This window comes from Virgibacillus sp. L01 (assembly GCF_052246775.1).
GTDB lineage: Bacteria > Bacillota > Bacilli > Bacillales > Amphibacillaceae > Lentibacillus.
The window spans coordinates 1-57,671 of sequence record NZ_JBQQCP010000010.1 but is presented as its reverse complement, the minus strand read 5'-3'; the positions used below and the strand labels follow the sequence as shown (position 1 = coordinate 57,671).

General features: G+C 37.2%; 55 protein-coding genes and 1 pseudogene. 17 read left to right on the top strand and 39 right to left on the bottom strand.

Annotated elements, in window-relative coordinates; translation table 11 throughout:
* Window positions 1-53: 53 nt before the first annotated feature.
* The gene (locus tag ACTWQM_RS16755) at window positions 54-455 is read right to left on the bottom strand and encodes a hypothetical protein (RefSeq protein ID WP_443259310.1); all 402 of its coding nucleotides are present in this window, start codon (window positions 453-455) and stop codon (window positions 54-56) included.
* Between the two features lie 101 nt (window positions 456-556).
* On the opposite strand from ACTWQM_RS16755, the gene ACTWQM_RS16750 reads away from it, so the two are divergent.
* Together ACTWQM_RS16750 and ACTWQM_RS16745 are read left to right on the top strand one after the other, a co-directional pair.
* Window positions 557-1,432 carry an AAA family ATPase gene (locus tag ACTWQM_RS16750; protein ID WP_443259309.1) on the top strand — a complete coding sequence of 292 codons (876 nt, stop codon included), beginning with the start codon at window positions 557-559 and terminating at the stop codon, window positions 1,430-1,432.
* 44 nt (window positions 1,433-1,476) lie between these two features.
* A complete protein-coding gene (locus ACTWQM_RS16745) occupies window positions 1,477-3,402 on the top strand; it encodes a vWA domain-containing protein (RefSeq protein WP_443259308.1) in 1,926 nt (641 codons plus the stop codon).
* A 107-nt stretch (window positions 3,403-3,509) separates the two neighbouring features.
* Here the strand turns inward: ACTWQM_RS16745 and ACTWQM_RS16740 are convergent, their stop codons facing one another.
* A complete protein-coding gene (locus ACTWQM_RS16740) occupies window positions 3,510-5,285 on the bottom strand; it encodes a Xaa-Pro dipeptidyl-peptidase (protein ID WP_443259307.1) in 1,776 nt (591 codons plus the stop codon).
* A 211-nt stretch (window positions 5,286-5,496) separates the two neighbouring features.
* Here ACTWQM_RS16740 and ACTWQM_RS16735 point away from each other — a divergent pair, with 211 nt between their 5' ends.
* From ACTWQM_RS16735 to ACTWQM_RS16725, 3 genes are all read left to right on the top strand, one after another.
* A complete protein-coding gene (locus ACTWQM_RS16735; protein ID WP_443259306.1) occupies window positions 5,497-5,652 on the top strand; it encodes a hypothetical protein in 156 nt (51 codons plus the stop codon).
* Window positions 5,653-5,710: 58 nt separating this feature from the next.
* On the top strand, window positions 5,711-6,076 hold the full coding sequence (locus ACTWQM_RS16730) for a DUF1360 domain-containing protein (protein WP_443259305.1): 366 nt from the start codon (window positions 5,711-5,713) through the stop codon (window positions 6,074-6,076).
* Between the two features lie 71 nt (window positions 6,077-6,147).
* Window positions 6,148-7,044, top strand: coding sequence for a vanadium-dependent haloperoxidase (locus ACTWQM_RS16725; RefSeq protein ID WP_443259304.1), 897 nt, complete (start codon window positions 6,148-6,150; stop codon window positions 7,042-7,044).
* 137 nt (window positions 7,045-7,181) lie between these two features.
* On the opposite strand, the gene ACTWQM_RS16720 is transcribed toward ACTWQM_RS16725, so the two are convergent.
* Window positions 7,182-10,223, bottom strand: coding sequence for a beta-N-acetylglucosaminidase domain-containing protein (locus tag ACTWQM_RS16720; protein WP_443259303.1), 3,042 nt, complete (start codon window positions 10,221-10,223; stop codon window positions 7,182-7,184).
* A 267-nt stretch (window positions 10,224-10,490) separates the two neighbouring features.
* Between ACTWQM_RS16720 and ACTWQM_RS16715 the strand changes: the two genes are divergently transcribed.
* Window positions 10,491-11,537 carry an FUSC family protein gene (locus ACTWQM_RS16715; RefSeq protein ID WP_443259302.1) on the top strand — a complete coding sequence of 349 codons (1,047 nt, stop codon included), beginning with the start codon at window positions 10,491-10,493 and terminating at the stop codon, window positions 11,535-11,537.
* A gap of 49 nt (window positions 11,538-11,586) precedes the next feature.
* Here ACTWQM_RS16715 and ACTWQM_RS16710 read toward each other — a convergent pair whose 3' ends face one another.
* The 6 genes from ACTWQM_RS16710 to ACTWQM_RS16685 form a co-directional block, all read right to left on the bottom strand.
* A complete protein-coding gene (locus ACTWQM_RS16710) occupies window positions 11,587-11,730 on the bottom strand; it encodes a hypothetical protein (protein ID WP_443259301.1) in 144 nt (47 codons plus the stop codon).
* A 399-nt stretch (window positions 11,731-12,129) separates the two neighbouring features.
* Window positions 12,130-13,038 carry a homoserine O-acetyltransferase MetA gene (gene metA / locus ACTWQM_RS16705; RefSeq protein WP_443259300.1) on the bottom strand — a complete coding sequence of 303 codons (909 nt, stop codon included), beginning with the start codon at window positions 13,036-13,038 and terminating at the stop codon, window positions 12,130-12,132.
* Window positions 13,039-13,301: 263 nt separating this feature from the next.
* Window positions 13,302-13,604 carry a DUF3892 domain-containing protein gene (locus ACTWQM_RS16700; RefSeq protein ID WP_443259299.1) on the bottom strand — a complete coding sequence of 101 codons (303 nt, stop codon included), beginning with the start codon at window positions 13,602-13,604 and terminating at the stop codon, window positions 13,302-13,304.
* A 24-nt stretch (window positions 13,605-13,628) separates the two neighbouring features.
* The gene (locus ACTWQM_RS16695) at window positions 13,629-14,813 is read right to left on the bottom strand and encodes a PqqD family protein (RefSeq protein WP_443259298.1); all 1,185 of its coding nucleotides are present in this window, start codon (window positions 14,811-14,813) and stop codon (window positions 13,629-13,631) included.
* A 171-nt stretch (window positions 14,814-14,984) separates the two neighbouring features.
* A complete protein-coding gene (locus ACTWQM_RS16690; RefSeq protein ID WP_443259297.1) occupies window positions 14,985-16,175 on the bottom strand; it encodes an HD-GYP domain-containing protein in 1,191 nt (396 codons plus the stop codon).
* 236 nt (window positions 16,176-16,411) lie between these two features.
* Window positions 16,412-17,626, bottom strand: a complete 1,215-nt coding sequence (locus ACTWQM_RS16685; RefSeq protein ID WP_443259296.1) for an EAL-associated domain-containing protein — start codon at window positions 17,624-17,626, stop codon at window positions 16,412-16,414.
* A gap of 158 nt (window positions 17,627-17,784) precedes the next feature.
* Between ACTWQM_RS16685 and ACTWQM_RS16680 the strand changes: the two genes are divergently transcribed.
* Window positions 17,785-18,258 carry a hypothetical protein gene (locus ACTWQM_RS16680; RefSeq protein ID WP_443259295.1) on the top strand — a complete coding sequence of 158 codons (474 nt, stop codon included), beginning with the start codon at window positions 17,785-17,787 and terminating at the stop codon, window positions 18,256-18,258.
* Complete coding sequence (locus ACTWQM_RS16675; protein WP_443259294.1) at window positions 18,255-18,749, top strand: hypothetical protein; 495 nt, start codon at window positions 18,255-18,257, stop codon at window positions 18,747-18,749. Before ACTWQM_RS16680 ends, ACTWQM_RS16675 begins: the two co-directional genes overlap by 4 nt.
* Here the strand turns inward: ACTWQM_RS16675 and ACTWQM_RS16670 are convergent, their stop codons facing one another.
* The 6 genes from ACTWQM_RS16670 to ACTWQM_RS16645 all read right to left on the bottom strand — a co-directional run bounded on the left by ACTWQM_RS16670 (window position 18,750) and on the right by ACTWQM_RS16645 (window position 24,085).
* Window positions 18,750-19,409, bottom strand: a complete 660-nt coding sequence (locus tag ACTWQM_RS16670) for a reverse transcriptase-like protein (RefSeq protein WP_443259293.1) — start codon at window positions 19,407-19,409, stop codon at window positions 18,750-18,752.
* Between the two features lie 318 nt (window positions 19,410-19,727).
* Window positions 19,728-19,877 (bottom strand): small acid-soluble spore protein O, encoded by a 150-nt coding sequence (sspO, locus tag ACTWQM_RS16665; RefSeq protein ID WP_443259292.1) that lies wholly within the window; start codon window positions 19,875-19,877, stop codon window positions 19,728-19,730.
* Between the two features lie 53 nt (window positions 19,878-19,930).
* On the bottom strand, window positions 19,931-20,158 hold the full coding sequence (locus ACTWQM_RS16660; RefSeq protein WP_443259291.1) for a hypothetical protein: 228 nt from the start codon (window positions 20,156-20,158) through the stop codon (window positions 19,931-19,933).
* Complete coding sequence (locus ACTWQM_RS16655; protein ID WP_443259290.1) at window positions 20,155-21,327, bottom strand: Ger(x)C family spore germination protein; 1,173 nt, start codon at window positions 21,325-21,327, stop codon at window positions 20,155-20,157. The genes ACTWQM_RS16660 and ACTWQM_RS16655 overlap by 4 nt, the downstream gene beginning before the upstream one ends.
* A 14-nt stretch (window positions 21,328-21,341) precedes the next feature.
* Window positions 21,342-22,463 carry a GerAB/ArcD/ProY family transporter gene (locus tag ACTWQM_RS16650; protein WP_443259289.1) on the bottom strand — a complete coding sequence of 374 codons (1,122 nt, stop codon included), beginning with the start codon at window positions 22,461-22,463 and terminating at the stop codon, window positions 21,342-21,344.
* 32 nt (window positions 22,464-22,495) lie between these two features.
* Complete coding sequence (locus tag ACTWQM_RS16645) at window positions 22,496-24,085, bottom strand: spore germination protein (protein ID WP_443259288.1); 1,590 nt, start codon at window positions 24,083-24,085, stop codon at window positions 22,496-22,498.
* 343 nt (window positions 24,086-24,428) lie between these two features.
* Here ACTWQM_RS16645 and ACTWQM_RS16640 point away from each other — a divergent pair, with 343 nt between their 5' ends.
* Window positions 24,429-25,271, top strand: a complete 843-nt coding sequence (locus ACTWQM_RS16640; protein ID WP_443259287.1) for a YitT family protein — start codon at window positions 24,429-24,431, stop codon at window positions 25,269-25,271.
* Between the two features lie 7 nt (window positions 25,272-25,278).
* Here ACTWQM_RS16640 and ACTWQM_RS16635 read toward each other — a convergent pair whose 3' ends face one another.
* Window positions 25,279-26,238 carry an MBL fold metallo-hydrolase gene (locus ACTWQM_RS16635; RefSeq protein ID WP_443259286.1) on the bottom strand — a complete coding sequence of 320 codons (960 nt, stop codon included), beginning with the start codon at window positions 26,236-26,238 and terminating at the stop codon, window positions 25,279-25,281.
* Window positions 26,239-26,576: 338 nt separating this feature from the next.
* Here ACTWQM_RS16635 and ACTWQM_RS16630 point away from each other — a divergent pair, with 338 nt between their 5' ends.
* Window positions 26,577-26,738, top strand: coding sequence for a hypothetical protein (locus ACTWQM_RS16630; RefSeq protein WP_443259285.1), 162 nt, complete (start codon window positions 26,577-26,579; stop codon window positions 26,736-26,738).
* A gap of 7 nt (window positions 26,739-26,745) precedes the next feature.
* Here the strand turns inward: ACTWQM_RS16630 and ACTWQM_RS16625 are convergent, their stop codons facing one another.
* From ACTWQM_RS16625 to ACTWQM_RS16575, 11 genes are all read right to left on the bottom strand, one after another.
* Window positions 26,746-27,534 carry a serine/threonine-protein kinase gene (locus ACTWQM_RS16625; protein ID WP_443259284.1) on the bottom strand — a complete coding sequence of 263 codons (789 nt, stop codon included), beginning with the start codon at window positions 27,532-27,534 and terminating at the stop codon, window positions 26,746-26,748.
* A gap of 37 nt (window positions 27,535-27,571) precedes the next feature.
* Complete coding sequence (locus ACTWQM_RS16620; protein WP_443259283.1) at window positions 27,572-28,231, bottom strand: protein kinase family protein; 660 nt, start codon at window positions 28,229-28,231, stop codon at window positions 27,572-27,574.
* A gap of 736 nt (window positions 28,232-28,967) precedes the next feature.
* Window positions 28,968-29,405: a GNAT family N-acetyltransferase gene (locus tag ACTWQM_RS16615; RefSeq protein ID WP_443259282.1), complete on the bottom strand. Its 438-nt coding sequence runs from the start codon at window positions 29,403-29,405 to the stop codon at window positions 28,968-28,970.
* Between the two features lie 177 nt (window positions 29,406-29,582).
* Window positions 29,583-32,792, bottom strand: coding sequence for an ABC transporter permease (locus tag ACTWQM_RS16610; RefSeq protein WP_443259281.1), 3,210 nt, complete (start codon window positions 32,790-32,792; stop codon window positions 29,583-29,585).
* Window positions 32,785-33,483 (bottom strand): ABC transporter ATP-binding protein, encoded by a 699-nt coding sequence (locus ACTWQM_RS16605; RefSeq protein WP_443259280.1) that lies wholly within the window; start codon window positions 33,481-33,483, stop codon window positions 32,785-32,787. The genes ACTWQM_RS16610 and ACTWQM_RS16605 overlap by 8 nt, the downstream gene beginning before the upstream one ends.
* A gap of 365 nt (window positions 33,484-33,848) precedes the next feature.
* Window positions 33,849-34,223, bottom strand: coding sequence for a hypothetical protein (locus ACTWQM_RS16600; protein WP_443259279.1), 375 nt, complete (start codon window positions 34,221-34,223; stop codon window positions 33,849-33,851).
* Window positions 34,224-34,244: 21 nt separating this feature from the next.
* On the bottom strand, window positions 34,245-34,775 hold the full coding sequence (locus ACTWQM_RS16595; RefSeq protein WP_443259278.1) for a GNAT family N-acetyltransferase: 531 nt from the start codon (window positions 34,773-34,775) through the stop codon (window positions 34,245-34,247).
* Window positions 34,776-34,865: 90 nt separating this feature from the next.
* The gene (locus tag ACTWQM_RS16590) at window positions 34,866-35,015 is read right to left on the bottom strand and encodes a PspC domain-containing protein (protein ID WP_443259364.1); all 150 of its coding nucleotides are present in this window, start codon (window positions 35,013-35,015) and stop codon (window positions 34,866-34,868) included.
* Between the two features lie 98 nt (window positions 35,016-35,113).
* Entirely contained in the window at window positions 35,114-35,509 is a 396-nt protein-coding gene (locus ACTWQM_RS16585) for a hypothetical protein (protein ID WP_443259277.1), read from the bottom strand.
* A gap of 57 nt (window positions 35,510-35,566) precedes the next feature.
* The gene (locus tag ACTWQM_RS16580; RefSeq protein WP_443259276.1) at window positions 35,567-36,211 is read right to left on the bottom strand and encodes a hypothetical protein; all 645 of its coding nucleotides are present in this window, start codon (window positions 36,209-36,211) and stop codon (window positions 35,567-35,569) included.
* The gene (locus ACTWQM_RS16575) at window positions 36,204-36,725 is read right to left on the bottom strand and encodes a sigma-70 family RNA polymerase sigma factor (protein ID WP_443259275.1); all 522 of its coding nucleotides are present in this window, start codon (window positions 36,723-36,725) and stop codon (window positions 36,204-36,206) included. Before ACTWQM_RS16575 ends, ACTWQM_RS16580 begins: the two co-directional genes overlap by 8 nt.
* A 192-nt stretch (window positions 36,726-36,917) precedes the next feature.
* Here ACTWQM_RS16575 and ACTWQM_RS16570 point away from each other — a divergent pair, with 192 nt between their 5' ends.
* The gene (locus ACTWQM_RS16570) at window positions 36,918-37,910 is read left to right on the top strand and encodes a DUF3231 family protein (RefSeq protein WP_443259274.1); all 993 of its coding nucleotides are present in this window, start codon (window positions 36,918-36,920) and stop codon (window positions 37,908-37,910) included.
* Between the two features lie 278 nt (window positions 37,911-38,188).
* On the opposite strand, the gene ACTWQM_RS16565 is transcribed toward ACTWQM_RS16570, so the two are convergent.
* Window positions 38,189-39,154 carry a helix-turn-helix transcriptional regulator gene (locus ACTWQM_RS16565; RefSeq protein WP_443259273.1) on the bottom strand — a complete coding sequence of 322 codons (966 nt, stop codon included), beginning with the start codon at window positions 39,152-39,154 and terminating at the stop codon, window positions 38,189-38,191.
* Between the two features lie 93 nt (window positions 39,155-39,247).
* Here ACTWQM_RS16565 and ACTWQM_RS16560 point away from each other — a divergent pair, with 93 nt between their 5' ends.
* The gene (locus ACTWQM_RS16560; RefSeq protein WP_443259272.1) at window positions 39,248-40,135 is read left to right on the top strand and encodes an SDR family oxidoreductase; all 888 of its coding nucleotides are present in this window, start codon (window positions 39,248-39,250) and stop codon (window positions 40,133-40,135) included.
* 150 nt (window positions 40,136-40,285) lie between these two features.
* Here the strand turns inward: ACTWQM_RS16560 and ACTWQM_RS16555 are convergent, their stop codons facing one another.
* Together ACTWQM_RS16555 and uvsE are read right to left on the bottom strand one after the other, a co-directional pair.
* Entirely contained in the window at window positions 40,286-40,786 is a 501-nt protein-coding gene (locus tag ACTWQM_RS16555) for a VOC family protein (RefSeq protein WP_443259271.1), read from the bottom strand.
* Between the two features lie 181 nt (window positions 40,787-40,967).
* A complete protein-coding gene (uvsE, locus tag ACTWQM_RS16550; RefSeq protein WP_443259270.1) occupies window positions 40,968-41,939 on the bottom strand; it encodes a UV DNA damage repair endonuclease UvsE in 972 nt (323 codons plus the stop codon).
* A gap of 246 nt (window positions 41,940-42,185) precedes the next feature.
* On the opposite strand from uvsE, the gene ACTWQM_RS16545 reads away from it, so the two are divergent.
* The 4 genes from ACTWQM_RS16545 (at window position 42,186) to ACTWQM_RS16530 (ending at window position 44,553) form a co-directional block, all read left to right on the top strand.
* Window positions 42,186-42,509: a hypothetical protein gene (locus ACTWQM_RS16545; protein WP_443259269.1), complete on the top strand. Its 324-nt coding sequence runs from the start codon at window positions 42,186-42,188 to the stop codon at window positions 42,507-42,509.
* A gap of 74 nt (window positions 42,510-42,583) precedes the next feature.
* Window positions 42,584-43,387 (top strand): ABC transporter permease subunit, encoded by an 804-nt coding sequence (locus ACTWQM_RS16540; protein ID WP_443259268.1) that lies wholly within the window; start codon window positions 42,584-42,586, stop codon window positions 43,385-43,387.
* 1 nt (window position 43,388) lies between these two features.
* Window positions 43,389-44,264, top strand: coding sequence for an ABC transporter permease subunit (locus ACTWQM_RS16535; protein ID WP_443259267.1), 876 nt, complete (start codon window positions 43,389-43,391; stop codon window positions 44,262-44,264).
* A 187-nt stretch (window positions 44,265-44,451) separates the two neighbouring features.
* Complete coding sequence (locus ACTWQM_RS16530; protein WP_443259266.1) at window positions 44,452-44,553, top strand: putative holin-like toxin; 102 nt, start codon at window positions 44,452-44,454, stop codon at window positions 44,551-44,553.
* A 272-nt stretch (window positions 44,554-44,825) separates the two neighbouring features.
* On the opposite strand, the gene ACTWQM_RS16525 is transcribed toward ACTWQM_RS16530, so the two are convergent.
* From ACTWQM_RS16525 to ACTWQM_RS16490, 8 genes and pseudogenes are all read right to left on the bottom strand, one after another.
* A complete protein-coding gene (locus tag ACTWQM_RS16525; RefSeq protein WP_443259265.1) occupies window positions 44,826-45,827 on the bottom strand; it encodes an LLM class flavin-dependent oxidoreductase in 1,002 nt (333 codons plus the stop codon).
* Between the two features lie 253 nt (window positions 45,828-46,080).
* Window positions 46,081-46,950 (bottom strand): phosphorothioated DNA-binding restriction endonuclease, encoded by an 870-nt coding sequence (locus ACTWQM_RS16520; protein WP_443259264.1) that lies wholly within the window; start codon window positions 46,948-46,950, stop codon window positions 46,081-46,083.
* A 29-nt stretch (window positions 46,951-46,979) separates the two neighbouring features.
* Window positions 46,980-47,348: a hypothetical protein gene (locus ACTWQM_RS16515; RefSeq protein ID WP_443259263.1), complete on the bottom strand. Its 369-nt coding sequence runs from the start codon at window positions 47,346-47,348 to the stop codon at window positions 46,980-46,982.
* A 45-nt stretch (window positions 47,349-47,393) separates the two neighbouring features.
* Window positions 47,394-47,755: pseudogene (locus ACTWQM_RS16510) on the bottom strand (DUF6884 domain-containing protein).
* A 108-nt stretch (window positions 47,756-47,863) separates the two neighbouring features.
* Window positions 47,864-51,130: a hypothetical protein gene (locus ACTWQM_RS16505; RefSeq protein WP_443259262.1), complete on the bottom strand. Its 3,267-nt coding sequence runs from the start codon at window positions 51,128-51,130 to the stop codon at window positions 47,864-47,866.
* Window positions 51,127-52,893 (bottom strand): phospholipase D family protein, encoded by a 1,767-nt coding sequence (locus ACTWQM_RS16500; protein ID WP_443259261.1) that lies wholly within the window; start codon window positions 52,891-52,893, stop codon window positions 51,127-51,129. The genes ACTWQM_RS16505 and ACTWQM_RS16500 overlap by 4 nt, the downstream gene beginning before the upstream one ends.
* Window positions 52,886-54,076, bottom strand: a complete 1,191-nt coding sequence (locus tag ACTWQM_RS16495; RefSeq protein WP_443259363.1) for a DUF6361 family protein — start codon at window positions 54,074-54,076, stop codon at window positions 52,886-52,888. Before ACTWQM_RS16495 ends, ACTWQM_RS16500 begins: the two co-directional genes overlap by 8 nt.
* A 239-nt stretch (window positions 54,077-54,315) precedes the next feature.
* Window positions 54,316-54,621, bottom strand: a complete 306-nt coding sequence (locus tag ACTWQM_RS16490; protein ID WP_443259260.1) for a hypothetical protein — start codon at window positions 54,619-54,621, stop codon at window positions 54,316-54,318.
* 559 nt (window positions 54,622-55,180) lie between these two features.
* Here ACTWQM_RS16490 and ACTWQM_RS16485 point away from each other — a divergent pair.
* A complete protein-coding gene (locus ACTWQM_RS16485; RefSeq protein ID WP_443259259.1) occupies window positions 55,181-56,107 on the top strand; it encodes a prenyltransferase in 927 nt (308 codons plus the stop codon).
* 262 nt (window positions 56,108-56,369) lie between these two features.
* Here the strand turns inward: ACTWQM_RS16485 and ACTWQM_RS16480 are convergent, their stop codons facing one another.
* Complete coding sequence (locus ACTWQM_RS16480; protein WP_443259258.1) at window positions 56,370-57,341, bottom strand: phosphotransferase; 972 nt, start codon at window positions 57,339-57,341, stop codon at window positions 56,370-56,372.
* Window positions 57,342-57,671 lie beyond the last annotated feature (330 nt).

Sequence of the window (57,671 nt, the reverse complement as noted above, 5' to 3'; positions counted from 1 at the left end):
GGCTTATTTGTATGATAAGCAGTTTCAAGTAACAGTGAATCGGCTCAACGGGGTCAATTATCCCTTTCTCCCAGAACATCCTTAATAATCTCAATATGTAACGCGGCCCATGCTTTTTCCTTAAAATGAAAAAAGGCACTTACAGTTAGTAAAATCAGGTATATCGTAATGAAGATAGCCCAAATCAGAATACCATCCTTAAACAAAAATTCCTGAATTTTATCCGAAAATAAAAATAAAAGCCAGGGAATGGCCGTGACAAAGATAGGAATAATACCTGTTCCGTTTTGTTCTTTTATCATACGATAATAAATTAATCTGAGCGTTTCGCTTTCAAGAGATTCATAAAAAGATTTTATATCAGAAGTTTCTTTAAGATCCTTATTGGAATGGATATTCTTCTGTTCCTTTAAATCAAGAAATAACTTATGCGCATCACCACGAAAAGAAAACATACAACCCCTCCTCTATTGGGACATAGGGTCAGGTCCCTCGTCCCGCAATCTTTGTCAACTCCCGCGATAAGGTTTAAACTATCCTTGAAAGGAGTTTATCAATGCACATAAACTACAATCTTCCCGAAAATATAACTACTATACTTAATACTAACCAACGAACGGATGATAATACATTTCAGGAATTAATCCGGCAAGGTGGTTATGTACCGCCACATACAGATATACTAATTGATGCCATTTCAGCACTAAGTATGGGAAAAAATATCCTGCTGAAAGGTCCTACTGGGGCTGGAAAGACAAAGTTCGCTGAAACGCTATCAAGCTTATTCCACCAGCCAATGTTTAATGTCAATTGTTCAGTTGACTTAGATGCCGAAAGCTTAATGGGCTTTAAAACCTTGGCATATGAGGACGGGAAACAAGTAATTGATTTCGTGCCAGGCCCTGTAACAAGCGCAATGAATGATGGAACCTTCCTCTACATTGATGAAGTCAATATGGCGAAACCCGAAACACTACCGCTTATTAACGGTGTACTTGACTATCGAAGAACGGTGACAAATCCATTCACTAACGAAATCATTACAGCCGAAGAAGGCTTTAATGTTATTGCTGCAATAAACGAGGGTTATGTTGGAACCGTCCCATTAAATGAAGCGTTGAAGAACCGCTTTATTGTCATTGATGTTCCATATCTAGAAGGAGAACAATTAAAGGAATTAATTCAATCAAACACAAGGCTAACCAACAACACAACAATCGACTTATTTGTCACGTTATCCAGCGATTTGATTCGTTCTGTTGCTCAAGGAAAGTTATCCGAAGAAGCAGCGTCTATCCGTGCTTTGCTTGATGCCTGTGACCTGAGTTCAATTATCCCACCTAAACGCGCTATTTTAAGGTCAATCGTGGATAAACTGGAAGAAGAACGTGAGAGAGAATTCGTGAAAAATTTAGCAGACACCCTGTTTTAATAGGAAGACTAATCCCACAATCAGATGAGAAAGGAGGATGCTGAATGAAATATAACCGCTGGGATGATTCCAAGATAGATACTGATCTATATTTGCAATTACAGGACTTATCCACCATATTATCGGATAATCCGGACCTGCAGTTCGCTTATAAGTATGGTTCATTTATTGACCTCAAAAATCGTAATGTTACAGGTAGTCATTTATGGGATATTAGCAATCAGGCAATTAAGGAACAAGGTTATAAAACGGATGTGTTTTTGCGGACAATTGGAACACTGCATTTTTCACAAGTTCCCTTCATGAAGACATATCTGGAAAAAATAAACGAATCAAGCCTGCCGAATTTTGCTGCTCAACTTATTACATTGCTGGAAGATATACGATTGGAAGAAATCATAGCCAAAATAAGACCAGGCACAAAAAGAGACTTTGCCGTCCGAAGAAAACACCTGAAGCACTACTTTGAAACTCAATTAGGAACCAACGTGACAAGAAACCATTCACTTGATGAATTATTTTGTCTTATTTACCTGTTGATTCAAACAGATCAGCCGGACCCAAATTTTCCTAAAGCGAATAAGCAGCAGCTTAGCAGCCTGGAAAAACTTAAACCGCATATCTATGCCTCTTTTGAAGCAAAAAATACGGAAGACATTACAGCTATTGCCGAACAAATGATCTTGCAAATAGAAGATGATTATAAAGACATGACAAATGTCTATTTTTCTTTTCCGATTTCACACATCGAAAAGTATGAAAAGAATACCTTATTCGATGAATTAACCCGGACAGATGACATACCAAACGAAGAAAAAGAAGATGTTGATGAAGAAAATAATGAGTCTATGGATGAACAATTACCTTCCTGGCACCAGGAAAATGAAAACAGTGACAGGAAACAAAACTTCCTTCAATTTGAATTAGATTCAGGCACGAAAACAAGTATCATGGGCAGTGGTGCAAGAGAAACAGAGGATGCTGATCAAGCCATGGGTACAATTCAAGGTGCTTCAGGGACTAGTGATAAGAACGACTACTCGGAAGTTGATTCGCTTGAAAAACAAAGTACCAACAAAGGAAAGCAATCGAATGACAACGAACTAAATTATGGCGAGGAAAATAAACATGCAGTAGCAATTGTCGTAAAAGCTAACACAGCATCAATGGAAGAGCAACATGCGTACGAGACTGCCGTTGCTACGATTGAAGCCTACAAACGCAAGCTTGCGACTACCATTGAAAAAGTGCTCGAACACAAAATGAATGCACCTCGGAAAGATTTAGTCATTGGCCGTCTATCAAAAAAATTGCTACCCGTAATTATTGACGAAAACCCAAGGGTATTTTATAAAAAGAACCAGGAATCCAAAGACATCGATGCCGTTTTCACCCTGCTTGTTGACTGTTCCGCATCCATGCACAATAAAATGGACGAAACAAAACGCGGCGTAGTTCTGTTTCATGAAGTATTAAAACAACTAAAGATCCCCCACTCCATCGTTGGATTCTGGGAGGATGCAAATGACGTAAAAGGAAACTATCAGCCAAATTATTTTCACGAGATTCATTCCTACACTGATTCCCTTTATCAAAACACTGGAGCCAGAATCATGCAGCTTGAGCCACAAGAAGATAACCGGGATGGTTTTAGCATACGTGTTATTACAAAGGAATTAGCAGCCAGAAGAGAAAAGAATAAATTCCTGCTCGTCTTCTCAGACGGCGAGCCAGCTGCTGCCAACTATGATCAGAATGGAATTATTGATACAAATCTGGCTGTATCTGAGGCACGCAAAAAAGGAATAGACGTTATCGGAATGTTCTTAGCAGACGGAGAAATCGACGAAAGAGAAGATCTAACCATGAAGAATATCTATGGAAAAGAACGCCTCATGATCCCAAGCGTCGACGAACTCCCAGAACACTTCGCCCCACTCCTGAAAAAACTGCTATTGCGGACAATCTAACGGGACAATGGGGTCAGGTCCCTTGTCCCAGTTTTCCTTGAGTGGGCTTCATACCCTCTAAAACAGCAAAAGCGATCACCTGTTTAGGATGATCGCTTTTGCTGTTCTCATCGCAGATCTTTTATATCACCAACCAATGGAAGCGTCACATGACTGCGCTCGGGATCAATGGAAATTGTCGTTCCAGCCTCAGGACGAATCGTATATTTATTATCACTGGAAATAATAACGATACCAATTTGATGCCCAGTTTTAAACTGGTAATCATCCGGCTGCATATCCCAATCAAAAGTATATTGACGGTTTGGAACGAGTGCCTTTGATTTAGACATCGAGTTGATATTTTGCGGATCCATCCACCCACGCGTAACAATTTCAGCGCCATCTGGTCCATAATCAACAAGCAATCCTGTTAAATTTGCAGTCGGCTGATCGATGCTGGCACGAATTGATACATTTGGTGTCCCGCTCATACGATAGGAATCCGTTAATTCCTTACTTAAATAAGCTTGGCGATTTGGTGATTTCAATAAAGGATTTTGAACTAATTCACTAGCTTCTATTAGCGCATTATCTAGTAAACTATCTGCTTCTTTATTTTCATTCGGGACAGGCTGAACACTTAAACCACCTGTTTCACTACTGCCAGCGGTAAAATGCAGTTTCGTCTCAGTGGCATCAGCATTTGGCCATGCTTGTGTTGTCTCCCATGAATCATCTTCACGCTGGATATCAACAACTGGCTCATCCATTATTCCATTATCTATATCGTATAACCAATGATCGAACCATTTATTTAGTGTATTTAACCACTCTTCATTTCGGAAGTAATATGGACTGGAGTGCCCGCCTTGATGCAGCCATAACTTCCTTGGAACATTATAATGCTTTAATTCTTCCCACCATTGTGAGAACTGCTGTGTTTTTACATTCCAATCATTTAAGCCATGGACAACAAAAACACTCGCTTCAATATTTTTAACATCATTCAAATAATTTCGTGCATCCCAGAATTCGTTATAATCCCCGGTTTCACGGTCCTGATCATCCTCTATTTGTTTCATTAGATCAGAACAGACTTCCGGATTGTCACGAGTAAGTACTGCTTTTCCTAATACATCAGCGTCCTCTCCTTGATAACCTCCTGGAGCAACAACAGCCCCATTGGAACGATAATAATCATACCAGCTGCTAATCGCGCCAATTGGAACAATGGTTTTTAGCCCTTTCACACCAGTAGTTGCTACACCGTTTGGCAATGTACCGTTATAGGATACACCCGTCATGCCAACATTCCCTGTTGACCAATTAGCTGATACTTCCTGTCCATCTTCCGTAAATGCATCTGCCCGGCCATTTAGCCAATCAATCACAGCCTCCGTAGCACGAATCTCCCGTTCATCTCCAACAGTAGGACAGCCATCAGAAAGACCACTGCCAATACTCTCAGCAAGTACTACAGCATATCCCCGCGGGACAAAATAATCATCATAATAACCTGGTAAATCTGCTGCATAAGGTTTACCTTTGTCATTCTTTTCTACTGGATTTAATTCAACATCTACGTCATGAAAATCCAGTGAGGAAAGTCCAGCGCGATAGGGACTCATTTCAAAAATAACTGGCACTTCAAGCCCTTCCTCCGTTTCTTTCGGACGTATAATCTCGGCATGAACTTTGTCATTTTGTCCATCGCCATCACTATCAACCGCTGTTTCAATGTAAACGGTTTCACGTACCGCTTCCTCCATGGAGAATACTGCTTGTGTAACCCCGTCTTCAACCTTAATTTTCGGTTCAGCGTCTGGATTAGCCGGTTTTGCAGCGACGTCTATACTAAAAACAAATAACAAACATACGGTGAAAAACAATGTCTTTTTCATCTTCTGTTTCCTCCTCCTTAATATGACAATAAATTTAACACAATTTGCAGGAAAATTTTGTCGATTATTGGAGAAAGATTGAAAGACAATACTATTATCCTAGTATAGTGTTTATTACCCAGTCACTTCTGATTTCCTGTTATAAAAACATATAAGATCGGAATACTAAACTCTAGAAATTAAATGCTTGAATTTAGGAGGATGTATCTTAATGAATGATAAAAATTCAAACGATAAACCAGCAAAAGAACAAATTGGCAAAGTTAAACCATATCAGGAAACCAACGAGGAAATTGCAAAAAACGATAACTTGAAACAAAAACAACCAACCCCTAAACCAGATGACTTTGAGGAAATCGAGTATTAAAATGGTCGCCTTTACAGGGTAAACGAATGTAATGTCTTTATGGAGAGGGCCTGGTTAAATGGAAATATCGTGGATCTCGTTTGTGATGATAATACTCGCCAGCTACCGGCTAACACACTTAATCGTATTTGATAAAATAACTGAATTTATCCGGAAGCCATTTTTAACGAAGAAAAAGATTTCCGCTAACGAGTCAAAAGAGGTGCCAAAATCAAAAATTGGTTACCTTTTAACCTGCTATTGGTGCGCAGGAATTTGGTGTGCGACTTTTTTAGCGGTGATCTTTATATGGATTCCGTTTATTGCTAAATACCTGATTTTCATACTAGCTATTGCTGGTGGTCAGGCAATATTAGAATCGTTTGTTGGAGTAAACATAAAACAGACTGCCTTGTATAACGAAGAAACGAAAGAACTAAAATAAAATTTGAAGGAGTCTACTCATTATTACACTTTTTCCATATTATATAGGAACTATATGGAGGTGAAAATGAGTTGAAAACAAACTATTTAAACTGGTCTGAGTTACCATATGCAGGAGAAAAGAATCCTCCTACCAGCCCCGTCACTCCTTATGCAGGATCCTGGCCGCTAACCTATTTAAAAAGAAGCGAAAATGAAAGGTTTTTAGACACCAATGGGAAAAAATTAAAACTCCCTATAACACACCCTAATTTAATCAATTTCGAAAAAGAATTACGAATCGTTAGAAGAACACTACGAAATTTAACCACTAACCAAAAAGACATTGGTATCTATTATGGAACTGGAGTCCCTACTAAACAGTGGACACCCGTAATTGATCGCTTAATTGATTCATATGACGTTAGCCCAACGAGTTCTGCACGTATATTAGCCTCAGTACAGGGTGCTGTCAACGATACTATGATTATGGTATGGGATTTAAAATACCGCTTTGATGTAGCAAGACCTAATCAATATGACCAACGTATGAAAACATTACTATGCACCCCTCGTTTCCCAACTTATCCATCTGGCCATGCCACGATGTCAGCATGTACAGCAACTGTCCTAAGTTATTTTTTTCCTAAAGAATCAAAAAAACTTTGGAAAATAGCAAGAGACAATGCGCTCAGCCGTTTATATGCTGGAGTACATTTTCCATCAGATAATAATGAAGGACTGAGATTAGGGGAATTTATCGGAAATGTTGTCGTTAACCATCTAAAACAACAGACTGATAACAGATCTCAGCCTGTTGAAAATTTATCCAGGAATTTTCAGGATGCTGATATCTTGCCTGATGATTATCAACAGTTTATACCATATGATTTCCCGAAACGATGTAGCTCACTTTTGTTGAATGGGAATAACTATAACCACAAGAAAAATCGTAACATAAATGCTCCTAAGCCTTATTTAAATAGCTAATTTTTAAAACTTAACTTTTCGCCAAGCCTTAGTTGCACCTATGCAGTAGGAAAGGATCTATCCTATCTTATCCGCTAAAAAAGGGTCATCCCAGGACAAAATCCTGGAATGACTCTAATCTTTGTTACCTGCTTTTTTTAATTGTTCCACTTCGGAATAACTTCATAGATAGTTGGTGTTTCTGAATTTTCTTGCCAATTTAATCTAACCTTGTTTGATTCAATACCAGCCTCAACCTTTGAATATAGTCCTGAAAGTGTTCCAACTGTCACCCATTCATCATCCTCGTTCTCGATTTGTACTGTCGCTTTTGCCTGGGAATGTTCTCCCTGCAAAATGACAAACTCTTGAAGCATACGTTGCTTTGGATATGTTAATACGATAGACTCTCCTGCTTCTGGTGGTCTCTTCGCCTGATATGCACTAGACAATGAAGCATCTGCTAGATTACTAAGGCTAGTTCCATCTGCTGCCGGTGGTCCGCCACTCACATTGTCAGTTCCTTTATTACTTTGAACACGGAACTCCCTTACCTGAAGCCAATTATCCTGATCAGATAATGCCCTGTACCGGATATACCTTGCTTGAATGCTGTCAGTATCCAGCGTGACTTCTTGTTGATCACGTCTTTCTGTCAGCGTTGTCCAGTTTTCACCATCTACTGAATACTCCAATGAACCATGATCAATATAATCATCCGGGCTATCCTCTGAACCCATTAACAGCTTAATGTTATCTACCGTGTAAGTTTCTCCAAGATCAACCCCCACAGCATCATTTTTATTAACATGCTCGCCATTCCAGTAGATAGTATTATTGTCCCCATCAATCATATTGGACGAAGCATAATTTTGATAAGTTCCCATGGTCGTTAAAGGTAGGGTTTCAATTTCACCTTCTAACTTCACATCAAACTCTCTTACCTGGACCCAATTAACTTGATCTTCTATTGCACGGAATCGAATGTATCTTGCCTCAATACCTTCTGGCTCAGCCTGTATTTCTGCCTGATTATGTTTTTCAGTCAATGCAGTCCAGTTTTCTCCGTCTAGTGAATACTCTAGTACGCCATGATGAATATAATCAGCAGACTTTTCACCTGTACCCATTAATAGTTCAATAGATTCCACTGTGAAGCGATCACCAAGGTCAATTCCTACTGCATCTCCAGTCTTAGCTGCCTCATTACTCCAGTAATACGTATTTAAATCTTCATCAGTCATATTTGAGAGCGAATAATCCTGATAAGTTCCTAATGTACTCGTACCACGACTTGCTTTGATACCAAACCACTCATTATTTTTTTGAATGGCATTCGTTAAAAATGGCTTTATTACGCCTTCAGCAACTTTTTGTGATATATCATTGGCATCTTTTAATGCCTTCTGTAAAATTAGACGCTCGGTCCATGCAGATTCACCATTGTCTTCTTTTTGTGCCATCAGCATCTTAACTGCAGCTTTTCCCGCTTTTCCGTATAGCTTCGATTTCTCAAGGTATGGGGCAACTTCATCTAGAAAATTTTGATTCTCTAAATTGTTTTGAAGTTTGTCTGGCGCTTTTTCAAGCTGTGCAAATTCTTCTAGTAGTTTTTGGCTAACCCCATTTGTATTTCCACCATCATAACTATCCCAAAACTGTTGAATAAGTGATCTGAGCGTTAATGATTTAGTACCATTTATTGGTGATGAGTAGTTATTTTCTGCAAATGTCTTTAATGCTTCCGATACATCTCCACCAAATGACGCTATACTTCTCTTCCACGATTCATGTGGCTCATAGTCTTTTGGATTCCATGTATAATCTGCAATCGTATATAATGGGATTTTAGAGGCTTCCGCTTCGTTCATCGGGTTTGCTGTCAAGCCAATGACACCATGGTCTGATAAGGTACTATCCCTATTTACAAGCGGCCCAAGAAACAATCGATTTCGGTCATAATCATTAACTGGATAATTGTCCCAAATAAGCAGGTCATGTTTGAAAATCCGAGAAACCTGCTCTGCCTCGTCTGATCCAATTTTTTCGGGAACTACCGCAGAACCGGTCCACATGACGACAATGTCTTTATCTGCCAACTTGGCAAACCTTTCCCTGTAAACTGTCGAATCATTTCCTGCATAGTCTGTTGGAACCGTAATCAGAGGCTTAGCACCTTCATGAGTCTGAATAAATTCTTCATTAAAACGATTTAAAAGATATGCTTGCGCTGCAGCCGTTGGATTTTCATCGTCTCCAAACTTTTCCTTATCCTGTTCACAGTGAAGTTCATAACTGATGTCATCCAGGAAAATGGCATAGGAACGAACACCTAAGTCCCATACAGCTTCCATTTTATCCATTAATAATTCAAAATCCCTGTCCCCCGAATAACATACGGTATTACCCGGAGAGAGCGAAAAGGTAAATTCTACATGATTTTTATTTGCTTTATCGACCAGTTCTCCAAGCTGATTCAACTCATCTTCCGGATATGGTTCACGCCAATCCTCTCTATGATATGGATCGTCTTTGGGCGCATAAATATACTCGTTCATTTTATGTTCACTATAAAATTCTATTTGATTTAATCTGTCTTCATGTGACCATGGTGGACCGTAAAATCCTTCAATTGACCCTCTCATTGCCATCTCAGGCCAATCACGTATCTCAACTGCTGGAATCCAGTCACGTCCTTGCTTTTCCTGAATTAATTGTTCAAAAGTTTGGGCAGCATAAAACGTCCCGGCTTTATTCTTCCCAGCAAGCACTATCCGCTTTTTATCAGTATGTTTTGAGACTAGCACATGTCCCTCATCATTCAACCCTTTAGGACCATCCACATCAAGTTGTTGCAATATATCTGAGGATGCCCGATTTTCATCAGGTCCTCCGATCCAAATAGTAACAGGAGTGTCAGGTGCAGGCTCATCGGAACTTTTTCGGATGATGCGCTTGACATCTGCTCCTTCTAAAGCCTGTTCAACTTCTCGAATCGCTGCATCATCGGTACCTTCCCCAACAACAAGTCCAACAACAGGCGTTAACGAAAAACCTTTCCCTAGCACTTCCATCTCCTGTGGTGAAGGATTAATCTTTAAATTATGTTCTTTTGCATCTACATAGTGACCTGGTAGAAATGGAATAAGTACTAATAAACTAATGCCTAGCAAAAAGAATTTTTTTGATCGACTAGTCACGATATTCACCTTCCTTTAATTTAATTTTTCCAAAATTGAAAACACTTACAGTAAGGTTATCAACTTGGTTTATGCTTGTCTATGCGTAATTTGGTCTATCAGATCGGGCTAAATAGTACCTTAGTAGTAGTATTTTTTAACTCAAAAAAAGCCTTAAACCCCAAACGGGAATAAGGCTTCTTCTGTCATTTCACTCTATTCCATGGTCTGTCCCAAAGTCCTCCGCATATAAATAACAATATACGTTACATTTCAGGGGTGCTAAGCATGGAATTCAATATCGGCCCGCGTATGGTGAAAACTGGCCTTGCAGTTGTATTAACTTTACTGATTACAGGTGTGCTGGAACTCGACTTGGAAATTGTGGCGGCGATCGCTGCAGTTCTAGCTATGCAGCCTTCCATTATGCGGTCTTACAATTATATTAAAGAGGTTATTGTTTCCAATGGGGTTGGGCTTGCGTTTGCTTTGCTGGGGACTTTTCTGCTCGGACATCATCCACTTTCAGTTGGTCTGGTCGTTATCATATCCATTGCAATTAACGTTAGGCTTGGATTGCATAAAACCGTAAGCTTAACGGTCTTAACCATTATCGCATTGATGCTTGGAAACGAAAATGGGCTAAGTATTATGTATATTATTGATCGTTTATCACTGGTTACAATTGGAGTGTTTTCAGCCTTTATCATTAATATGATTGTTTTTCCACCAGATCATCAGAAGAATTTATTCAGCTTGATTAAAAGTGCCAGCGAGAAAACAAACTTCCTATTGCGAGTATTACCGACTAAGACAATGAACATTCCTGAAATGAAAAAGGAAGACAGAGAAATTGAGCAACTAATTAATGATGCAACAGAATACTATGACATTATATCTGACGAGAGGGGCCGTCTATTTATTAAAAACCGGCGGAGCTTTTACAGAAACATTATCATCTATAAACATATGATCCAGATGCTAAGCAAGAAACAGACATTAATTCGTCAGTTAGAGAAGAACTTCAATGAAATTGAGGCAATTCCAGACAATAAATCTTACTTTATAAAAAACCTGACAAAAGAAATGAACAGTTACAGCGAAAATATATTGCTTTTATACGAAAATAAAATCATCCCCAATATAGAACTGCAAAAGGAAACAAAGACAGCTATGCAAATTACAATTAATAATCTGATTGTGGAGCTCCAAGGAGCTGAACTTGATAAATGGAATTTTGTTTTTCCCATTGCAAACAGTATTATTGAACTTTTTTTCGAATTGAATAAGCTGGAAAGACTGGTGCGTATAACAGAGTTGAAGAGAAACAATTAGCGCATGGTACCATAGACTGCCTTTCCAGGGTGCCATGCGCAACTTAGGCTTATTTATTTTTCCGATTCATCTGTTTGTTTCCAGCCACTTTATGTGAAGTATCTGCACTGCCTTGATTTTCATAAAACTTAGCTTCCGGGTTATATAATTTATTTTCATCAGCAAAACCCTTTTTGCTTTTCCCTTTTGGCATGTGAATTCACCTCCATAATATTTAGGTTGTGTAATATAGATAACGTTATTCCAAGAACAAAAGTCACAAAGCGCCTGTTCAGCGCCGTATGGACTGGACTGACCCGTGTGAGATAAAGGATACACGAAGAGCGTAAGCTGCCCCACAGGACGTGGGGTAGTTCGACGTTGCCACAGGATGTGGTGGTTTTAGTCGAACATCCTTTATTTCCTTATCGTAGACACGGGGAGGGAAGTCCACTAGGCGCTAGGCGCTGGAGCTGGACGTCGTTGAATCGGAAGTCCAATTATCCACAGCACTTAAAGTTTATAATTTCCTATACAATCAAAAAAACTGCAATTCTCACGGTACATGAGATTGCAGTTTTATCTATTTATATGATCGCTTTACCAAGTGAAACTAGTCCCATTTAAACGGTGTTTCCTGATAGACATAGTAATTAAGCCAGTTCGAGAAAAGTAAATGACTGTGTGAACGCCATATGTTAGGTGGCTGTTCATTAACATCATTGTTTGGGTAATAGTTGGCTGGTATATCGATTTCCAGCCCTTTGTCAATATCACGTTCATATTCCTCAGCAAGAGCTGTCGCATTATATTCCAAATGACCAGTAATCATGATATTTTTCGCGTCTTTGGACATGATGATAAACGGTGCATCCTCTTCAGAAACGGACAAAAGTGTTAGTTCCGGATTCTTTTCAATTTCCTCCCTTGAAACATTCGTATACCTTGAATGTGGCGCATGGAAAATATCATCAAAACCGCGTACAAGATTAACGGTAGGATCGGATATGCGATGCTTAAAAATACCAAAGCTTTTCTTCGGCATCATAAACTTCTCAATCCCATAATGATAATACAGACTTGCCTGGGCTCCCCAACATATGTGTAGGGTTGAAGTGACATTCCTGTTCGCCCACTCCATAATTTCCTTCAATTCTTCCCAGTAGGTTACGTCTTCAAATTCCAATGTTTCAATTGGAGCACCCGTAATAATCATTCCATCATAGCGACGATTTTTGACATCTTCAAAGGTAGTATAAAAGTTTTCAAGGTGGTGTCTGCTCACATGTTTTGACCGATGTGTTGCAGTCCTGAGAAAACTGATATTGACCTGCAACGGCGTATTCCCCAGCAATCTCAACAGCTGCAGTTCCGTTTTCTCCTTTTCAGGCATTAAATTTAAGATTAATATATTAAGAGGACGGATATCCTGTGTTTTGGCACGGGCTACATCCATGACAAAGATTTTCTCCTGCTTTAACGAATCACTGGCAGGCAATTCTTTTGGAATATTAATTGGCATTTGACATCACTCCCCCTTTAAAGATTCAGACATTTCTTCCATTATAGAATTCCATCACAAGGTTGGCAATCATTTTGTGGAATAAATTTTGATGGTAAACAAATTTTTGTTCGCTAATAGTTAAGGAGAAGATATCGTATGATGGGGGAATTTAATCTGATTAATTGTCTAACATAACTATTAAAATAATACTCACCATTAAATCAAAAACTGCAATCCTCCGTTATACACAAGATTGCAGTTTCTGTTCCTAATATTTTTTATTAAAATGTATCCAGATTATCCAAGTTATTCTCCTTCACACCATCCGGTTCACTGCGGATAATATCCCTGCCATACTTATGGAAAACATCCACATGAGCCAGCTTACCTTCTTTTGCTTCACTTAAAGCCATCACATAATCAAGCTCTCTTCCCGTTTCTGTCTTAAATGCGATAATATCACCATCATCATTTTTGCGAACAGCTACTATTTGTTCCTGGTATGGATCTGCTTCAGGTTGTGGTGGGGCATCTGCCTGATTCTTATAATCATTAAATACGTTTTCGAAATTCTTGTTATCCATATAAAACACCTCCAAAACTTATACTTAGTATGTTCTGGAGGAATTGGATTTATGCCAGGAATAAATCAGTAAGCTACCCATCAGTATTGTTTGCCCAAGAAAAACAACCGCATCCCAAAAATATGGATTTCCACCTGGATGTAATAACTCAGGTAACGTTTGTGAATACGCATAATAAGCTTGTGGTATAAAATAAATGATAAATATACTAAATGTTAAAAGAATGCCACAAATATAAAAAACACTGTACATACGAACAAATTTTGCTTCGTCCTCAAACGTTTCAGTTGTGGAATCCTGCTTAATAAATGGCAGCCATCTGCTTAAGTACTGTCTCCCATTTTCCATCAAATTATAGCAACCTGTCAGATTTTCGCAAAGATAATATATATCTGTCTTCATATAAAAACAGCATTGGTAAATGGTTTTAATAAAAATATCAAGTATGACAATTCCCAGGATACCGATGAAAAGTGAGTTAGCTTCTGGAAAAGACAGTTTCAGAATGAACGCAATAAGAATCATAAATTGGTCGAAACATATGCCAGCAAGATATAAAACATTTCGCTGCTTCGGTGACAGCTTCCATGCTGGTGACAAGTCTGTTTGGAATACAACAAATAATAATCGATGCCCAACGTCCAGCTTAGCTGGTAAGCCATGAGAACGAACGGCTAAAATATGACCAATTTCGTGAATCATAATTAATAACAGACTAATGCCCATAAACGTTAAAATGTTAAATGTTATGGCATCAAAGATAAATAAATCCTGGTATGTAGGCATCAACTGTGGATTTGAGATTACAAGAAGTATATTTAAAATTATAATGGCCATAAAAAGCTTTTTTGTCACTTTATTAAAAAAGAACTGTCCTACTTTTGGTGAAAGCCACGTAAATCCCTGAGGAGAATCATTTTTTTTAGTAACCTGGACCTCTTCACCATCAATTTCCTTTACAAGGCCTAGCTCTACAAGTTGTTCAGCAAATTCAACTAAATCCACTTCCTCCTCCGGATGGTGTGGTTTCAGCTGTCGCTCGATTTGTTCTAGTGCAACACCTTGATTAATTAAATGGATGGCATCAATACAGATTTTAGGCATCTCAAAAAAGTCACCAGAAAGACTTTCTTCAACAATATAATGCTTCTTATCTTCTCGAATCGTTAGAGGATATAAGGTAAGTTGGGATTGCAAGGATATATTCATATTAACACCACCTTTTTGAAAAAGGAAAAATTGGATGCTAGTTTTCTAGCATCCATGAAAAATAAATTATTCTTAAATTGTGTAAGATACTAACGTACGAACCAAGGACACCACCAGCATGTCACTTTAATTTTGTTAAGTTTACGGATCTTCATAGTAATTTCACCCCCTTTAATTTCTGGTTGCAGTTTCTTTTAAATTTTCATCCTTATTATAATAGTTATTGTGGTAATCTGCCCAAGAAGGAAATACTTTCTCAAAAAGGTCGACTAATTTTGGATCAAACTGAGTGCCTTTTCCGGAGATAATTTGGTTATATGCTTCCTCTATAGGTAGTGCTGACCGATACGATCTAGAGGATGTCATTGCATCAAATGCATCAGCAATTGCTGTTACTCTCGGTAGCAGATGTGTCTCTTCACCCTCTAAACCATCAGGATATCCTTTGCCATCCCAACGTTCGTGATGATGATAAATTACATCAATGTTGTCAGCAATCCCTTCCACTTGTTGAACTGCATCCGCACCGACTCTTGGATGAGTTTTAATTAAGTCAAATTCTTCAGCTGATAGTTTACCAGGTTTAGTCAATATATAATCTGGGATATGAACTTTACCAATATCGTGTAATAAACAGGCATAATAAAACGATTTTAAATCTTCTTCCTTATATTCGCCTGTTTCTCTCGCCAAAATCATCGCGTATTGTGCTACTCGTTCACTGTGGCCACGTGTATATGGATCCTTTAGTTCCAAAGTCGCTATAATACCTTTAACAATACCTTCTAACTGTTTATCATAAGAGTTCTTCACCGCAGAAACATAACTTAGAAAACGATTAAGAAGTATATAGGCAATCATTGCCAAAATACCTACCATAAGTAATGGCAGTATAACTAGAGTATCTTGTATAGCAAGCCCAACAACTATAAATTTTAAAATAGTACCTAAAACTACTAGATTAAAAAACTTCTTGTTCACAAAGATGGGAGCAAAAAGGACTATAACTATTTCAATTACATTACCACTGCCATAGGGAGCATCATTCCCTGAGTAAACCCAAATATCATTTACAATATTAAAAAGTGTAAAAGTTATAAAGTATATATATTTAATTGACCCAGGGGTATTATTTTTTATTAAGTAATAGGATATTGGTAAAAGGACTAACATAATTACGTACATAATGTAATTAAAACCAAATGTAGGTAAACCTAGTCCTTCACTCCAAGGATTATCAGGTAATATGTAAAAATAAAAGACATCATATACGAAATATATGATATAAAACAACCACAAAAACCATATAGTCGTTCGTTTCTCTTCATTTAAAAAGGTAGAGCTTCTATGTTGATTCTGCATTTCGTAGTCCTCTCTGAATCTAGTATTCTATTATTCATTAATCTTCCTAGTTACTTAGTAGTATAAGCTAAGTGTCGAAATATGTAAATAATGGTAGTATACCGGAAAAGAATTGTCTAAATAAAACAATATTTGTAACTATATACCTACCTTAACATACAATAGTATTCCAGATTACCCCATTCATGAATCACCCCAAAAGTTTTTTGAGGTGATCCATTCTTCCAACATTTCCTTTAAATCAGTAAGAAATCATTTTCATAAATATAGGAATAACCTATATCAATAAACAAAAAATGCTGATCAGTTAATGGGTAACTGAAGGTCCTTACCATTTCCCTTGTTTCAATATCCGAATAAATGTCGGACAACATACCTTTTTTCCATGTTTTCATTTGCATTACATTTTCAAGGAAATAGGGACGAAACGCCCAGTTCGACCCCTTTTCAAGTGGTTCCTGCTCCCAAATCCCGTCTCTTCTTCGAAAGTTTGAAGATACCTGCAGTCCATTGCCATTACAAATAAACATTCGAAAGCTTTCTACATTAAATTGGTTGGTAATTTCTTCAATAAACAAATCCGCCTTATCAGGTCCGTCCCATTTGGAAAGTAACTTTTTAATCTTTTCTTCCCATAATAAGACTAAGGATAGCCGTTGCTCCACCAATGATTTCTCACGTTGAATATAGCCATCAACTTTCTTCTCGAGATCTAACGAAAGCGTTTCACTCGATGCAAGACTGAAATCTGGTTCTGCCAGGTAGTGTCCTTGATAATAACGTCCTCCATGTTTCCATGCAAAGTGCAGCTGAGCATCAACCTCAATATTTTCAAACAGCATTGCAGCTCCTATTCGACGGGCCAGCATGGATAATGAATACATAATATCCTGAAATCCTTCCGTGTTATAAGTACGAATGATTTTAGTATTTATTTTTAAAATATGAGGTTCAAGCTGCCGGATTCGATCAATGTTCGAGCTCTTAGCCCCCACGCGATCAATAGCAATTTTTATACCATATGTTTTGTAGTAGTTAAGCAAATGACTAAGAGAATCAAATTCTTCATCAAAATCATGTTCTGTAACTTCTATGACTACCCTATTCATAGCAAATCCTCTTTGCTCAAAGGTGAGCAGCGTTTCTAATAAGTATTCACCATTATCTATCATAAGTTGTTTAGCATTCCGATTAATAAATAAATAGCCCTCTTTGTTTAATTCAAGCATTTCCGAAATAGCTATATCCAGTAAGTACTGGTCCACTTCAACCTTGAACTCTTCTGGGACTTCATTATCTTGAAAGAATGTGCCAAGACTTCTCCACTCATGACCATCCTGAAATCGGCCCAGTACTTCATAGCCAATCACATCATACCGAACAGCACTGATAATTGGCTGATATACAGGCTTTACCTTCTCTATATTATCAACAATATCTAACGGATCCATGAGCCTGCCTCCCCTAGTTCATTCTCATCTCTACTGTTATTATAGAACTTTTTGAATCATTTTAATAATTATCTGCTAACAATTTATTGCTCTTAATTTTTATGTATTACTACCTGGTATAAGCCAATACTACATATAAAGATTATTTGGAGGTTTATATGGAAATTGTGATCTTCTTTTTCATAACATGGCTTGCTGTATTCATGTACTGTCTAATGCAGAAAGAACTGACACTGGTAGAATCTACATTTGTATTTCTTATTGTCTTAGTAGTAAGTATCAACTTTTCATGGATTATAATGGAAGAGCTGAAGTTAATAAAGCTTACTGAGAAAGGCTTACCTTACACAGCCTTCTTATTAAACCGCAGCATTATTATCCCAATACTTATTTTAATGCAACTAAATTTTCTAGTTAAAAGTGAATCCCACTTAATGAAAACGGCTATTTTATTTTCATCCGTACTAGCACTTGTTGGAGTAAGTTTTCTCTCAAGCTCTTTAAACATAACTGAATTCACAAAGTGGAACCTTGGTTATGAAGCAATTTACTATTTATGCCTTAACCTAATTGGCATGATTGCACTTAAAATAATGAAAAGTATTCCTATGAATGCGGTGAATCACTCATGATGTTATGGGAAGCATTTGATAAGAATGAAATATATATTTTAATAATGCTGCTAGTTGCGTATGCTGCTTTTTTTATTTTCCCGAAAAAACTCCCCCGACGGATTACGGTATTATTCCTTGTATGGGGTTTTACAAGCTCAACGTTGTTTGACTTTACTATTGGTGGCGGTTTACTTGACTTCTATAAGGTTAATGACTCAAATAAATATGAATTATTTGACCTGGTAACATACTTCTTATTTGCTCCCTTTAGTTACTTTTTTGTATATTTTTATCATCGATTCCAAATAAACAGGAAGAAAATAATATTCTATATATTAGGATGGAGCACACTTGGGTTATTAATGGAAGTCGTATCTAAATTTATGGGATTAATACAGTATCAAAATGGCTATAACATAAAATACTCTATAATCGTGTTTTTAATTGTTCAAACAACAACTGCACTTTTTTTTGAACAAGTTATGAAACAACAAAATATGGAGAAATAGTTAAGCCTTCACTTCACTCGTACTCGTTATTTCAATCTCTTTTAACGCCTGGGATGCTAACTGATCTGCTTCTTTATTGCCTTTTCTGGAAACTAGCTTGTATTCGGCGTCAATACCCAGCTGGCTGACATGTCTTTCAATTCGATCAGCCCACTTGGCTAATTCCTCTTCGTAACATGGCCAATCCTCTTTTAGCTGGTTAATGACAACCTGAGAATCACCAATAAATGTAACAGGTAAATGATGGACACCTAAAAGCTCCAGTTCCTGTATCCCAAGGTGTAATGCTGCATATTCTGCCTCATTGTTCGTTTCAAGTTCCTCGATAAGAGCATTTTTACGGAGGCGGTATGACTTGTTATTTTGCTCATAGTAAATTGCACAGCCTAGGCCTGATTTATTAGTTTCCAGATCAAATCCACCATCAAAATAAACCGTCACATGATGAGGCTCCGTTTTGATCTCCTCCATCTGTTTCCTAAGTTCCTTCAGATTCCATCTATTTTCATGATTATCAATAAACATGATATTTTTCATTCGTCCTGTTTTTTCCAAGTCTTCAGCTAATAATAGTGCTTTCTTGGCACGCATCTCCTCTGACGTGAACGTTGCTTCAGTTCCCTTTGATGTTGTATAGGATAATTCAATTCGGACATTCATACTAAAATCCCCTTTTTAGATAACTTAGCTTATCGCCAAGCTTTAATGGCTAAAGCTTTAGTTGCGCTTATGCAGTAGGAAAGTATTTATGCTTTTGTATAAAATACCTAACTTGCGGGCACAGAAGCCCTTACTTTACATATATCATGGTTATTTGACTATACTTGTGTGAAATAAGGTCCCTGGTGTCCGCTAACCTCAAATTTGCTATATTAATAATTTTCATGATAGATGGTGGTTGCACATTCAGCAAACATGGTGCTTTCTTAACTGCTAATGAAATGGGGAATGTAGAATTAATACATCCCCCCAAAACTGCTATTGTCGTTTTTTGGTCTTCTTATTATTTTGTCGTTCAGTTTCAGTTAGCGGCTCATTCGCAAATTCATGATCAAAATCCTTTGATAAGTTTTCTCTTACAGCTTGCTCATCGCTGACGCCACTATCATTTTTCCTTCTCTTACCCATATAATACACCTCCACACGTGTAGTTTGGCAACAATGAAGGCTTTATATGTAACTTATTGACTTTCCAAAATTGCCAAAGGACCTAAAATCCAATCAACTAATTCAGTCGGACCAGGCATTTCCGGAATGTAGATGAGAAGGACCGCAAGCAAGACCGCACCAATCGTCACTATGACAAAAGCGCGTTTCTCCTTCTTCAGGCCCTCGTCTATTTTGGGCCATTCATATATTATGATAAGGATAATAACCACGATGATCATCAAGACATTTATCAGTCTCATTGCCCAGTCTCCCTATCTTCCGGCATCCCTGGGGGTGATGTGGATCTGCCTGGCCGCTTAATTTTAACGTCACTTTTAATGGTAACACGCACTTCAGGAAATTTTTCCTTCCATTTATGTTTTACTTTAGCCCATTGTTCTGGATAATTCCGGTGAAATACCTGGCCAAAACCTAATATATCTGCCTGCATGTCTTTCTGGACATGTTCTAAGGCTGTACGGATACGCTTGTCAATTTTTGCTTCCAGTTGCTTCTCAAGTTTTTTTACAATATCAGGGTTCATTAAATTTAATCTTGTCTGGTTTTCAACAACATCATCAATTGAGTTAATTTTGACTGTTATAGTCCATTTGCCATTCTTAATTTTGGGTATTAGTTCAGAACTGGATTTTATATTGAACGAAATATGGCCATCTGTATTCTCCGGCTTTATGGTAACAGCAGCACTATTAACTTCATTTATTAGCCATAAAACACCTCTTGTCACCTTGGAATCTAGTTGACCAACCATTTTTCCATTCTGGAAAACTGCTGTACCATTTATAATTAAGCCTACTGTATTAGGTGGTTCCTCTTCAATTTCAAGTAAAGGCAATGCCACATTTTGTCCCAAACCTGCTGACATTTGAAGTAATTCTTTTGCATTCACACTCATTCCAACCTTTAAATTTGCTAATTCCCTGGCAACCTCTGAAGAACTTTTTTCCAAATCGGGTGATACTTTAAAGAAATCAGCGGGGTTTCCTTTTGTAATAAAAATAAAAGATCTCATTCTAGGATTCGGATGCCGTGCTAAAAAGTCAATATGCTTACGGATTCCTTTTTTGGCCATTTCTTCACTAATAAAGATAACGAGACTGTGTCCCGAAAATAACCGCCGTGACAGTTTTTGCTGCATTTTGGAGTTGGCATCATAGGCAGTTTTGCCTTTATTTTTTTCTACCGTTGTAGGCTGATCACTCCCTTGTTGCCCGCCCCCCATAGCGGCGGGATTCACCAACTGGTAAGAAAGTTCAAGCTGATCATCGTCTGTTTTATGTAGACCTATTCCGATAATAATTGCTAAATCATTTACCTCCTTACGATCCCAGCAGCCGGCAAGAAGGAGAACCACTAAGCAGACAGACGGAATAAACAGTCGTTTCGCTGTTAAGGATAGCCAGTTCATCATTCTCTCCCCCTTCACATCATGGATTGCTTTTCTTCAGTATTTTGGTTATTGGAAAACTTTCCACGTATAACGGCAATAACCAATAGAATACTTGGGATGAGAGCCAGGAAAGCAAAAGCGTAAACAGGAAAAATACTACTTAAAAATTTCTCAAGTTCCTGTAAATTTGCTGCTGACCAAAAGCCTAGAATTGCTATGAAAATGCCAATCGGAAAAACCATTGGCCGATAATCAGCTAGGTTTAGCCATTGAGCAGTGCTAAGAACGACAGCGTAGTAGAAAACCGAAATTTTAACGAATATTCCACCGACCCAAATTGCCATCACAATGGAATCAAGGTGTTGTATGAATTCAGCTATACTAATAAAACGTGCTGCTTCCATAACGGGATACGTAAAATCAGCTGTAATATTACCAAATACAAAAAGCGTCACCATGTTAATTATAACCAGCGTCAACATTACAGCTACTACTGTCATTACACTCCATTTTACTGCTTTATTTCGGTTGCTTAGGAATGGTAGCAGAAAAGAGATCATAAAAAACTCCAAATACCAGCCTCCTGGCACCACTGCTCCCTTTAAAGAAGGCATTATTCCATTTTCAAATACCGGATATAAATTTGCAGGTTCTAATTCAGGGGTCAATAATAGAATAATCAATACGAATAAAACTGTCACAATAGGCACAAAAATCTGAGCACTTCTGGCAACTACTTCAATTCCGCCTCTTACAGCAAGCGCACAGACCAAAGTCATGCTACCCATCACAACCATCATTGGTGTTGTCGGAAGAAAGTTACCTTTCACAAACTCGCCATATTCCCTTAAAACAATGCCACATGTATGGGCCAAAAAAAAGATAAAGACAAGTCCAATTATTTTTCCTAGCAATTTACCAACAATCTTTTCACTATATTGGATGAAGGTCTGCCCTGGATAACGCTTATTCAGTTGAATAGCGAGAAAAACAGCCAGAAAACCAGTAACAGAACCCCATATCGGTGAAAGCCACATATCCTGTTCCGCATGTTTTCCAGTAATAGACGGAACAAGAAGGATCGCAGTTGCTAAAATGGTCGGATAAATCAGAATTGCCATCTGCAGGCTATTAATTTTTCCTTTTTCTATCATTTTGGTCCACCTCCATCCATGACATCGGTTGTTTAATCCTTACCTCTAATTGGAGACGGCTTCTGGTTATTTGACTGGCGATATTTGTTATATCTTCCAGTAAGATGCGGTCTTTTGTTCAGTTTCCACCACGGACCACGCATCAGCACATCCTTCATACCTTGCCCATCCATCGGCGCCATTGGGCTAAGATAAGGCACACCAAATGAGCGGAGTGTTGCCATGTGGATAATGATCACCATAATCCCCATCATAATACCAAGTAAGCCAAGCGTTCCTGCTAAAAGGATCATAGGAAAACGAAGCATCCGAACCGCTATCGTTGCTGAATAACGCGGAATGGTAAAGGAAGCAACTCCTGTCAATGCAACAACAATTACCATCGGAGCTGACACAAGACCTGCCGAAACAGCCGCTTCCCCAATAACCAGGGCACCAACAATACTAACAGCCGACCCTACTTGTTTCGGAAGCCTAAGACCTGCTTCGCGAAGTGCCTCAAATGTAATTTCCATCATCAATACTTCCACCAATGCTGGAAAAGGTACCTGTGTACGTGATGCAGCAACACTGAATAATAACGTTGTAGGGATCATCTCCTGATGAAATGTGAGCAGTGCCACATATAATGAAGGAAGAAACAGTGAAATCAACAGAAACAGATAACGCAGCCAGCGAATTGCAGACCCGATTATAAAGCGTCCATAGTAGTCCTCACTCGACTGCAGGAGCGAATAAAATGTCGTTGGTACAACCAGTACGTATGGTGTACCGTCAACTAGGATAGCAATACGTCCCTCCAATAAATTTCCGGTCACTACATCAGGCCGCTCGGTCGCTAAAGTTTGCGGGAAAGGAGAGTACGGGTTATCTTCAATGAATTCCTCCAATACTCCACTTTCCAATATACCATCGACATCTATCCGGTTTATTCGGTTGATTACCTCCTCCTGCAATGATTGATCAGCAAGTCCATCAACATAAGCAAGCATTACTTTCGTTTTGGTATATTCCCCCACTTCCATAAATTTCATTTTTAACTTGGGACTCCGGATTCTGCGCCGGAGCAGCGACATATTGACGCCTATCGTCTCAACAAAGCCTTCTCGTGGACCTCTGACAACCATTTCCGCCTGTGGTTCCTCAACAGACCGCTTTTCCCACTTGGGTAAACCTAATGCAAAGCCTGTTTTCTGTTGATTGACTAAAATGATTGGATTTCCCGATGAAATTTCATTAATACTATCTGAGAAAGTCTTAACTTCTTTAACACTGGAAGTTGATACTTTTTTATGTATTAATGTATCAACAGAATGATTTTCTCCCATTGGCGAATTAATGAGCGGAGTTATGACACTATCATCAATTTCTTCAATATTTGACAGACCTTCTATATAAATGAGAATAGCCTTATCTTGTTCACCTATGTAAAACGGACGAAAAACAACATCAGAACAGTTTTTATAAATCGAACGAAACATATTTTCATTATCAGTTAAATTAGTAGAAAGTAAGGCTTCCTGATCAACAGTTGACTCAACGTCAGGAATATTGTTCGCTTTATTGGATTCCCCTTGTTTTCTTCGTTTATTTAGTAAAGACAGTATCCCCTTTTTGCCCATTATCCATCCTAGCCATCCCTTCTTTATCAATATTATTTTAGGTTGGCACTATCGCAGGAATTTTATTCGCATAGAACGAAATGGGGGACGTGAGGGACAGGTTCCTTGTCCCATAAATATTTTGCATTTCGGGAGTATTCAACAGATGTGGTTTCACACGCCAATTACTGTTTTATGTACCTTTGTCGTGCAAAAATCGTAGTAGACTATTCTTTCAATGTTATATAGTCGTTTTACATTTAATATTTGTGGGAACATTAAGGATGGAATTTAGAAAGTGCGGCTTGACATTAACGTGGGAAAACATACGTTTTGCAGGGCAGTGATTTAAGGAGAAAAAACTATGCCAAAACTTATTAGTGATATTTCACTTATTATTATCGGTTCCATGATTTACGCATTGGCTCTAACATTTTTAGTGATACCAAACCAATTAGCGGAAGGTGGCATACCTGGAGCATCAATTATTCTACACTACGCATTCGACTGGTCCCCCGGAATTGTGAACTTTGTTTTGACATCCGTGATTTTGCTGGTTGGATACCGTGTATTACCTAGACGGACGGTATTTCTGTCAGTCTTAACAGCACCGCTTATTTCCTTCTTTATATTTATATCTGAGGGAAGAGCTGAACCGTTAGGCGACCCACTCGTATCGGCAATTTTCGCCGGTTTTATTATTGGGATAGGTGCCGGGTTAATCTTTCGTACCGGCAGCTCCATGGGTGGTTCGAGTATTATCGCACGGATGTTTCACTATAACTTAGGTTGGGATTTAACTAGAACAAACTTTGCGCTGGACTCGTGTATCGTCTTATCCGGCCTGTTAGTAATCGGCCCGCTGAATACCATGTACACGATTGTTTCTCTTTTTGTCGGAAAAAAATCAACAGATCTCATTATGGAAGGTTTGGACACGAGAAAGGCAGTCAGTGTAATCTCTACCCAAGCATCGGCTTTAGCAGACGAAGTAATTAAGGAAATGAAAACAAGTGCAACTGTATTTAAAGGGTATGGCGGATATTTAAAAGAAGATAAAGATATGACGTATATTATTATCAATAAATTTCAATTGATGAGACTCAAGCGCATCATAAATTCTGTCGATGATCGGGCTTTTGTGGTTATCCATGACGTTCGCGACGTTTTTGGCGGCAGCTTTTCCTGGCCAACCAAAAAAAAATGAAAAGACCTCACCCTGGACTGGGACGAGGTTCCTGTCCCTTCTGTCCCGCTGCTTGAAACTCGGCTACTCCATCAGAGTCTTCCCGTTTTATTTTCCCGGCTGTCTCCAAATAGATTAGACGCGTTAATATTGCCATGAATGGTGCAATCAATAAATCTTTATCACCATAAACTTCCTGGCATAATTGATAAGCTGTTTTCCTTTCATGCTTTACAGATTCAAATACCTCCTGCAACCGATGATCATGTCTGGATTTTAATTGACTTACCCGTTCACTGAAATTTTCTATCAAGTCTCCATGACCTGGCAAGGATACATCTGGCTGATAGTTCTTAATATGATCTAGGGATTTATAGTAATCTTTCAAAGTATTGCTTTCTTCACCTGACCATAATCCGATTACGGGAGAGATATCTTTTAACATATGATCACCGACAAACATGATCCCTTTCTCTTCGTTATATAAACAGAAATGATCTGGTGCATGTCCCGGGGTCCAAATAGGTTCATAATAATCTTCTCCGATTTTGACATTCTCAATTTCTTTTATTAGGCCATCCGGTTCGAAATCATAAATAAAAGTGTCTTCTTTCCCCCTCAAAGGAAACCCTGGACCACCGTGTGTTTTAATTAATTCATCTAGCCTATCTCTTGTACCCGGCACACGGCGTTCCTCGAGTTCATTCATTCCTAATTCAAATATGTAAATAGGTACACCAATATCCTGCTGAAACCATTTAGCAAGCCCAATATGATCCTGATGCGTATGCGTCAGGATTACTTTTTCGATTCCAAAACCGGAAGCCAATACCTTTTTCCATTCGTTCTTTGCTTCTTTCGTGTTAATGCCGGTATCAACAACTGTGTAACCCCGATCACCTTCCACCAGATAACAGTTCACATCATTTTTTCCAGAATTAAAATGGATAACCAATTTATATATATTCTCAGTCACTCTCTCCAACATGTTACATCACCCTTCATTGTGGGACAAATGGGGACAGGAACCTTGTCCCACTTACTTGTAGTTTTTTATAGTAATTAGATTGTACTTTGATTATTTAGGGAAACCCTGCCTGATAAACAAATCAAAAAAACTGACAACCCCCCCATGTAACAACCAATCAACCTATTATCATAGGAGTTGGCCCCCAGCTTTACAAAACCTCCGAAGAGCAGTATTGAACAGAACTGAAGACCTTCCCGGGACGAGGAACCTGTCCCTACTGTCCCAGAAATGCAAGGAAGATGTTTTGTTATGTTAAACTTAAGGGAACAGTTTAAAGAGGCGAAAGGAGGTATACAATGTTTAAAAAAATTAAGAAGCAGCTAAAGCATATCACTGAAGGAAGCAGTAAACGAAGACATGGTCATTATAATCATGGAAGCAGCAGCAGTAAAAGGCATAGTCAGAATCCAATGAGCGGAAGCAATCGATACAAACGAAAAGGCCGAAGCAGCAGTTAATACCGCCCTAGTCCATTTCGTTTCCATTCGCTTCAAGGGCAGTACGCAGATCCATTGAAATATCAGTTATATCAGAATATGGGGCGTTAATTCGTAATAACCTTTTCAACAAATAAACGGTCTCTTTATGTAATGAAAGTTCTTCTGTCCAAGGAAGAGCTTTCTTATTTTCGGAACTGTACGATGTATAAAGTAAATATAAAAGTATATCTCCAATATCATAGTAATCCTGTTGCTTTAACTTAAGGAGTTGATAAGGTGAAAAACCCGTGTTTTCCTGCCTGGTCAAGCCGAAATCAATTAAAAAAAGCTCCTCATTCTTAAATATCATATTAGGAATTCGCAAATCCAGATGGAAAATGTTACGACTATGTAGATAGTCCACCAGTTCGAGTAGCTGCACAAGAGTAAGCAGGGCCTCTTTCTCTTGAAACGTTCTATTATGTAAAAAGATCAAGTCCTCCAGGTTTTCTCCTGCAATGAAGCTCATTGTATAAAAATAGTTCCCGCCAGCTGAAAATTCCTCATATAACCGCGGCATCCTACTGTGATCCAGTTTGCTTAGTACAGTCAATTCTTTTTTAAATAAATCAACCTCTTTGTTATCCCTGCGTTTACTTGGCCGAAGTTGTTTTACCACCTTATTTATTTTCACTTCTAAATCTTTCACAAGATAAACAATCCCATAGCTCCCTGTGCCTATTACACGCAAAACCTGGTAACGATCGTTTATAACCACACCATCCTCAATCGGGATATCCACAAAAAACTGCTTAAGCTTTCGAACTGTACGCATAAAAGAAACTTTCCTCACCTCTTTTAAAGACTTCCATTTAATTTCTGTTTTTTATCTTTTTCCATTCTTTAGAACTGCTTTTAAAAGAAGGAAAATTAAGGGATTTCCTATTATATAAATAAGCTATCCCATTTAACACAAATACGGGAAATCTCTTTGGGAAATATATTTTATTGTAAAACATGTACAAAGCTTTCCTAAGGTCATCCCACTGCTGAAAATTTTTAGTTTGTCTAAATCTCGCCACATCAATTAACTTTACATTACCGTCGGTTGTTAAAATAATATTTCGCAAATGGATATCTGAGGGTGTTAAACCCTGCTGTCTAACCAGATAAAGGGCATGGTCAATTTCTATGATATTTGTTTCAGTCAACTTGATTCCATAAGTCAAACAATCAAACAAAGTATTCCCCTCAACGAAGTCTATTAATAGGAAATTACTTCCCGATTCATATAAGGTTGGGAAATAAGGATTACTTCCCAAAATATTATATACTTCAGCCTCTTCCAACGCTACTTTTTCAAAATTGGGATAGAAAACCTTAAGCGCTTTTCCAGTCGATCTAACTTTGAATACAAACGCACTTTTCCCGCTTCCAATTAATTTCAATGATGGATCTTTACTGATGACCGAAGCCCTATACTTACTGCTTTTTATTTTAACACTATTGGCCAACTCTATAATTGAACTCATTGTTTTGCCCCTTCTCATTTCAATCTCAGGATTTGCAAAAGAAGTCTGTTATATTTACTTTACTTATATTGTTCATTATATATGATTAGACCTGGGACAAAGGGGACAGGAACCTTGTCCCACTTCCTAATAGTATTATATCGTAATTACATTGTACTTCAGTAATTTAGACATATGTGATATGGATAATGCATTGGAATGGTTGTTCCCTCAACACTATCAATATGCTAAATAATGTGGTAAAACTTGTGTATCAACTGCAGTGGGCGGTTCACCATCTTCCTGAAAGAAGGGAGGTGGTAGGATGACGACATTTTAAGCATTAAGTTTAGTAGCGCAATTTAGTCTTGCACTAATAGCAATACTGACATTAAATGTAACTATTGTCGTCTTTCTAGAAAAAAGAAGTAACCGCCCCTGATCAGTTGGCGATTACTTCTTTGACATATCATCAGATTGGTTGACCGCTCTTTTATGCGGGCTGTAGTTGTCGGTAACGGGTTGTTAGCACCTACTCGTCACACTTATTCTTATGATAAGTATAAGTTTATATATTTATACTGTCAATATATTTGACGTGGATTCTTCTGGGACAAGAACCCTCTGCTTCTAAGCAAAACATGGTCCTGGGAATCTGTGATAATACATCGTAACCTAACAGAACTAAACACCTTCCCTGAGTGGTATAGCAAAGAACTAAATACTGCCCGGGACGAGGAACCTGTCCCTATTGTCCTTATTCTACTGCCCTCTTAAACACATAACTTACTTTATCATAGTCCATCTTCTCTTCATAAAAGCGATGTGCATCCTCCCGTTTTAACCCGGATGATAAAGCAACACTTTCATAGCCGTTGTCTTTTGCCCATTTATGTACATATGAAAGCAGCTTTTTACCATATCCGTTTGAACGATTGTTTTCGCTGGTTACTAGATCACAAATCCAAACAAAACGGCCGTAATAGAGTGTAATCATTGGTTTGAAACCAATTACTGCAACAATTTTTTCCTCATCATACAAAGCAAACAATCTATACATATCTTTTTCCTGAGCCTCAGTAACTAAATCAAGATAAGTTTCCTTATCCAAGTGTGTACGCAGCTGATTCATAATTGGAAATGCTTGAACAAGCTCATTATGTGATATAAGTTCTTTTATAGTTAGTGTGTCCATAATAAATACTCCTCTTCCAGTTTCCTGCTATCTTCTGGCAACCTAATAAATCCTTACTTCATATTATCAAAGCCTGCTATGAGAAGGAAGCCAATTAGATAAATAAATTCGCAATGTAAAACTCAGAACCCTAGAATGAATTCCGGGTTTTTCACGTTAACATGATATTTTAATGTTCTATTTAATTTCAACAACAATTTCACCTGACCTTGGCATCCAGGAATGATAGCCATACAAAATTAGTCTTTCAGCGTTCTTGGGAACTTCATAAGTCAGTAATATTTTCAATTTTCCTGGTCTGCGAAGGGATATTTTATTCCAATTTTCCGCCTCTACTACCTCATATTCAATCGCCTCATATTCATTTCCTTGTTCATCGAATAGATGGTAACCAAGATGAGGCTGGTATTGGGTACTGCCTGATTTACCTCTACGGATCCTCTCAGATAATACAGTAATTAGTTCGGTATCCTTACTTTGGGGCTGAATATCTTTGGGGTTGTCAGATGCTATACTAAACCTGACAGTCTCCATGCCTGAATCATACGATTTGCCCAAACTAAATACATCATAAGCATTATCTATTTTATTTTGAATAAAATCCCCTTCAGGTTCACCCTTATCCATTTCTTCATCTCGTGGTAATTCCTCTTCTATTTGCGAGAAGCTTTCCTGTACGTCCCCAGTAGTTCCTTCTACAGCTGTTGAATCAACCTGTTTAGAAGCAGCCGATTCCTGTACATCTGGAATCGCCTGTGTAAGTACTATTACAATACCCAAAAACAAACATACTCCAGTCACACCAAACGCATATTTGAGACTTTTTTCGGTTTTTTTAGAGTTGAACACCCCGCCATTTAGTCCTTGGTACGGTTGAGTTTTTCCAGCTTTTCGGGCTGGCAGGATCGCACCAATTATTCCCGTGACAACTGGGATCAGAATAGTCGCAAGGAAATACGGAATTTGTTCAATCGGAAATTCCCCATACATACTCCAGACCATACCAAACGCAATCCCTAATCCAATCATTCCAGCGATTAATCCGCTTAACCCGCCTTCGATTAACACAAGCATTCGAATCGTATGATTTTGCCATCCGATCGCTTTTAATACCGCTAACTCCGGTTGCCTCTCTGATACATTTTGCCAAATAATTTCTGCTGTTGTAAGGATTGCAATTGCAATCGCAACGCCCATCGCAATATAATGCATGGGACCTACTTCCATGGCGACATATTCCCCAAGCCATGTAGTAAACATCGTTCCCCGAAGCTGAAGGGTAATAAATAAAAAGAAAATCAGTAGACTTGTTGGCAGTGCAATCGAAATTATGGATAATGTACTGCGTTTCCATTTCGACAGCAGGTTTTTTAAACTCATCCGGAAAATTGATGTCGTCTTAAATAAATAGCTGCCACGTTTTGTCACTTCTCCAGCCTTTATCGTTTCGTACGGAGAAATTTTAAGTACCAATACACCCGGAATAAAGGTACCTAATACATAAATAGTAATACCAAGAATCCCAATAAGAAACAGTCGAAAAGCCGATGTCTGGATATCACTCATCACATAAATGGACCCCAGAATGAACCAACTAATTAGTGATACAAACAATCCAATAAGTGCGGCCTCAATAAATAAGAGTTTCATTAATTGGTTGGGTCGCCAGCCAACCGAAAGTAAGACAGCGAATTCCTTCTTCCTTGCATACATCATGATGATGTTAGATGAAAAGACATAAACAACTGCTACCAGTATTACACTTCCAAGCACACCGGACATCCCAATTTGTGATTCCTTGAAAATAGTAACCGATGAACCCAGTTTAATCCACGGCTGTTCTACCCAGCCGAGGTTTTCTTTTCCCCCTACTCCAGGTATGTGGGTCAACGCCGGCTGCGGTGAGGAGCCCAAGGTTATATCTGTAATCAATCCGGTGGTGTCTTCTATATCCTGTGCCACTGCCTGAAGACTCTGTTCACTTTCCTCTGTTAATTCTCCAACCCCATCAACCTTGAGACGAATTGCTGAAATTGGTGCCTCTCCCAATACATCTGCCGCTGCATCTATCGTTGTGAGCATTAGTGGCGGTTTGGTCAAAAATCCATATGGGTTATTAAGTGGTTTCATTTGCTGTGGCGGATTAACCGGCTTTTCATGTTTGTCCAGTACCCATTTTGCTTTGGATGGGAAATACGTTTCCATTGGCAGCTCTGTTAATGGATCTTTGGAGACATCTAACTCTATTGGATCAAATACTCCCTTAAAGTCTATCTGTAGCCTTGGCCATTTTGAGCTGTCTTCACTGAACATGGAAATTGGTCGGTACGCATGATCTACAGCGAGTAATGATTCCTCTGGGACAATATATGGTTCCACCTCATAGGCAAATGGCCAGCGATCTCGGAAAGGACTACTTACTTCCCGATAGTTAACCGAGGACGGTCTGAATGGCATCCAATTAAAGCCACCTGATGAATAACTCCCATCACTTATTTGATTGACAATTTTCTGGTGAGTATCTTCTGTGGTATGTACAAACTGATCTACTTGTGTCCCTGGCTGTTTTTCCAAATAGGCTTCTCCACCATTTTCTTTCACTTTCTTCATCGTGGACGATGGATTTCCCTTAAAAGAAATACTAATTTTTTCAACCGTTGTCGTTCGTTTTCCATCCACGAATTCCGCACTACTTAAGATGACAGGAATCCTTGTATCTAGATTAACCTTTTCCGCTTCATCTTCGTCTGATAAGAACTTACTATTACCATCTTTAATAATTGCTTCATCAATTCCTACAAGTGCTGACTCAGCCTCTGGGTCGATGCCAGCAATTAGGACTTCGGTGCCAAATTCAAACATACCATCAAAGTAGGTAACTCCATATTCACCTGCACTTGGCTCTTTTATACCTTCCCATCCTTTTGTAAAATAATATGTGTACTCGTCTGTAATTTGTTCCACACCGGTATTAGTAGAATTTTCTATCGTCACCCGGTAAATACCTGGCTCACTATACTCAACTCTGTCAAGTGGAATAGAGTTTCTCATATACCCCATCATTGCGATAGGAGCTGCTATATCAACATCCGTCATGTTTTTAATTTTTTCATATTGTTCGACTGTGATACCACCAGACAAACCACTGAGATAGTTGGGTTCCAACAGATTCCTGTCCTCCGTAACACTGCGTGAATCTGGAGGACGAACGACAATGTGATACGACGACTTCCAGCGTTTTTGTAATTCATCAACGACAGTTGCATTGCTAGCTTGCGTTATTCCCACTAAATAACTAAGTCCGATACTAACTATTAGTGCACCGATAATCAGCAATAAAAATCGTTCCTTATTGCGCCACCATGAATTCCATATAAATTTAAGCATAAATTTCGCTCCTGGTATCGCTGATTACTTTCCCATTTTTCATTTCGACAATTCGATCTGCTCTTGATGCCAATTTATGATTGTGTGTCACATAAATAACGCCGCATCCCTTTTGTTTATTTAATGAAGTTAACCTGTTAAAAATAATTTCCCCTGTAACGGTATCCAGGTTTCCAGTCGGTTCATCTGCAAGCAGCCAGCTAGGTTCATGGACTAGAGCACGTGCTATCGCAACACGTTGCTGCTCACCACCGGAAAGTTGGGCAGGTAAGGAATTAAATTTATCCTCCAGCCCTACTTGAATTAATAAGCTTTCTGCTCGTTCTTTCTTGTCATACGTCACTTTTCGCGAAAATAACGGAGACATGACGTTTTCCAATGCTGTTAGGGTAGACAGAAGGTGAAATTGCTGAAAAATAAAACCGATGTTTTCAAACCGAAAATCAGCTAGTTTTTTCTGTTTTAACTTATTGATTCGACTGTCGCCATAAACAACTTCCCCATCTGTCGGTAAATCAAGTGCGCCAAGCAAACTTAGCAATGTTGATTTGCCCGAACCAGATGGTCCAACTATTGCAACCAGTTCACCTTCTTCAAATCGAACATTAATATCCTGTAAAGCATATGTACTAATCCCATCACCTTGGAATACTTTGTTTACACCCTTACATTCCATTACATTTGTAACCATTAATATCCCCCTTTTAGATACCTATCTAATTATTTGACGACGTACCAGACATAAGGTCCCATTATTTAGGAATGATACGATTAATAATAGGTAAATAATAAACGTGGCTCATCGTCCAGCCATAATATAAATAAACCTTATTTGTACTGATGCAGATGCAGTAAGGCAAGAATGCTTATTTTCTGCAAATAAAAAAATCTCAGTTCAATGAAAATGATCTGAGATTTCTTTTATTTCAATTGCTTTTTCAACAAGGCACCCAGTAGTGTAATGAAGAATACACCTGAATTGTAATTCACAAGAAGAGCAAAATATTATCCAGTATAGTAGGCCCTTTGGTATCTTTTTATCAACATAAATAATTACTAAATAACAGAATCATAAACTTGATTGTAGACTTTCTTGGCTTCTTCCAATTTAGAATGGGGTACATATACTCTGAAGACCTTATCACCATGTCCAACCGAGTCCATAATTTCAGTTTGTTTGAATTTCTTTTTTTTCGCTTGAATTCCATTTTCATGTAATTTTTCTATAAGGTTACCTATCCGCTGAATTTCAGATTCACTATTACCTTGATATGTTAATGTTTTAGTAGTTTCAATAACCATTTCCATTAATATAGAATAATTCTTAGATAAATTATATATGTGAAGACAATAAATCGAGAATAATACAACACAGCCAGTTATTATTATCCAGGATAACATTTCATTAACTCCTTTTTTATGTAACCTCATTCTTGAACAATCTCCCAATTTTTAACTCATATATTCCCTTTTCAGAACACCCATGGTGATGATGTCATGCCACTTACCATTTCTATATAGACTCTCTCGCATTACGCCTTCTTTCTCAAACCCAAGTTTATTATAGATATGTATTGCTCTGTCGTTAAGAGAGAAAACCCTAAGTGAAACACGATGTAAATTTAATTCTAAAAAAGCATATTCAAGTAACATCTTCAGAGCTTCAGTACCATATCCTTTACCCCAGAACTTCTTCTCCCCAATATCAATAATACATTCCGCATTTCGATTTTTTGTATCAATATTAATAAGCGACGTTACACCAATTGCAGTATCGCTTTCCTTCTCCTCAATGATATAACTCTTAGAAGATGTTGAATTAAAAATAACATTTTCTACAAAATTTTTTGTTTCATCAAGAGAATATAAATCTAATGATGTGCTTGTTGTTTTCATTACATCCAAATCATTTCTCCAGGAATGATACTTTTCAATGTCACTTTCCACCATTTTTCGAAACTGTAGCCTTTTTGAGCTTAACAAATAATCACATCCCCTTATATTTTTTACCTAACTCATATTTTAATCAGTCAAGCAAATCCCTTACCCTCAATGTGCAAGTAATTTTAAGCGTTACAATGACGGAGGGCTATCAGGCATCGTGTTAGCGAGAATTATATATATGAGTAAATTAGCAGGTAAGAAAATAAATATTAGTCTCACTGCAAAAGAAGATATACCGAAAAATTCAGCAATACCTCCACAAACACCAGATAAAGACATATCTGTCGATGATTTTCTTAATTTGTTATGCAAACTAGTTCCCCCTTAATATTTATAAAAAAACATATTCCTTGGGTTAAAATTCACGCTAATTCAGATCAATAAATCGGTTCTTCCGTCTCCCTTTTTAGCAGCCATTCTCCATTGGTAAGTTGCCAGTTTTCAATTGTAAAAAGCCTCGCCAATACTCTCTCTTCTTTTTCTATTAATTGTTCATAAAATACAACTGCATTATTGATATCCTTTAAACGAATAACCCTGTTTTTGAATTTCTTTTTAGCTCCTGAAAGTTGCTTAACAGACTGTTGCATTCCACTTACTGCCTCTTTCCTATTGAAAATAATAGGTTTCTCGTTTACACCTTTGAAAAAAGCAACATAATAGTCTTCAGTCATTCTCTCTATAGACGATGTGTCCCCTGAAATCATTGCTTTATTCCAATTTACAATAAATTTATCATGCATTTTGGTAAATTCATTTAACTGATTTTCCATTTTAAACTCTCCCCCTCCTAGTTTTATATTTTTCCACTCGACTTTATAGGAACCACTTTATTCATCAAACTCTACGATATAATACCTGTCAAATGTTTCAACAAAGTTCCAGTCCTCGAATTCGATATGCCAGCCTTCATTTTTGGGAAATACATAGGTGTTGGCAAATGTCACTGAACCTCCACCTCGAATGATACCGGATTTCCAGCCATCATTCTCTATTATCTTAGTGTCATATGGGTTCATTTCCTCACCATTCGGGGAAACCAAATCAAAAGCAAGTGGGTTAACATCGGAGACCCCAGTAAATGTTGATGTAAATGTTATAGGAATCGTAAGTACTTCCATACCTTCATCAATCTTTGTGATGTCAACCGATGGGGGTGTTTGAATTGGATCACCAAAAAATAGAGTTCTATACTTTCTATCCCATACTTTATCACCTAGCTTAAAAGTAAAATACTCATCTTCATTTGCATAATCTTGACCTGTATTTTCAAAATAAGGATTTATTAATACAACTAACAAGGATAAGGCGCATGCGAAAATGAAACCATTCCCAATACCTTTATACGTTATTCTATTTTTCTTTAGCTTATTACCTTCTGCAATTTTCATTTGGATTGCTCTTTTATCGTCCTTTGTAAAAACCTTATCTTCTCCCATATATTTATCCAAACTTTTCTTTACTCTCCTATTCAATGTCCACACCTCCCAGCAGTTTTTTTAGCTTTCCCCTTCCACGTTGCAACCTTGTTTTTACAGTGGATTCCTTCAATCCAAGAATTTCCCCTATATTAGCAACCTGCATCTCCTGGTAATAAAATAAAATTATGATTTCGCGGTATTTAACAGGAAGTGAAAGAATCGTTTTTGCTAATAACAACTCCTCGTCATGCTGTATCATTTGGCTCTCTGGATTATTATCTTTAGTAACTAAATATTTTTCTGGTAAGCTGTTAAATAATCTTACTTTTCGAAAATTCCAGGATTTAATAAAGTCTTTGCATTTATTGATCGCAATACTGCAGATCCATGTTTTTAAACTTGATCTCTGTTCAAATGTATCTAATTTTAAATAAACGATCACAAAAACATCTTGGGTGAGATCCTCAGCCACAGACCAGTCATGAACATATGTATAAATCAATCTTTTTATCGACTCCCCGTATGTTTCCATAATCTCGTTAAATGAGATCAAGTCCTCATCTTCCATCACGCAACCCTCCCCACTTTATATTTGACGACACACCATACATTAAGGTCCCACTAATACTCAAGTGATTTATATCTGATCACAAGGTAATAAACGTGCCCCTCCATCCCAGTATAGAAATTAACTTTTTCCACATAATATCCTTTAGAACTTACAATTATATAAATTTTTTTGGGAGGTAATATTGTAATTATGACTACACAAGCGAATCTAACATCATCAGAAATTGCTAATTTATGGTCAGCTTATAATGATAATTCTGCTACGATTATCAAGATGAAATATGTATTGGCTATTATGGAAGACAACGAAATACGTCCTATTATAGAAAAAACACTGCAATTTGCAGAACAAAATATAGTACAGATTAAACAAATTTATCAAAAGGAAGATCACGCAATTCCTAAAGGTTTTACAGATGCAGACGTAGATTTAACGGCACCACGTCTTTTTGCTGATTCCTTCTTTTTAGTTTTTTTACAAAACAAGTCAACCATGAACCTAACTTCCTATACAATGGGACTAACGCATTCAACTCGTTCTGATATACGGGACTTTTTCACACAATGTATAGATACGTCTGAACAAATATATAATGAAACAACTGATTTACTTCTCTCAAAAGGAATCTATGCTAGATCACCATTTATTCCAATACCAAAAACAGCCGATACAGTAGAAAAACAAAATTTCTTAACAGGTTGGCTGGGAAACCGCAGACCTTTAACCGCAATTGAGATTGACCAATTGTTTTTTAATATACAACGTAATGCTGTTGGTCACGCATTACTAATCGGCTTCAGCCAAGTTGCCAAAGCTAAAGAAGTACGGGAATATATGCGTCGTGGTGCAGATATTGCAGAGAAGCACATAAAAGTTTTGAACTCTGTTTTAACGGAAGAAGATTTGCCTGCATCCATGATTTGGTCTTCTAATATCGAAGAAACAACAGTTTCACCTTTTTCAGATAAATTATTGATGTTTGAAGTTTCTGGAACTACACAAGCAGGTGTCGGTTATTATGGCCAATCATTGGCTGCCGCTCAAAGGCGTGACTTAGGTTCCCACTACATGCGAGTGTTAACTGAAACCTTAGAGTATGGTGAAGACGGCGCAAATATCACCATCAAACACGCATGGCTAGAAGAACCACCACAAGCAGTAGACAGAAGAAGGAAAGTATAGAATGGGACAATAGGGACAGGAACCTTGTCCCACTTACTTGTTTTTAACCTATAGTAATTATACTATAGAGAATATTAATCTGATTACTTAATAATAATACCTGTCACCACGTCCAATTAATGCATTATCAGCGTAATTTTAATAGGATTGCCCAAAAATCCTTCACTTTGTTAACGGGTTTTCATTACAGCTCCACACGGTATTGAACAAAACTCCATGGTAACCCCTGTCAGAACTTATAACCTGCCTGGGACAAGGAACCTGTCCCTATTGTCCCGCTATTTTCTGTAGAGCTCCAAAATCTCATTTGCCTTTTTTGCTAATATGTTTTGTATATGTACCGGTGAATTAACTCTTATTTGATTGCCAAATCCCAGAATGAAATTGACAGCTTCTTCTTCGGTCGGAAATTCAAGACTTAACTGTACCCATTCACTGTTTGGTTGCTTCGTTGATTCATGCAAGTGTCTAACAAAACGGCCCGTGAACATAATGCGGTTAATGATTTGTCGAGATACTTCAACCTCCACTTCATACGCAGGTAAATTTTGAATAAACGCTTTCTTGGATTCTTTCCAGTATTGTGACAGGATAAATCCACTGGGCCTAGTAAATGACTCTTCCGATACGGTGAAATTTATAATACGTGATAGCCTGAAATTTCGATATGAATTTTGAGAATTAATAGCGATTACATACCACGTACTTCCTTTTAAGACTAAACCAAGTGGATTTATCATGTAAGTTTTCATTTCATTATCCGCTTTTTTATATTCCATTGTTACTTTTTTATTTTCCATAACTGCTTGTTGGATAGACTTCATAGATCCTATACTTTGTTGTGATCCATGCCATGTATCTGTGTCGATATATATGCGTTCCCATAAGTTGGTAGCATTCTGTCTTACATGATTAGGTACAGATAACAATAATTTTTGTTTCATCTCTTCTGTTGATATATTCAGATTTAAGTCTGATAGAACTTTTTCAGAAGCTGGCAGGAATAAAGATATAATCTCTTTTTCTGTTAACCAGCTCAGTTTATTTTTCCACTCATCAATAAGTCGCCATCCACCTGCTTTTCCTCTTTCAGAAAATACTGGTATTCCTGCAACACTTAAAGATTCCATATCCCTATGAATAGTTCTTTCCGACACCTCTAATTCATTAGCTAACGTCTTTGTAGAAGTCGTTTCTCCGTGCTGCAGTACTATAAGTATTTTTATTAGCCGCTCAGCTTTCATAAGTCCACTCCTAAAATTATTTTTCAATCATGACAAAAGGTGTCATATTAAATAGTATATAATTCTAGTAACTGATTTGAAAGGAATGATTATATGAGTACATTAAACGGAAAGATCGCTGTTGTTGCTGGCGGAACTAGAGGAGCAGGTCGGGGAATTGCTATTAAACTGGGGGAGGCAGGTGCGACTGTTTATGTAACAGGAAGATCCACCAGAAAAGAAATGTCACCAATGCAAAGAAAAGAAACAATTGAAGATACAGCCAAATTCGTTACGGATGCTGGTGGCCACGGTATCCCCATACAAGTAGATCACACTGAGGAAAAACAAGTCGAGGCCTTATTCAATCGTATTAATAAAGAGCAAAATGGACAGCTTGATATATTAATTAATGACATCTGGGGAGGTGATCCACTTACAAACTGGGAAAAGTCATTTGGCGAGCATGACTTGCAGGACGGATTGCAAATACAAAAACAAGCAGTCCAGTCACACATTATCACTTCTCATTATGCAGTCCCACTAATGAAGAAAAACAACAAAGGTTTAATCACCGAAATTACAGATGGTACAGACTATACATACCGTGGAAACCTATACTACAGTCTCGCTAAAATTTCTAATATTCATATGGCACTGGCCATGGCTGCTGACCTTAAAAACCATAATATAACATCTGTCGCTGTAACACCTGGATTCCTTCGTTCTGAAGCGATGCTCGATTTATTTGGCGTAACAGAGGAAAACTGGCAGGAAGGCGCAAAAGTAGAAAAGCATTTTATTGCTTCTGAGACTCCTTTTTATGTCGGTGAAGCAATAAAACACCTAGCCTTAGACACAGATGTTAACCGATTTACTGGTAGCGTTTTAAGTAGCTGGCAACTTTCCGAAATATATAATTTTACAGATATTGATGGAACGCAACCACATTGGGGTAATTACTTTGAGGAGAATGTGAATAAAAAAGAGTTTGATTTCTAAACAGAGGCACTTGTGAGTTATAATACAGAGATCCACAGTTAAAATTCACGTGATTGTAAAAATGGCTTGGAGAAATATCCAAGTCATTTTTACTTTCTATTATCTGTTGTTAAACTAATAAACAATTCTCAGAAAAGGTTTAATAAAGCCCTAATCTCCTTTAGCCTCCTTCAATTCTTTTATATTAATTTTCTTCATTTGCAGCATTGCTGACATAACCCTACCTGCTTTTTCAGGGTCTGGATCATTCAACATTTCGGTTAAGACTGTCGGGACTATTTGCCAGGAAACACCAAACTTATCTTTAAGCCAACCGCACTGTTGTGCCTGTTCATCTCCTCCTTCAGAAAGATTATCCCAATAGTAATCTACTTCTTCCTGTGAATCACAATTGACAATAAATGAAATTGCTTCATTAAATTTGAAATGTGGACCACCATTTAACGCAACAAAGTTCTGACCTTCCAGCTTGAAATCCACTGTTATTACCGTTCCCTCTTCTTGCCCGTGAATTTCATATCCTTCTTTTCCATAGTATTTAATACCGTCAATCCTAGAGTTTTCAAAAATTGAAACATAATATTTCGCAGCCTGCTCTGCGTGTGAATCAAACCACAAATTCGGTGTAATTTTTTGAAACTTGTTTGTCATTTTTCTCCCTCCCAAAGGAAATAAATTTGTTGAAAGCGTTCAATAACCATTTCTTCTCATTCACTATATTATTTCTATTCAATATCATTAATTCCTTTAAAAAATATCATTGATAAGAAGAAAAACACCTCCTTTTAAGGGAAGGTGGTCAATGTAGTACGATTCTCTCTACTAGTTAGTCTTACATGATATGAAAACTACCTCCATCCACAATTTCAATCTCAGAATACTTTTTTATATCATCCATTAATTTAAATAAAGCATCATCCTTCTGTTTTGCTTCAATCATACAGTCTATTTGCGAAACAGTTCCCTTTATTTCCCGCAAAAAATCCATAAACATTGCACTGTCCACATAGTCAGAGTGGGCACGAAATTGTTTATCTGACTTGGGACTTGAAATATGCATTTTCACAGGTACTGTGGACGATTTCCACGTCTGAACAATGCGCTCCCAGTTCTCACGCCAGTTTTCGGATTCTACGTGATTCGCAAGGTAATGGTGATAATCAAACACCATCGGAACAGCAAGCTTCTCACTTAAATATAAGGTATCGGAAAGTGTGAAAACCTTATCGTCATTTTCCAGAATAATCATGCTTTGTAAATCAGGCGATACAAATGCCCAATTATGAATAAATTGCTCGAGCGCTTTTTCTTTATCACCATATCCCCCGCCAACATGAAGCACACAGCGATGTTCAGGATTAACTCCCATCCCCTCTAGGAGCCTATAATGCATGCGTAAACTTTTTATCGAATTTTTTAAAACTTCTGGTCCAGGCGAATTCAACAGTACAAAATGATCCGGATGAAAATCGACCCTGACATTAGGATTGCGTGTAAGAAATTTTTGTATTTCTTCCAATGGTGATTGCACGGATTGAATATAATCCCAGCCTTTGAGATCAGGGTGAGTAGCCAAAGGGACGAGCTTAGAGGATAATCGAAAAAAAGCAATATCATGTGCCAAATTATGCCGCAGCAATCTGAGACAATTATGTAAATTCGTTTCTGCAATCTGTTCCAATTTCCGGATTGCCGCATCCCTATCGTCTAGCTTTGAAAATCTGGTGTACGTCATCGTTTTAGACGGTGAAGCATTTTCCAAATGCACACTCATAGCAACATAACCAAGACGAACCAACGTCAATAAATTCACCCCCCATCAATTTAATCCATACACCAAAATAGGATGTCCAAGATAACAATTATTACTCGTAGTGGGACAATGGGGTCAGGAACCTTGTCCCGTTTCACTCAACAAGCTAAGAATTAATTTAGCAGGAATTTATATTTAATTGTAGAAGTAATGGTATGGTAGTATTATTGCTTATTTCGGAGCGAGTACCAGCAGTACTGAAAATAAATTTAAAATAAGCTTGAAGAGGAGAATTTTATGAATAAATTTAAAGGGCTCTTTTTACTAACAACAGCAATCACTGTAATGTTAGTGGGATGTGAACAGCCAAAACAAAATCCTGAGAGCCTTGTAACAATTCAGCAATACAATCAACTGGAAAACAGAGCGGAATTTGAAGATGTGATCGATTTACTTGGACAGCCGGATTATATAAACTTTAAAGAAAATACAGCTGATGAAGTGAAATTCGAGGATGAATTCACTCGTTACGAATGGGACGGTGTAGCTCCCGATTCTAGTATTACATTGCACTTTAGAGATGAGAAACTTTACAAAAAAGAAAAGAAAGGTTTTGAATAGCCTTGTGGAAGAGTTTGGTTACATCATGTAGAGATATAACCCTTATTATTAGCATCATATTGTTAATCAGCTGTATGCCTGTTTTATTTCAAACCCAGAGCTTTACATACTTTTTTCAGAGCATTGGATCAGGTATCTATTACCTTTTTCAGCCTCAAAAAATAATTATCCCATTAAGTAACGGAGATGAAGTACCTTTTTTTGCAGCGGTTTCCAATGCGTATCTAAATTCCATTATCATCATTTTTGGTTCTCTCGCTATAGCCATTATAGTTTCAATCCTATTCACTTATTTATTCCATACCCTTACCAAACCATTTAAAAAGGTGATTCATGGAATCTTTTTTATAGTTGAATCAATGCCGGACGTGTTAATAGTTTTGTTAAACATACAATTCTTTATTTGGATTTTCAAAACATCAGGGATATCGTTAGGTATTTATGAATTTGGCGGAGAAACGATTTATTTTTTGCCTATCTTGGCTTTAAGTTCAATTCCAACTATCTATTTATTTAAATATATGACAGCAAGCATTGATGAGGAAAAGACCAAAGATTATTACTTATTGTCTCGGTCAAGAGGATTTGGGGAAAGTTATATTTTCTTTATTCATTTATTTAGAAATACGCTCTTAACGCTTATCCAATATTACAAAAATATCTTCTTGTATATGATTTCAAGCTTATTGATTTTAGAAATCCTTCTACGATTAGACGGCATTATGAGTTTTGTGAAGTTGTACGGTATTGGAGACTTTAGAATATTAATGTGGGTTTTAATTATGTTGTACTTTCCGTTATATATGTTCATAAGGACCGGCGAATACATAGTAAACAAATTGACGTTTGACGAGGCTGGTGATCAGGTTGTGGAGTAAAATGAATGCTAAAATAAGTGCAGGTACATTGCTGATTTTACTCCTTCTATTTTTCAGTTTCTTTCCTGATCTAATTGTTTCAAGTAAAAACGCACCATCCCTTTTATTAGATGAGGAGGGTGAGTTTATTGCCAAAACACCCTACTCCCCTGCTGAATACCCGCCGCTGGGGACAAATGTGTCAGGTGAACCCCTATTACATAGCATATTGATCGGTGCAAAATATACGATAGTATTTGTAAGTATTGTGTGTCTGTTACGCTTTGTCATTGCATTAGTATTAGCCATTTATTACGCATTTTACGTACATAAATTTAAGAATATATGGAAACGAGCTATTGAAATTGCCTACATTATTCCCCCTGTTCTGGTTGTCTTTTTTTTACTTGCACCACTTCTCGGTCTTTTTCAAGAGGAAAGTTTCCATTTTATGCTTTTATTGATGGTCATATTAATCAGCATCGGCATCCCTCCTTTAGCTCTATTAATAGGAGATGAAATAAAAAATGAACTCCATAAGGACTTTATTAAAATTGCTCAGTTACAAGGTGTAAGTAACTTTTACATCTTCAAAAAACACGTATGGAGGATCATCAAACCAAGAATCGGTATTTTCTTTATTCAAAACAACATTCAATTACTTTTATTATTAATTCATTTAGGGATTTTGGGTATTTTTATTGGTGGAGATAGAGCAATTAAAGTTTCGGAGGAAAAGAGTATCCTTGTACCAATTAGCAACGAGTGGGGCGGATTGATTGGTTCATCCTACCAGGAATTTTTACTCCATCCATGGATAGTACTAGCTCCATTGTTCTCATTTATGGTGTTAATTATCTTTTTAAAAGTCATACTTGCAGGAATGAAGGGACATTAGGGTCAGGAACCTTGTCCCGCTGAATGCTCCTGACCCTCAAATTTCCCTTCCACGATAAAAATAATACATAACGAACACTTGTTCGCATTTTGCTATTAATATGTGAAATAATGTGGTAAAATTTATGTATCAACTACATAGTATAGTGGGCGGTTGGCCATCTTCCTTACAGAAGGGAGGTGGTGGGATGACGACATTTGAAGCATTGAGTTTAGTAGCGAAATTTAGTCTTTCACTAATAGCGACACTGACACTAATTGTAACTATTGTCGTCATTCTAGGCAGATAAGAAAGTATAAATACTTTCTTATCTGCATAAGTGCAACTAAGGCTTGGCGATAAGCCAAGTTTTCTAAAAAAAAAGAAGTAACCGCCCCCAGTACCAATGGCAAGCGATTACTTCTTATGCTACAACATCATATTGGTAAACCGCTCTTTATGCGGTCTGTAGTTGTAGGTGTCGAGTAGTTGTAGCTACTCGATACCTTATTCTTATTATAAGTATAAGTTTATCTATTTATACTGTCAATACATTTGAAGATGTTCACTTCAGTCCCTACATCATCTTTCAAAATCAAAAGCATCTGCAAGTAACCTATACGAATGCTCTTTTGCATCAAAATCATAGATGTTTGTTATGATCATAAATTCATCAGTCTGATAAAAATCACTGAGGCGATTCAGTTCTTTTTTTACCTTTGCCGGCGTTCCGATAATACAGCGCTCTCGGTTTTTCTTGATTTCGTTTAATTCTTCATCGCTAAATTCCTTCTTCTTTACTTCATCAATCGAAGGAACCTTTGTATCGGCCCCCTTCCCAACACTTAATAGCCACTTGTCCTGACTCAACGCCAGTTCTTCCGCCTCTTCTTCCGTGTCAGCGCACACAACAAATATACATACTATCGTTTCTGGCTGGCCAAGCGTTGGCGAGGGCTGGAAATTACTTAGATATGCTTCCATAACTGCTTGACCATTCACTGGTTTTATAAAATGCCCAAACACGAATCCAAGTCCTAATTCAGCAGCACTCTTAGCACCTCGTTCCGACAGACCCAGCACCCATGTTGGTGGCACATTATCCAACCGTGGAGCCGCTTTTATCATGCGATACGGATGCTCTTTTGGTAAAGTATTATGAAGAAATCCTTGTAAATCAGCTAACTGCCTCGGAAAATCACGCAGGCTTTTATTCACGCTATCCGTCAATGCCAAGCGAGTTGTCTGCGATCCACCCGGAGACCGCCCAACTCCCAAATCGATTCTATCCGGAAAAAATACCTCAAGCGTTTTGAAATTCTCCGCCACTTTAAACGGAGCGTATTGAGGAAGCAGCACCCCCCCTGAGCCGACTCTTATTGTTTCTGTAAGCGATGCAATCCGTGTTATCAGTACTTCCGGTGATGTACTAGCCAACCCATTTGTATTGTGATGCTCGGCAACCCAGTACCTTGTATATCCTAACTCTTCTGTTATTTTCGCTAGTTTTAATGTATTATTCAGCGTTTCTTTGGCATTGGAATGTCTTGAAATTGGTGCCTGATCCAATACACTTAATTTCATCTGGGCTGTCCCCTTTCAAATGGTGTACATTCATTACATTGAGCTTTCCGCTTTGCTGATGGATGCATTCTAACAATATCGCCCTTTTATCGATGGTAGGTCAACATCCATTACCAGATGATGATTGAACAATAACAAGGTCCCATTCTGGACAACTCATTAATTTTTACTGTGCATGATCGGAAAACTTATCATCAATAGCTTCCTAAACACAATAACCCATTTCGGGCTAATGTGATTATGGTGGATATATCTAAAGTATGTATCTTTTCGGCCCCTTAAATACTTCACGCACATGCCAATCTAAATAAGAATTATTAGGGTAATATACTGGTTCAATTGGCTTTCTAATAATAAATCCATGATAATCTAACAGCATTTCTTTAAAGCCGTTAGTTCCATGAGCATCTTGGGAGACGATTAATTTTCGATCTTTTGAAATCGTAAACACACCTTTATCAAACAGCTTGTGGTGTAGTGAGCAAAGGGCTATTCCATTTTCTTCTTGATCAGGTCCACCTGCCTGGTACCATTTAATATGTGCGGCTTCAATCCCTACCAATGTATGTGCAAGCCGAACATTAAATCCACAGACAGCGCAGCTATATCCATATGCTCTTAAAATTTTCTCTCTAAAAAAAGGATCGCGTTTCCTTCGCCTATAAAAGTTAAAGTCTAGACCAACTGATTCTATAATATCTTCATGAATGGTATCCGGAAAATGGTTATCTAAAATGGTTTGGGCAATTTCCTGCAATATATTTGGGTTTTTAGTTAAAAGATTAAAAACCTCATAAGTGAATCCACCTGCAATATTGTTAGTAAGCAAGTATTTATTGCTAGAGCTCTGATATTTCACTGCACCACTCAATTCCCAAATCCCATCATTTTTCAATCGTACGAAAGGTTCTTCTGGATGATAGGATTTCCGTACAGGACCAAATTCTCTTAACAGCTCCATTAATCTATTTCTTACAAATTCATAATGTAGAAGTCTGGAATTAGTAGCCTGAACCTGGCCAAGAGCAAATAAAATTAACAGCGGCTTATGCGGGGCTCGTTGATCTCCTTTTTTCCAAATAGTAAGATTGTCTATTCTTTCTTTGAGTTCGAAAGCATCCATTAATTATTACACCACCTTACACCACCACACTACTTAAGAATATGGATACAGGAATTGCTTCTGACTTTCTTCTCATATGAATTAAGTAAACCTATCAATTTATCCATATACTTATTTTCCTCTTTAGAGCTAGTAGGAAGTTTTATAAACCATTTTGTAAGAACTCTTTCAGTATCAATACCTGTCTTTCCTTTTCCACGGTTATATCTGGAAGTGTTCATATTTTTATAACCAATATATTTACTTGGACCGAACATACCAAGGCTAGAAATGTAATACCAATGCTTAAACATTGTTAACTGACTAACAACATTTGTCCCCTCTTCTAAATCTTTATTAAACTGCTTAACATTAATGATTACCTCATCAATCGAAGTAACTAACTCCGTTTCTTCCATAAATATCTCCCCTCGCTATTTTCATTAGTACAACTAAAAATCCTATTAACCATTATCATTTAAGGCCTGTTTATAAAACTGAAGTTGCTTACCTATTGGTAATCCTTGTAACGGTATACGACAAATATAACCCTCTTTTTTCAGTAAGGGAATAAGGTACTCCCTGTATTTGGAGCCTGCATAAAAATCAAATTCACAATCACTTAATTTCCTTAATTGAAAAAATACATTATGTGACCAATCTTTCCGCTGTTTGGCATTCATAGACAATAATGTAATATCATAGGTTCTATTATTTTTTCTTTATTAAGTAAGCCATGCTTAGCAGATAAGATAAACCAGTCATCATATTCTTGTTTTTCAATAAATGAAACAGCTTTCGTAAAAAGATTAGAAGTACGATACATTTTCTTTGCTTGACACGGATATGTTTGTTTACTTTTTGTGCAGCTTATTAAAGCAATCCTTCTCATAAAATCTCCCCCCATGAATTTTGTCCATCAAAATCAACATAATCACTTCTTCGAAAAAGGACTCAAATTCATAAACAGATCCTTCAACTGATCTTCATCAAAATTGTTGTTCTGTAAATCCTCTAGTAAATCTTCCTGGCGCGCTTGTCCGAGACTTAATCTATATAGTGCTAATATTTTCATAAGCCTATTATATTTCGAACCGTCCCTGCTAAGTGGATACAACGGAAATATACGTTCAATATTGATATCCTGGTTCCCTGCCAATGACCAAAAAGGTACTAATTCCGATGTCTGAGAGTCTCTTTCTATCTGGTTTGCAGCAGTAAACATTTCCTGCCATACATTTTTTGTGAATGAAATATCACCGTATTTACTAGCGATGTTTTGCCGAATATTATGGCCCTTATAGCGGTTGATCCTACCATCGCGTTGCTCAAGATCGATTGGATTTGACGGAAGGTTCCAATGCATTATTTTTCGACAGTAATAATGAAAGTCCAGTCCTTCCTGTCCAATTGACGTTGTAGCCAGAACGAATGGTCGAAATGGTGAATTAAACGAGAGTCTGATATTTTCTTTTCGATTAAGTGTGTTGTCTTCATTTCTAGTATCATAGAAACCAACAGCATAATTGGTTCTCATTTTAATATATTGATTTCCTTTCTTCTGATCATTCATAACACGATTTTTAAACGTTCGATACGTATCAACATTGTAACTAGCAGTATGTGTATTTAACGATTTTGACATAGTCTTGACTAGTTGCTTATTACGCTCCGCCTCCGCAACTTTGTTAAGTCCACCTTCTTCAAGCAGCATATGGGCATACTCATCAAGCATTGCCTGCATATTTCCTGATACACCATATTTGAGCACGTTTTTCCAATGTGCATTATTATTTTTTTTTCCATACTCCAATTCAACGATTGAAATTGCTTCCTGGGAATTAAATCGATCAACTATGGTCTTCGCTAACTGAACAGCATAAGGAACTGAGTCGCTATCAGGATTCTCAAGTAATCTCAAAGAACAAACTGCTGGAGATGCTAACACCATATTAGCTAGTACATCCAATAAATCATCAGGCTGTTTACCAAGTATAGGCAGTTCATTATTATGAAAAATTTTTCTTAACTCTTCAAAGTGTTTTTCTAGTGCAACTGTGTCTCCACTACGACTTTCTTCTTCGTTGGGAGCTAAAGTGGATAACAGATAATCGCTGTTAAACCATTCCTGAATGATATCCTCTTCTAAATCAAACAATACTGGGGCAAAATAATACCACCGTTCATCTTGCCTAGAAACGTTATCACTTGGCTCATACTCTATTTTACCAAGTAAGATTTGAAGTTTATCTTTTATTTCTTCTTTTATTTCATCTAGTGTTATATTCCTATTTAACACATCAATTGAATCAAATAAATTTTTCAATGTAACAGAAGGATACAAAAGTGATAAATGATTCATATTTGATGGTGCGTTATCCTTCATTACGAAGGTTAATCTTGGTGAGGGAAAGCGTCTTGGATGAAAATATTTGTGCACCTTTGACCGCTTTTTTCTAGGGATTTGCTTGACCAATTCACCTACTGTCCTACGTTCTGCATCATAAGAGAGAAGCGTCGCTATTGCTCGTGGAACCATTTCCCATGCAGAAAAAACAAGTACCTTTGAGAATTGGCTTTGACCCGAGTAAGCTCCGTCAAATTCATAATATGGTAAAGATGGAGGAATCCACATTAATCTCTCTGCATTTTTTGATAAGGCTACTTCCTTTAATTTTGTTAGCCTAGCGTTTGTTTCTCTTAACTTTCCATATCTATCTATCGTTTTTTTATCAATCCACATTAGAGAATTATTTGCTAACTTGTTATTTCCGGGATTCTCCTTAAAGCTCTGTGAAATCTTTTGCTTCAGTTTGTAGCGATCCATAAATGACATCAAAAAAGGAGCCGATTTCACATATTCGACGGGAACCTTGTCTTTTAGTCCAATGTCTTGTAACAGCGAATCCATTTCTATATACGATGAAACATCATCCTGGGTAATCTCTAATGGAGTCTTGTCAACGGAAGCTTCCGCAATCTCATTCGTTCCCTCTTCCAAAAGACGCTCCGTTCTGGCAATCCCTTTATAAAGACTATCCTCTGCTTCCTGCTTTTTGGAAATTATCATCGAGAAATCTTGTTCAGAGATTTGACTTAACCCATAGGAAAAATTTCTCCAAACTTCTTTAAATTGCTGTTTATGATCCGTATGCTTCTCAAATAAAAAGTCAGTAACTTGCATGAATTCCTTATAATGCTCATCACTTCCAGTTTCTGATATCTCCTCAAGCGTGGAATATGGTTTATAAGGTGTAGCAGATAATAGTAATATCTTCACATCATTGGCGTCAGCTTTTGGGCTGTTAAAAAATTTGCTGGCAAGCATAGCTGTTTCGCTATCCCCATCAGCATTAATCAATTCTGGAAACCGTTGAAATTCGTCCATGATAACAAGGTCGGCATCAATCAAGTCAACACTGATTTCTGCCATCATTTTTCGTAGCTTTTGAATAACCCTGGTTGCTCCATTCACTCTTCTACCTGGCACCCATTCTTGTTGGATGACATCAGATAAGTAAGCGATCTCATTAAGTAACAAAGGTTCTTGTTGGAAAAATTCATCCACTTTCTCCAGCATAACGTTTAGATAACCTCCATCACTTTTTTCATCACAAGCCTCAACCCTGTCTCCATACTCTTCTTTCCACCGTTCCCAGCTACCAGTAGCTTTATCCGTCATCAATTTATCAAATTCATTTAAATAGGGTTTAAGAGGTTGGTATCTTTTCAAAACAGAATAGATTAAAGCTCTCTCTAACACACTTCCGCAACCACCTGTCATATCAAATGACGTTGAAGGAGTTAGTGGAATAAGTTGAATATAGTTTTCTTTAATTTGAGGGTCAAAAGTATCTTCAAATATTTTGATATGCTGCATCGATAAACGGGTATCTGATAGCCCATCTAATGTTACTCGTTGATCAATTTTAAGCTTTGCCAGGTTTTGTCCAGCAATATTGGAATTGGAACAAACATATACAACTTTAAACAGATCATCTTGTAACCGTTCTTCATGATACCTAGCAATCTTAGCAATAACCCCTCTAGCTACCATTGTCTTGCCAAGCCCTACTTCATCGGCTACTAACACACGGTTAAATTTATTCGTAAATAAGCTATAAACTCGATCAACGGTCGCTTTTTGAAAATCTTTCAAACCAGATAGTATTTCTTCTTCTTTTCGAACTAAGTCAATCATTTTTTCACCTCCTTTGCTGCCTGAATGAACGTTTCATACAAATGCTGAAATTCAGTTGGAATAATGTCCTCATTTTCAATAATATTAATTATGTTTTCTACATCTTCCAGTTTTTCCGGTGAACGGGAAGCTGTTTTGAGCATATTCTCGTAAAGTGCTGGATAGTCTCCTGTATCCATGCCCCAATTACCAGAACCTGAATTCTTTTGTTCCAGATTTTCTAACACGGATAATAAGAAATCATCCGATAAAAGAAAAGCAACATATTTTAGAAAAGTATGTGAGTCTTTAATAATCGAACGAAAAACCTCCTTCTCACGTTCTTCAGGGATACCATCTGTCTTAATCTTGATAACTCTTTGGACCTTTTCACCATCTTTTACTGCAGCTATTTTATAAAAGTTTCCTAGCTCTAATAAACTCAATTTCTCAAAAGAAGTTTCTTTCTGAAGAGGTAACTCCTTTGTACTCAACAGGGGACCAATTAAAAAGTCGCATCCTTCAGGAATATCTTCAAATGTTACGTTTAATGAATAATCGTCATCATCTTTCACAACGAACGCACCTGATTGAGTTCTGCAAAGCTGTTTTATTCCCTTCTGAAGCAAGTCTGCTAAGTCGGACTCTACTTCTTCTTGTTCTGGAATGTCTTCAATTCTTTCAAAAGGATTTTCCTCATCACCAAACATATCCTCCAGTAAATCAGTAATCCTAAATCCGTGTTTCTTATATTTTAGCTTGATTAAAAATTCAACATTGCCATGAAATGCATTTCTTGAGCTATTCGCAGAACCGATATAAATATGATGTTGATTATATTTAGTTCTGGCATAAAGCTTTGCATGAATATCCTGGAGCTCAGTTATTTCATCCTCATTAATATCCCCACTTATAGCACTCTCGCCATCAATGACTGAATCTTTTAATGTAAATACCTCAAAATGCGAAAGCATCGATTCCGTAAGTTTTTGCAATTCTGTTTTCCTTGTAATTAACACCTTTTTAGCGTTGCTTAATTCAAGTTCGTTTAGTTCAGAAATAGTGCTCTCACTTATAAATGGAGATATGACAATCAGCTGATGGTATTTTTCAAAAATTCCTGTTTCCGCTTTACCATACCCTGTAATTCCAAGAGGACAGAAATCAAATTCAGGAATATATTTATTTGCTGGATCAAATTGTATATAATCCAGTTCTGAAATAATGCTTTTGATTTGCCTTCGCTTCTCATTTTCTCTTGTGAAATCTACAAGGTACTGAAAAAAATCTGCTAGTGGTTTATTCTTATAGGTTTTATTGTCAGTCCTCTTCCCTTCAAGCGCAATTGCAATATCCCAACTCCGATCAAACGTTAGGTTCCGTGTTAACACAAGTAGTCTGTATAATACTTCGTTGTTACTATTTTGGTACTTAATCAGCCATACTTTTGGGTGAAAGGATCGATTATTTTCTAGGGCTACTTCAAAAACACTATCTTCCATCATAGCGAATATCGAATTTTGGTTCTGTGGTATTTTAATTTGCCCCGCTTCACAAAAAATCGCAAACTTATTTGCACTTCTTCGTAACCCTTCAAGCACATATATAGGATCATATTGAAAAGTTTGATCCATTTCCTCAGACAGACTTAGCGCCAACGGAACACCAACGAGTGCCTCTAAGTCCAATGCATATGTTGTTCCGATTGCAAATTCAACCTCGTACCCTGATGGTGGTGTGAGTAATTCGGAGTAATTAAGTCGATTTTCAGCTGGTTTAAGCATTGTAATCCCCCAGACCTGCAAAAATATCCTCAATAATAACTTTTGCATCCTTAAAACGATATTGGAGTTTAGGAGTACCAACCCAAGCCCCATCCTCATAAGTAAATATTTTAGAGTTCTGTAATTTTGCCCGGTCTCGTGATTTAAGCTCAATTTCCCGTTTTATTATAAGCCGATCTATTGTAGTATGATCCCCTGATAAAACCGCTTTTTGCCATTCACGAAGAAATATAATCAGCTTAGAGTTCTTTATATGTAGACAATTGATAACATCCATGTAATTAAAGGATTCAAATTCTTCTTTAACAAACGAGCTGTAAAGCCACTCAGACCATTTCTGTAAAGCCTTTTTGTTTTCACCATCTGACAGAATCACGTTGTAGCGAATATTTGCCCCTGAAATAAACTGATTAAAACGTTTCGCTCTATTATAATCTTCAAATAAATTATCAGGTAACGAAAACATTTCTCCAATAGCATCAAAGTCATCTATCTTTTTAAGCTTATCGAAATCCTGCGATAACAAATAGGAAAATAAACTATCCTTCGATTTCTCGGCGGTCGTAATCCGTTCTTTTAAAAAGTGCGCCTCATCAAACGAAGGTTCCATAGAAAGACTGTATTTCCAGTTAGACTCAGGGAGTATACATCGCCAGAACGTACTAGAATACTCTCCACTTATAGATCCAGATTCATCTGACTCCTCACTTCCAAAAGATTTTGCAGCCTCTTTGTTATTCTTCATCCTTAAAACAGCTTTCGCATAATTGTCCAATGACAAGGAACTATGTTTAAATATCTCAAATGTCCTTAAGCCGTTCCAATAAATATTAGAAGGTTTTCGCTTAAGTTTCTTGCCAGCCCGAGCGCCGATTACCCCACTCGAATCCTCTTTATTTAACGTTTCGATTAAAGCAACCTCTTCTTCACCAAGTTGGTTAATTAGTTCTTTTGGTGTCGAAAAACTCTTTTTCTCCAGCTCCATTAATAAATATGGAACAATAAAAAAATACTTTGCACGCGTCTGGATCGTGGAAGTACCCGGAAACAGAATATCTGCAAATCCATCCCGAATCAAACCAATTCCCAGCTCATCCACCGCTCCAGGTTCAGCAAGTGCATGGAGCACTGCCATCACCTTGTCCCTATGTTCACTTGAATAATCAATCCAACCAAGTTTCATTGCATTCAATTTATATACCCCTTTAATTTTCTAGTAGAATCGTTTTTAGAAATATCAATTATATTACTATAATTGTATAGTATAATTGATATTGTTTAAAGTTTTAGTTACGCAAAGCATAGTTACAATATAGTGTGTCTACTATAATAACTGATTTAATGTAAAAATATTTGTTAGGCAGTAATAATGCTATACACTAAAAAGGGTTTGCGACTCAGTTGGGAACTCTTTTACTCAAACTATGGATCTGCTTTGAAAAAATGCTGCATGAGCTTAGCTAAATGAGGATACTTCGGTAATAAACCAATTGAATGCTCAAATAAAGACAAATCACCTATCGTAATTATGTTCCTAATTTTTAGAGACTGTAATTCCTGGTTTAATCTACCAGTCTGAAGGACACGATGTTCTTTATTCGACTTTTTAAATAGGCTAATTAGTTCCTCTTTTTCCGCATTTGGTAACCTCTTCAATAGATTAAAATAATAATCTTTTTCCCAATCAGGAATTGTAGATTCATCTATAAATTTGTCCAACTTCTTCATTACTTGACCTCCTCATCTAATTGTATATAAAAAAACAGAAGTATTTGGAATTACTTCTGTTTTTTACGTGTATGCAATATTTAGTTATAACTAATAATTTCATGTAATTCATAGGTTGTAGCAACATATGGCAATGTTTCTTTCCAAATTATTTGGTTCATTTTATAATTATCAAAGCTATATATAATAACTGGCCAAATTCCATCCCTACTGCTCTTAATTTGGTATCATTAGAATTCTCATCTTACTAAGTAATTCCCATCTTGTTACTAATCTATAATATTTACCGCATGATTTTTTCCCAATTTTATCATATTTTAGTAAACAGTGGGATAAATAGTAGAATAATCATGATGGACGAATCCTAATATATTAGATCTCAATAACATTCCCCTCCCCATGCCACTTTTCTCCCCCAATAATCGATAGTAGTTATGAATAATGAAATTATTCATAACAAGACACCTTATCTCCTTCAAAAAAACAGCTTTCATATTTTAGTAGAAAGGGTATAGTGTAAAGTAGAAGTGATATACGAATAAAGGAGTTAGACATGATAATGAATCAATCGATACTAGCCCCAATCAAAAAAAGCTGGATACTATTACGGTCAATAGCGGTAGTCTCTTCAAGTGTTACGACAATAGTTTCTACTGTTCTTCCCATATTCTTGTATTATACTGTCGCTCCTAATAAATCGCTTTTGGTATTCCTATTATTACTATTCGGTGCTTTCCTAATTCACGGGATATTAACGCATGTGTTGAATGACTTCGCTGACTATAATTCAGGAACAGATCAGAATAGCCCGGCAATTTTGTCAGGTGGAAGTCGTGTTATACAGACAGGTGTTATTTCTGCTTCTTCACTCTGGCTACTGGGGAAATGGCTTATTTTTTCACTAAGTTTAATTGTTGTAGGATTAATACTATTTGGTTACTTTAAAATCGCCTTATTACTAGCCATTGGTCTATGGGGAGCCATTTCATACTCGCTCCGTCCATTTCAATTCAGTTACCGTCCCTTTATCGGGGAATGGCTGTCTATGTTTCCGTCTGTTTTTGTACTCGGGCTTGCCGGTGCCTGGCTGACGTTGGATTCAATCCCGACATGGGCGCTGCAAAACGCACTCATTAATGCTTTATTCTGTTTAGCCTGGGTAATGGTTCATCATATACCAGATCAAGAGGCTGATAGAAACGCATCTCCCGTCAAAAAAACAAGTGTTGTCTGGGCTTTTGAAAAGTTTGGGGCTGCATTCAGTCGTCTACCCGCCCTGTTATATTTCACGCTGGCCGGACTATGCGTGGTCTGGATGGGAGCGGATCGTATATGGGCAATGATAGGAGCGTTAGCTGTAGTAGGGACTGCCATTTTCTTAGTCCTCAAAATGCAAATAGATAATCATTACCAAGTCTCTGCATACGAAAAAATCATCCTTATACTTGCGATGATTAATGGGATTTGGCTTGGCATTTTTATTTAAATAATAGCCAGAAAAAAACGCCCAGATAAAACTGACGGGTTCCGTTTCCTATCACAAAAGTCAGAATCACACTTTAAAATGTAACTAAATTTGTATAACTATTTGCATCCTATTTGTAGTGATATTTGTAATTAAAAAATAAAAAATCTCAGTTTAAATAAAATGAACTGAGATTTTTCTTATATTTATTTTCAATTGCTTATTCAACTAAACCACCCGTTAGTTTAAGTGAAGTCTCTCACAAACCTTCGCTAAAGTTATATTAAACAATATTAGCAAATAAACATTCTAAATCATCCCAATTATCTCCAACCCAAATGTTCTCTTCACTAAACCTCTTTAATGGGGATGAATTATATGCATTATCAGCTCGAACCCACTCTGCTTCTTTCCACCAAGTTAATTTAATTGAACGTACTAACTTTTGATTTGTTAGTTTTTGATATTCCTGATAACCTTTAACGAACGCTGAAACCCTGTCTGTATGCATTTGTTCTTTTTCTAAACAACACGATAAAATAGGTCTTGATATGTCAAATTCAGGATAAACATAATGCATTCTATCAAAATCAAGAATTGCAGAAACGCTATTAGTTTTAAATAAAATGTTATCTACAAATAAGTCCCAATGCCCCCAGCCTTTTTCACATTGCGAGAAAATATCTATATCGCTTTTTTCGATAATTTTTCTTTGTATTTCCAACTTAGATAGTGTATTTTTACAATCCAAACTAATTGCTTCTCTCCATCTTGCTTGCCAATTTTTAAGCATACTTTCCTTTGACCGAACATCCCAGTGTAGTGGTAACTGAACTGTATTATTGTAGTTTAAAATTTTGTGCATTTGTCCAATTATCTTACCTAAATTATACATTTGTTCTTTGTTTGCTGTTCCAGCCTTAATATTACTTCCTTCACTTAATCCCATTAAAACAAAACGCTCACCATATGAAGTTTTTATTACATATTTCCCTTTATGTGAGTAAAGTTCAGGGCACGGAATACCTTCATTATATAAATTGGATTGATGATTTAATGAAGTTTCCAACCCTTGTATCATTTTTTCAGGATACCTAGTTTTATTATATTGCTTTACAAATAAATCACCTTTATCGGTATCTATTTTCCATTTTAAATTCATATGACCTAATTCAATTTGAGAAAATCCAATAATATTAATTCCGAATATATTAGTAATCTCCTCAAATATATCATCTCTAATATCACTGTTCATAGAATTCCCCTTCGTTGATTTATAAATATTAAAATTGTCTTGTTCCACTAACCTGCAAGTTAGTGCAATATTAAACAATCGCACCAGTTTGTTTAAGAAGAAGAGAAACATTCTTCAACACTTTACAGAGTGGTGAAGAAAATAAAATAAACTTATTATATTAGTAAAAAAGTTCAGAACTATATACTTCCTCTTTACAATTAACACAATATCCTACTCCGTTTGTTACTGGAACTGGGCAACCACATTCACAATACTTTAATTCTTTTTTATTTGCTTCTAAAGGTATAAATCTATTGCCACAATATTTACATTTTGTTAAGTAACTAT

Coding starts and splice junctions, on each gene's coding strand:
- ACTWQM_RS16755 (WP_443259310.1), bottom strand. CDS start 455: ATGTTTTCTTTTCGTGGTGATGCGCATAAGTTATTTCTTGATTTAAAG.
- ACTWQM_RS16750 (WP_443259309.1), top strand. CDS start 557: ATGCACATAAACTACAATCTTCCCGAAAATATAACTACTATACTTAAT.
- ACTWQM_RS16745 (WP_443259308.1), top strand. CDS start 1,477: ATGAAATATAACCGCTGGGATGATTCCAAGATAGATACTGATCTATAT.
- ACTWQM_RS16740 (WP_443259307.1), bottom strand. CDS start 5,285: ATGAAAAAGACATTGTTTTTCACCGTATGTTTGTTATTTGTTTTTAGT.
- ACTWQM_RS16735 (WP_443259306.1), top strand. CDS start 5,497: ATGAATGATAAAAATTCAAACGATAAACCAGCAAAAGAACAAATTGGC.
- ACTWQM_RS16730 (WP_443259305.1), top strand. CDS start 5,711: ATGGAAATATCGTGGATCTCGTTTGTGATGATAATACTCGCCAGCTAC.
- ACTWQM_RS16715 (WP_443259302.1), top strand. CDS start 10,491: ATGGAATTCAATATCGGCCCGCGTATGGTGAAAACTGGCCTTGCAGTT.
- ACTWQM_RS16710 (WP_443259301.1), bottom strand. CDS start 11,730: ATGCCAAAAGGGAAAAGCAAAAAGGGTTTTGCTGATGAAAATAAATTA.
- metA (WP_443259300.1), bottom strand. CDS start 13,038: ATGCCAATTAATATTCCAAAAGAATTGCCTGCCAGTGATTCGTTAAAG.
- ACTWQM_RS16700 (WP_443259299.1), bottom strand. CDS start 13,604: ATGGATAACAAGAATTTCGAAAACGTATTTAATGATTATAAGAATCAG.
- ACTWQM_RS16695 (WP_443259298.1), bottom strand. CDS start 14,813: ATGAATATATCCTTGCAATCCCAACTTACCTTATATCCTCTAACGATT.
- ACTWQM_RS16690 (WP_443259297.1), bottom strand. CDS start 16,175: ATGCAGAATCAACATAGAAGCTCTACCTTTTTAAATGAAGAGAAACGA.
- ACTWQM_RS16685 (WP_443259296.1), bottom strand. CDS start 17,626: ATGGATCCGTTAGATATTGTTGATAATATAGAGAAGGTAAAGCCTGTA.
- ACTWQM_RS16680 (WP_443259295.1), top strand. CDS start 17,785: ATGGAAATTGTGATCTTCTTTTTCATAACATGGCTTGCTGTATTCATG.
- ACTWQM_RS16675 (WP_443259294.1), top strand. CDS start 18,255: ATGATGTTATGGGAAGCATTTGATAAGAATGAAATATATATTTTAATA.
- ACTWQM_RS16670 (WP_443259293.1), bottom strand. CDS start 19,409: ATGAATGTCCGAATTGAATTATCCTATACAACATCAAAGGGAACTGAA.
- sspO (WP_443259292.1), bottom strand. CDS start 19,877: ATGGGTAAGAGAAGGAAAAATGATAGTGGCGTCAGCGATGAGCAAGCT.
- ACTWQM_RS16660 (WP_443259291.1), bottom strand. CDS start 20,158: ATGAGACTGATAAATGTCTTGATGATCATCGTGGTTATTATCCTTATC.
- ACTWQM_RS16655 (WP_443259290.1), bottom strand. CDS start 21,327: ATGAACTGGCTATCCTTAACAGCGAAACGACTGTTTATTCCGTCTGTC.
- ACTWQM_RS16650 (WP_443259289.1), bottom strand. CDS start 22,463: ATGATAGAAAAAGGAAAAATTAATAGCCTGCAGATGGCAATTCTGATT.
- ACTWQM_RS16645 (WP_443259288.1), bottom strand. CDS start 24,085: ATGGGCAAAAAGGGGATACTGTCTTTACTAAATAAACGAAGAAAACAA.
- ACTWQM_RS16640 (WP_443259287.1), top strand. CDS start 24,429: ATGCCAAAACTTATTAGTGATATTTCACTTATTATTATCGGTTCCATG.
- ACTWQM_RS16635 (WP_443259286.1), bottom strand. CDS start 26,238: ATGTTGGAGAGAGTGACTGAGAATATATATAAATTGGTTATCCATTTT.
- ACTWQM_RS16630 (WP_443259285.1), top strand. CDS start 26,577: ATGTTTAAAAAAATTAAGAAGCAGCTAAAGCATATCACTGAAGGAAGC.
- ACTWQM_RS16625 (WP_443259284.1), bottom strand. CDS start 27,534: ATGCGTACAGTTCGAAAGCTTAAGCAGTTTTTTGTGGATATCCCGATT.
- ACTWQM_RS16620 (WP_443259283.1), bottom strand. CDS start 28,231: ATGAGTTCAATTATAGAGTTGGCCAATAGTGTTAAAATAAAAAGCAGT.
- ACTWQM_RS16615 (WP_443259282.1), bottom strand. CDS start 29,405: ATGGACACACTAACTATAAAAGAACTTATATCACATAATGAGCTTGTT.
- ACTWQM_RS16610 (WP_443259281.1), bottom strand. CDS start 32,792: ATGCTTAAATTTATATGGAATTCATGGTGGCGCAATAAGGAACGATTT.
- ACTWQM_RS16605 (WP_443259280.1), bottom strand. CDS start 33,483: ATGGTTACAAATGTAATGGAATGTAAGGGTGTAAACAAAGTATTCCAA.
- ACTWQM_RS16600 (WP_443259279.1), bottom strand. CDS start 34,223: ATGAGGTTACATAAAAAAGGAGTTAATGAAATGTTATCCTGGATAATA.
- ACTWQM_RS16590 (WP_443259364.1), bottom strand. CDS start 35,015: ATGTCTTTATCTGGTGTTTGTGGAGGTATTGCTGAATTTTTCGGTATA.
- ACTWQM_RS16585 (WP_443259277.1), bottom strand. CDS start 35,509: ATGGAAAATCAGTTAAATGAATTTACCAAAATGCATGATAAATTTATT.
- ACTWQM_RS16575 (WP_443259275.1), bottom strand. CDS start 36,725: ATGGAAGATGAGGACTTGATCTCATTTAACGAGATTATGGAAACATAC.
- ACTWQM_RS16570 (WP_443259274.1), top strand. CDS start 36,918: ATGACTACACAAGCGAATCTAACATCATCAGAAATTGCTAATTTATGG.
- ACTWQM_RS16565 (WP_443259273.1), bottom strand. CDS start 39,154: ATGAAAGCTGAGCGGCTAATAAAAATACTTATAGTACTGCAGCACGGA.
- ACTWQM_RS16560 (WP_443259272.1), top strand. CDS start 39,248: ATGAGTACATTAAACGGAAAGATCGCTGTTGTTGCTGGCGGAACTAGA.
- ACTWQM_RS16555 (WP_443259271.1), bottom strand. CDS start 40,786: ATGACAAACAAGTTTCAAAAAATTACACCGAATTTGTGGTTTGATTCA.
- ACTWQM_RS16545 (WP_443259269.1), top strand. CDS start 42,186: ATGAATAAATTTAAAGGGCTCTTTTTACTAACAACAGCAATCACTGTA.
- ACTWQM_RS16540 (WP_443259268.1), top strand. CDS start 42,584: ATGCCTGTTTTATTTCAAACCCAGAGCTTTACATACTTTTTTCAGAGC.
- ACTWQM_RS16535 (WP_443259267.1), top strand. CDS start 43,389: ATGAATGCTAAAATAAGTGCAGGTACATTGCTGATTTTACTCCTTCTA.
- ACTWQM_RS16530 (WP_443259266.1), top strand. CDS start 44,452: ATGACGACATTTGAAGCATTGAGTTTAGTAGCGAAATTTAGTCTTTCA.
- ACTWQM_RS16525 (WP_443259265.1), bottom strand. CDS start 45,827: ATGAAATTAAGTGTATTGGATCAGGCACCAATTTCAAGACATTCCAAT.
- ACTWQM_RS16520 (WP_443259264.1), bottom strand. CDS start 46,950: ATGGATGCTTTCGAACTCAAAGAAAGAATAGACAATCTTACTATTTGG.
- ACTWQM_RS16515 (WP_443259263.1), bottom strand. CDS start 47,348: ATGGAAGAAACGGAGTTAGTTACTTCGATTGATGAGGTAATCATTAAT.
- ACTWQM_RS16505 (WP_443259262.1), bottom strand. CDS start 51,130: ATGATTGACTTAGTTCGAAAAGAAGAAGAAATACTATCTGGTTTGAAA.
- ACTWQM_RS16500 (WP_443259261.1), bottom strand. CDS start 52,893: ATGCTTAAACCAGCTGAAAATCGACTTAATTACTCCGAATTACTCACA.
- ACTWQM_RS16495 (WP_443259363.1), bottom strand. CDS start 54,076: ATGAAACTTGGTTGGATTGATTATTCAAGTGAACATAGGGACAAGGTG.
- ACTWQM_RS16490 (WP_443259260.1), bottom strand. CDS start 54,621: ATGAAGAAGTTGGACAAATTTATAGATGAATCTACAATTCCTGATTGG.
- ACTWQM_RS16485 (WP_443259259.1), top strand. CDS start 55,181: ATGAATCAATCGATACTAGCCCCAATCAAAAAAAGCTGGATACTATTA.
- ACTWQM_RS16480 (WP_443259258.1), bottom strand. CDS start 57,341: ATGAACAGTGATATTAGAGATGATATATTTGAGGAGATTACTAATATA.